Below are 57671 nucleotides of genomic sequence, written 5' to 3'. Positions count from 1 at the left end.
TTGAAAAATTAGAATCAGCCAAGTTTTTTGATGAACAAACTACAAAATCTTTTGCGGTAGGTTTAAAACTGTTTAGTGAAGTGATGTTACAACATCGGGATCATCCTCTGTTTCAAGAATTTATGCCTCAATTTGGCCAGTTTATGAAGAATCTAAAACAGCATGTAAAAAAACCTGAATCATCTTTAGAACGTTAAATTGAGTAAAAAATATTGAAAAAACTACCTGAAAAATACGCAGCCTGGATCGTCCCCTTATTATTGTCAGGTTTAATGAGTGGCACGATCTCCTTTATTAATCTTTTAATTGCGATGGGATTTATATCTGGATTTATACAAAAATGGTTTGCGACATGGATGGTTTCTTGGATGATTGCCTATCCGATAGTGCTCATTTTCTTACCTTTGGTTCGACGTTTTACGGCATTGTTTGTAGATATACCTCCAAAATGAATTGAAAAAAGATGGATTGCCAATAAATAAAAACTGTCGCAAGAATAAAACTCTGTGTATTACGAAAAGACTATATTGCATGACATTGGTATTGTTAAGATCAATCATATAACTCATTGCACCACGGCATAGGTAAAAGAGAGCAATATCATGAGCAATAATAATGATTACGATATTTCCGATTCAAAGGATTGTGAAAGCTATATCAATCAATTTATTCAGGATTTTCAGATTCGTAGTGCTGAAATTGGCAAAGGCACTGTCATTAAGCGTGCATTGCCAAGTCGTCAAAAACGCATGATTGGGGCATGGTGTTTTCTGGATCATGCAGGGCCAGTTACTTTTCCACAAGGAGATGGTTTGGACGTAGGGCCACATCCGCATACAGGACTGCAAACCTTTACCTGGATGATCGAAGGTACCATGATGCATACCGATAGTTTGGGAACCAAACAACTGATTCGGCCCTATCAGGTTAATTTGATGACTGCAGGACATGGTATTTCACATACTGAGGTTGCGCCAGATACTGAAACCAAAATGCACGCAGCACAGCTTTGGATTGCATTGCCAGATGAAAAATTGAATATGCCACCGCAGTTTGACCATTATCCAAAATTGCCACAAGCACAACAGGATCAGGTTGAATTTACCATTTTGGTTGGCGAATTTATGGGGCAAATCTCACCTGTTGCAGTGCATACGCCGTTGGTTGGTGTCGATATGACGGCTCAGGCAGAGACTAAAACCCGTATCCCACTTAATCCAAAATTTGAATATGGCTTCCTGGCGTTAGATGGACATGCCTGGATCAATGGACACGAATTGAATCAGGATAATCTGATTGTACTCGAACCTGGTGTGCAACATATTGATGTCGAAATTCCAAAAGGACATCGTGTATTGCTGATTGGCGGTGAGCCATTCGAAACACCTATTTTGTTGTGGTGGAATCTGGTTGGACGTACCACTGAGGGATTACGTGAAGCTCGCGAGCAATGGGTTAATCATGATTCACGTTTTGGTAAAATTCCAGATTATGATGGCCCACGTTTAGAAGCCCCCACTTTTCCAGATCAAATGAGAGCATCCAAATGAGTATTATCGCCCGAAGTACAGTCAAAACTGATCCTGCGCCTTGGAAAGGTGAAGTCGCTACGGGACAGCATCATTTGATTACCGATAAACCAGAATCTTTTGGTGGTCATGATACTGGTCCAGCCCCGTATGATTTTCTAACCACAAGCTTGGCATCATGCACCATGATTACTTTACGTATGTATGCACAGCATAAAGAAATAGATTTTGGTGAATTTCATGTTGAAGTTGATTTCTTTATGAACAAAGAACAGCAGGAATGGATTGAGCGCCGCGTTACATTTAAACATCCATTGTCTGCCGAGTTACAAGAAAAAGTACTCAATGTGTGTAGCAAAACACCTGTCACCAAGACCTTACTACGAAGCGTCGAAATTAAAACCACAATCGTTTAAATGGTGTTGTGATTAAATGACTTTACAGTTAAGCCCATGCTATTGCCATGGGCTTAATGCTATAACTGAGATTGAATATAAGACCTTCAGGATCTAAACAAAATCTTATGCTGACCTTACATCATCTAGAACAGTCTCGCTCGTTTCGTATACTTTGGGCGCTCGAAGAACTACAACAAAATTATGAAATTAAGTATTACAAACGCTCACCTAAATTTGCAGCTCCACCTGAATTGAAACAGGTGCATCCTTTAGGTAAAGCCCCAATTTTGCAGGATAATCAACGTGTCATTGCCGAGTCTGCGGTCATTTTGGAATATCTACAAAGCCAATATGATCTAGACCATCAGTTTAAACCGCAAAATGATGAAGATGCATTTCAATATTTATACTGGATGCACTATGCCGAAGGTTCACTCATGCCATTGTTGGTGTTTCAGTTGGTCATGAATAATGTGGGTAAAAATGTTCCATTTCTGATTCGACCTGTTGCCAATAAAATTACCGATGGCATCAAGGCCAGCTTTATTCGTCCACGTTTAAAAGACCATATTGCCTTTCTGGAAGATTACCTGTCCAAGCATGATTATTTTGCAGGGCAGTTTAGTTTTGCTGACATTCAGATGAGTTTTCCGCTAGAGGCAATCTTGACCCGAACGACAGGACAATATCCGCACATACAGGCATTTTTGAAGCGAATACAGGTACGTCCCGCCTATCAGCAGGCCAAACAAAAAGGCATTGAATAAATTTAGTAAGCTTGTCGGCGTAACACAGAAGGTGAATAGCCGTAATGATGTTTGAAACGGGTGCTAAAATGACTGGCAGAGCTAAAGCCACATTGCAGTGCGATTTGGGTGAGATCGCATGAATGATGTAAAATCAGATGGTGTGCCCGTTCAAGTCGTTGCTGTAAAACATATTGATGCGGTGAAACACCTGTCGATTGCTTGAACATGTGTGCAAAATGATATTCGCTAAGTTGGGTTTGTGCTGCCAAATCAGCAATGGTGATGGCTGTGTGTAAGTGCTCATTTATCCAGGCTTTAACACGCTTGAGTAAGAAAGGAGCAAGTCCGCCTCTGACACGTGGGAGTTGCCATTGCACATTGCTATAAGACTGGAGCAAATGATTCAGTAACAAGTCTGCTGCACTGCTTAATTGTAAGTGGTTACTTGAGTCACGCCAGTCGCATCCGAGTAAGAAATGTCGATAAACGCTACTGACTTTGGTGTCTGAAACAAAACTCTGTTCTTGCAATTGAATTTGGGCAGGTTCTTTATCCCAGATTTTACAGGCCAGTGTTCTTAGATGCTGATCTGTATAATACAGATGCACAAAACTGAGTTGATCCCGAATATCCCAAACGGATTCATGTGCTTCGGGCATCAGACAAAAACGATCAGGTGCACCACCATTACGCCAGCCATGCGGCGTTTTACGATAGCTCTCGTAGCCACCTTGAATGTACAAACTCAGCGTATGATGATTACTACAGACACTCACCAGATCCTGCTGATTTCGCCATGCGGCAATCTGCATGCCAGAACCCAATTGTACTGTATCAATTAGCTGAGTTTTATGCCGTTGCAGTTGTTGAAGTGTTTGATAGGTCATTGCTAAAAGTAAGAATGAATGTGGACTTAAGCACGTATTTACAGTGTAGCGAGTTTTTAAAAATAGTAATCAAAAATCACCACAAAAAAGCGCAAGATTATGTAAGTCATCGCAGAAATGTAAAATTTTAAGTTGAGCGCATCCTTCACACTCTACTTCTCAAAGAGAGGTGTGATATGAATGCCATATTATATGCATTAGTGGTTTTGATTTTTGGAACAACATGGATTGCTATTGCAGTCCAGCAGGGGGAAATGTCGTCTGTAGTCGCAGTTTTCTGGCGATTTTGTATTGCAGGTTTGGTTCTGTTTTTGGGATTAATTGTTTTAAAACGCCTAAAAAAACTCACTTTAGAAGATCATCTATTTTGTGTTCTACAAGGTTTTTGTGTATTTAGCCTGAACTTTATTTGCTTTTATACCGCCGTAGAATTTATTAATAGTGGTCTAGAGTCTGTTATTTTTTCACTGGCAGTGATTTTCAATGCCATCAATAGCTATTTGTTTTTTAAGCAGCGTATTTCGATTTATTTTATACCAGCCATGGCATGCGGTGTGGTAGGTGTCTTGGCGCTGTTTTGGCATGATTTGACAGCCACACACATTGACTGGAAAACTATTCTGGCAATTTTACTGTGTATGTTGGGAACCTATGGCTTTTCTTTAGGAAACATGATTAGCCTGCGTCATCAGCGTAAAGGTTGTGATGTACTTACGACCAATGCTTACGGGATGTTATATGGCGCTGGGATTATGCTGGTGATTACACTGACAAAAGGAGAAACATTTTTTGCGCACACATCTTGGGTTGCAATCAGCGCAGTAGGATATCTGGCGATAGTCGGTTCTGTCATCGGTTTTAGCATCTATTTTGTTCTGGTAGGACGCATTGGTGCAGGGCAGGCCGCTTACAGTACCTTGTTATTTCCTTTGGTGGCATTGACTATTTCAACTTTTTGGGAAAATTATCAATGGACATTGAGCGCAGGGCTGGGCGTTGTACTGATTTTATTTGGGAATTTTATTCTGTTTTATCAACCTCAATGGGTAGCAAATAGTTTTAAAAGATTAAAAATATTTCATTTACATCAGTAAAAATCGGTATTGTCATCTGTTTTGAATAATTTGTGGTCAATATGCTGCTTCTAAAACCATGTATATTATGACCAGATGATGAAAATGATGACTAAAAAAATGAGTATTTTGGCTTTGGGGATCTGTACAGTATTTGGGTTGGCAGCTTGCAATGACTCTAGTCAAGATCAGCAATCGTCGATCCAGCCATCAGATACGCGAGATCAACGTTTTTTAAATGCCAAGGCAGGTGATGTCATTGAGGTGGAAATTGCGGACTTGATTCCTACTCAGGGGGCAATTGGCTATGATCAGATTTATTATAAGCTGGGACGCTGGCAAGGCGACTGGAACCGCCCAACATGGCAGTCGGATGCAAGCAGCCAGCTCACATATTTGAATAAAACCATCGGTAAAAAATTTAGCGATTACTGTGAAACCATTGGTGCCAAAGGTCGTGATGATTTTACGACTTTACAACAGCTCAAAGCCGCGACGCTAAGTCAGATCAATAGCTTTGGCTGTAGTGAGCAACCAGGAACTGAGCTTGCAGATTTGAAAACCGTTGTCGTGGGTTATGATGGACGTTTATATTTGACCGATGGTCACCACACCATGACCCAGTTACGAGAGCTACCCGATGGCGGCGCCTCTTTGAAAGTATGGGTACGCGTGGTTGAAAATGACAGCAATCTAAAAACCGCCGATGCCTTCTGGAACAAAATGGTGACAGATGGTCGTGTCTGGTTGCGTAATGGTCAGAACCAACCCATCCTTTATACGCAGTTACCACAAAATCTAGGGCTTAAGAGTGTATCTAATCCGAATGGGATGGAAGAAAGCCAGCACCGTTCACTCATGTATTTTTTACGTGATATTGGTTATAGCAAGCCTGAGAAAGCAACCGATTTTCTTGAGTTTTTATGGCAGGACTGGTTTGAGAATCAGGCAAAACTGGGTCTGGTAAAGCCACTCAGTTTTTATCATCTTGATCCAAAACAATATGCTGTCAGTGATGTACTGGCAAGCACAACATTGAATAAAGATTTAACGCTTTCGGGAAGTGCAACCAGTTATACAGCAGCAGTTGCCAATTATGCAGTATTGATGGGAACGACCTCACCACAAACCCTTATTTATCAAAATTATACTGCCGCAGATTTAGGCGCATTGGCCTTGGTGAAAAATGCCGACAAAGGTTCGGTGACAGCAAATGCGTTAAGTACGTTTGATGAATTAAATCGTAATGAAGTGAAAAAAGATGGAACACCACGTACTGGTGGAAGTCTATGGTATGCGATCAACTATCGATCATGCGGTAAACCTGCCTCAGGCACTTGCTGGGGCTGGTGATACTAAAAAATGATCATAAAAAAAGGACTCAAATTTGAGTCCTTTTTTTTAAAATACTTTAGCGTTTGACCACAATGGAATCGATGCCACTATGTTGCAAGGTTTGTTGTGCAGCAAGAGCAGCATCTTGAGTGTCATAAGGGCCAGAAATCACACGATACCAGGTTTTACCATTTTCTACTGTTTTGATTACATCCGCAGATAAACCATTTAAAATAATCTCGGCTCTGCGAGCATCAGCACTATCTGGATCAGAATAACTACGTACCTGCAAGATAAAGCTAGAAGCTTGCGGCGCTGGTGTCGTTGAGATGCCACCCGTTGTAGCAGGTTCACTGGCTGCCATTTTAGGTGCTTCAACAATGACGACTGTGCCTTTGTCTTTACTTTCAGGAATAGCCTGTTCTGGAATTGGGGTGACCTGTTGTTGCGGAAGCAGATCATAGAAGCGATAGTCATGATTGGTATCTTCTTCCTGATAATGGGTAGAAGTCACCTCATTTTTACTCGAGACAGGTTTCCATGGTTTCCAGAGCATCAGCATCACTGCAATGCACATCAGGATTAAAATACCCACCAACATCCCTAACCAACGGGGAATCAGGGGCTTCTTGGGTTTGTTTGGTCGTTCAGATACACCGCGTTGCGTTTTTCCAAACACGTGGAAATCCTCTTGCTATTTTACTTCTACCACTTAACCAATAGCATAAAAGCCGAAACAACAAGGTTTGGCTTTTATGCAACAGATCTGAATTGTGTTGATTTAGTTAGAAGCGTTACATCGCTTCAGGTGCAGACACACCCAGTAAGTCTAAACCATTTCTTAAAACTTGCTGTACATTTACTGAAAGCAACAAGCGTGCTTGTGTAAGTTCAACATCTTCGGTCAGCACTTTATGCTCGTTGTACCAGCCATGGAACAGGGCTGCCAGTTCTTTTAAATAGTTTCCAATCTGATGTGGCTCGTAGGCATTGGCTGCACGAACCAAAATATCTGGATAAGCAGCCAATTTGGCCAAAATTTCAGTTTCTGCATCTAGGTCAAGACGGTTTGCAAACTGGCGTGCTTGTGTTTGATTAAAGCGCATCTGAGTGCTGTTGGCCTTTTCCAGCATTCGGCAAATACGTGCATGCGCGTACTGGATGTAGTACACCGCATTGTCCTTGCTTTGAGAAACAGCCAGATCAAGGTCAAAATCAATATGTTGCTCAGATTTACGCATCACATAATAAAAACGTGCTGCATCATTACCAACTTCTTGGCGTAGTTCACGCAGTGTCACGAACTGACCAGAGCGTGAAGACATCTGTACCATTTCACCACCGCGCCACAGGCTGACAAATTGTACCAACAGTACAGTCAGTTTGGATGAATCGTACCCCATTGCATCAATTGCTGCTTTGACACGAGCAATATAGCCATGATGGTCTGAACCCCAGATATCCACAATATGCGTGTAACCACGTTGTAATTTATCAAGGTGATAAGCAATGTCAGATGCAAAATAAGTGGTTTGACCATTACGGCGTTTGACTACACGATCTTTTTCATCGCCAAATTTGGTCGACTTGAACCAGATATTGCCTTCTTTTTCGTATAGATAACCGCGTTGGTCTAAGGTTTGTAAGGCTTCATCGATCTTTTGGGTTAAAGAAGCTTCGCTAAACCATTGATCAAAGGTCACACCAAAATCGGCAAGGTCATCTTTAATATCATCCAGAATCGCTTTCAAAGCTGCTTGGTGAAAAACACGATAACCTTGACCAATCAACTGTTGAGAATTGGCAATCAGTCCATCAATATGCTTTTCTTTATCGCCAGATAAAACGACTTTATTGCCTTCACTATCAAGTTCTTCCGCATATTGCACATCTTCAGGGACATTGCGGTAAACATCTGCGACTGAGCGCACATACGCATCGCCATCTTTATCGATAATGCTTTGTGCGATTTCCTTAACATAGTCACCTTGATAGGCATTTTTTGGGAAAACCAATGGCTGACCTAACAGCTCTAAATAGCGTAAATAAGTCGATGTTGCCAGAATATCCATCTGACGGCCTGCATCGTTGACATAATATTCGCGATCTACTTGTGCACCTGTTGCTTCAAGTAGATTGGCAACGGTCATGCCATAAGCTGCACCGCGACCATGTCCGACATGAAGGCTAGACGTTGGGTTGGCAGAAACAAACTCGACCTGAATTTTTTTCTCGGCATTGACCTGGGTCTGGCCATAATATTGACCTTGAGCCTGAATTTGGTCGAGTACAGCAAAACGTTGATCGGCATTTAAAAAGAAATTAATAAATCCTGGGCCTGCTATTTCAGCCTTAGTGATGTCGGCGACTTCTGGCAAAGAGGCCAGAATTTTTTCCGCCAAATCACGTGGTTTCATACCCGCAGCTTTTGATCCAACCATGGCAATGTTAGATGCAAAGTCACCATGACTTCGGTCTTTGGTCCGTGTAAGGGTACTGTTATTATTCCAATCCGAAGGAAGAATCCCTTCTTGTTGAAGAGATTGCACTACATGATCCAGAGCTGCTTGTATGGCGGTATTCATATCTATCTAAAACGAATGTTCGCGGAAAAACGCTAAATATAGCAAATTTTGACTGGTTTAGGTGAGGGGGATGTGGTGAATCTACGATTAAATCACACCACTTGGTTAAGGCTTTGATTTAATTTTTAAAATTGAATCAGTTCTGTAAGCCGCTACTGGGGCTCATGGCAAGAAACAGGTTGGCTTAAAAGCTCAGCATGGTGATTTCTAAAAGTATAGAGTGTACCCGCATGATATAGCTTGATGACTTTAGCCTGATTTAATGCTTTGCTAAATTGATTGAGCGGTTGGTTGGTGTAAGGGTTAAAAGGATTGCCATAATTTTTATCGTCGAGCAAAAACTGGAATGGACCTGCTTTGGCATCATATGCTGTCAAGATACGTTCGTTTTGTGGGCTATATAACGTAAAACCAGATTGTTGATTGGCTAACTGGCATTTTAAGCGAAGTGATAGAATAAAATTGTTTTGAGATCTATTTTGTAATGTGTAGATATCCTGTTTTTTATCTTTGCTGTATATCCACTGGTCTTTGGGCATATTTTGTTGAAACTGTTCTAACTGACTCGCATTGACTTTGCTCAAATCGACCATGCCTTTTTTGTCAATTTCGGGGATGTCTGTATCACCAAGCAAAGCACCCACTTTGTCTTTGGTTTTTGAGAGTGTTTGGCAGGCATTGAGCTGGCTCAGCATAACAAAAGATAAAAATATATATGTGAAGGTTTTAAAATACGTCAACATGATCTGATCTATTTTTAGAATATAACAACATGCTTTTAAGTGTAGTTAAATCAGACAGAACTGTCTTGTATTTTATGTAAGTAACAGTCGATTTTCTGATTGTGAAGTCAATCTTATTTGATGATTAAATGTAGTTCATAACACTATCAAATTTCGAAATGCCCATTTTGCTTCAAAACGGCTTAAGCTATAGCAGTAGATGAATAGATAAGCAACCTTTTAGGGATTGATCCCTGAAACATGAGATAGGCAATGACAGCTGAAACCAATACAAATAAGCACCCATTATATATTCCTTATGCGGGATATACCCTCCTAGAACTCCCACTTCTCAATAAGGGGTCGGCTTTTACTCAGGAAGAGCGTAGCCATTTTAATTTGCACGGTTTAATTCCGCATGTGATTGAAACCATTGAAGAGCAGAGCCAGCGCTCATATCAGCAATATGGCGCATTTAATGACGACATCAACAAGCATATTTATTTAAGAAATATTCAAGACACCAATGAAACGCTATTTTACCGTTTGATCAATGATCATCTGGAAGAAATGATGCCGATCATCTACACACCAACCGTTGGTGAGGCATGTCAGCGTTTCTCTGATATTTACCGCCGTCATCGCGGAATCTTTATCTCTTATCCAGATCGTGAACATATCGATGACATTCTGCAAAATGTGAGCAAGCGCAATGTTAAAGTGATTGTAATCACAGATGGTGAGCGTATTTTGGGTCTAGGCGATCAGGGTATCGGTGGAATGGGGATTCCAATTGGTAAACTGTCGCTTTATACCGCATGTGGTGGTATTAGCCCTGCCTATACATTGCCAATTACCATTGACGTGGGTACCAATAATCAGCAATTACTCAACGATCCGATTTACATGGGCTGGCGTCAGCCACGCATTAGTGGTGATGAGTATTACGAATTTATCGATCAGGTGTTAACAGGGATTCGTCGTCGTTGGCCACATGCTTTGATTCAGTTTGAAGATTTCGCTCAGAAAAATGCGATGCCGTTACTCACCAAGTATCGTGACAAATTCTGTTGCTTTAATGACGATATTCAAGGAACTGCTGCAGTTTCGGTGGGCAGTTTGATTGCGGCAAGTCGTGCGGCTGGTAAACAGTTAAAAGATCAAACCATTACCTTTTTGGGTGCAGGTTCTGCTGGATGTGGTATTGCCGAGCAGATTGTGGCACAAATGGTCGCAGAAGGTCTGACAGATGCACAGGCGAGAGCACGGGTGTATATGGTAGATCGTTTTGGATTAATCACAGAAAATCAGCCAAACTTGCTAGATTTCCAGCGCAAGCTTGCACAAAAAGCTGAAGTAGTATCAGACTGGGGCAACGTTGAAGAAGTCATTTCACTACTCGATGTGGTTAAGAATGCTAAGCCAACGGTATTGATTGGTGTGTCAGGTCAACCAGGTCTATTTACCGAAGAAGTGATTCGTACTTTAGCGGAAAATTGTGAGCGTCCGATTGTGATGCCACTGTCTAATCCAACGTCACGTGTTGAAGCATTGCCTTCAGATGTTATTCAATGGACAAATGGTCGAGCCTTGATTGCAACAGGTAGCCCATTTGCACCAGTCAATTATCAAGGTAAGCTCTACAATATTTCACAGTGCAACAACTCGTATATTTTTCCTGGGATTGGTTTGGGGGTGATTGCTTCAGGTGCCAAGCGCGTGACAGACAACATGCTGATGGCTTCAAGTAATGCCTTGGCGGATTGTTCACCATTGTTGCAAAATCCAAATGCCGACCTATTGCCAGCGATTGCTGATATTCAGGATGTTTCCAAACGTATCGCATTCAAAGTGGCGAAGGCTGCCATTGAAGATGGTGTGGCATTGAATATGAGTGATGAGGTGCTGTTACAGAATATTGAAAAAGAGTTCTGGAAACCCAAATATCGTGGTTATAAACGTGTTCCGTTTTAATCCATAATTTAAAAAAAAGAGCTTCGGCTCTTTTTTTTTTGGAAAAAAGATAACAAAGCCTATAGACGGGACTGTCTGTATTTTTTAAAATTTGTAGACAATGTATTTCAATAAAATTAAAAATGAATAAAGCTGATGTTAAATAATATTCATAGTGTTTTTGAACAATTAGGTTTTGGGGCACTGAAACGTGCTATTCACGTGCAATTTAGCAATCCATTACTCAATACCCAGATTTTTTTACAGCGTATAGATGGCAAACATACCTTAAATGAAGGTCTAGAGGTCGAACTAACCTGTTTGTCAATCAATGCGCATATCGCTTTGAAGCAATTCATTGGGTGTCAGGTTGCCATTGATCAAGTCACGGATACGGGTCAGTTAGCGCGAACATCGGGGATTATTACACGTGCAACGCAGGGACAAAGTGATGGCGCTCTAACCCTTTATACGCTTAACATACAAGATTCAACAGCATTATGGCATAAGCGCCGTAATAGCCGTGTGTTTATGAATAAAAGCGTCGCTGAGATTAGCGAGATTCTGTTTAAAGAATGGCAAAATAGAAGTAGTTTATTTGCAGCGAGTTTAACGCTTGATTTAAGCGGACTTGCTCAAAATTATGATATCCGTCCATTTACGATGCAAATCAATGAAACAGATTATGAGTTTTTAACCCGTCTATGGCGAAGTGAAGGGATTAACTGGCTTGTTGATGAAAAAAATACTGTCGTTACACACCCATTACAACCAATCGCACCACAAAAATTACGCTTGATTGATGACAATCAACAATTTTTAGCACTAAGTCGTGGCCTGATTCGTTTTCATCGGAGTCATGCGACAGAACACTTTGATAGTATGACTCATCTGGTCGCCCATCGACAATTGCAGTCTACAGCAGCATATGTACAACGCTGGCAGGCAGATGGACTTCTACAAGATGAAGGTAGTGGTTCTGTGTTAAGTGCACATCAGCATAGTGATCAGCAAAGTAACGAAAGTTTAAGTTTGGAACAAGCATGGTCTATCGGTTCTGCCTGGACGACTGACTTGACTGGTGCGGATCAGGCAACAGCTTCAAGTTCACAGCAAATTGAAAAACTCAATCAGAATTTAACTGCTTATCAGGAAAGGCAAGCCAAATATTTTATAGCTCAAACCACAGTACGAGATGCTCAGGTTGGATATTGGTTTGAACTACAGGGACATCCAGAAATCGATCAGCACGACCTTGCGGATCGACAATTTCTGATTTATGAAAAACGATTCTTCAACCAAAATAATTTACCTAAAGATATTCAGCAGCAATTTGAATATCTCCTCATGCATTCAGCATTGAAAACATCGAATCAGCAAGAACGACAAGGAAATGAGCTGACTTTGATACGTCGACAGGTCAAGGTTGTTCCAGAATATCAACCATTAATGCACCGTCCTGTTGTTTATCCACAGCGTGCACGCGTCGTTGGTCCAGAAAATGAAGAAATTTATGTCGATGAATGGGGACGTATTAAAGTTCGTTTTCTGTTTACTCGAACAGAAGATCATGCCCATGATGGTGGTGCAGGTTCTAATGATAATGACACCGATTCGGCTTGGGTTGACGTACTGACACCTTGGGCTGGAGAAGGCTATGGCGCCAGATTTCTACCACGTGTAGGAGAACTGGTGGTCATTGATTTCTTTGATGGTCATGTTGATCGACCTTTTGCAACAGGACGTATCCATGAAGCACAGCGTTCGCCCACCAAATTTGATATTCGTGGACAACTCCCAGCCACACGAAATTTGAGTGGGATTCGTTCACAAGAGATTGCGGGCTCTGGATTTAACCAGCTTCGCTTTGATGATACTACAGGTCAAATTAGTACCCAGTTGCAGAGCAGTCATGGTGCAAGTCAATTAAATTTGGGTAACCTGAGTCATCCAAAAAATGAAGAAACCAGTCAGGGACGCGGTGAAGGCTTTGAGCTGAGAACAGATCATTATGGTGCAGTCCGTGCTGGTAAGGGAATGCTCATTAGTACCTACGCACAAGAACAAGCAATTGCCGATCATTTGGAAGCTGCTCAGGCACAATCGTTGTTGGCTCAGAGTCATGAAAACATGAAAACGCTCAGTGATATCGCCCTCAAACAGCAAACTGATGCACTGAATGTGATAGATCGATTGCCTAAGTTTATTCAGTCGCTCGAATTAAAATCAACTGAACAGGCTTTAGATCGTACTGTCAATTTATTTAAAGACAATTTAAATAAAGATCCAATCAATGCTTTAAAGGACTGTGGCAGTTTTATCGAAGATATAGGACGCTTGGGAGGAAATACAAAGGGAGTTGTTGAAGAATTCGATACTTTCTTTACCCAAAATAAAGATGCGTTAGAAAACCTGAAAGCATTTATTGAAAATGTTGAAGAACATGGAACCGATGTTGTCAAAGGTCGGCTCGCAAGTGTAAAGGATGATATTCAACAGAATCCATTTGCAAGTCTTCAGGACATAGGAAAAGTTTTAGCAAATGTCGATATTAAAGATTTTGACCTGATGAGTAATTGCGGAACATTTAGTAAAGGTAGCAAGCTTGAAGTTACTCCTTCTAAGGCTTTGAGTTCTTTACAAGGTTTTATGGAAGGATATACCCAAGGTTTGGAAAGTAGTTCTGATGCAAAGCAACAAGAGCAGGGCAAAATTTTTAGACAGGCTCTTATGTTGCTGGCATCACCAAACGGTATTGCGTTAACCACACCTGAGAATATTATTTTGCAAGCCTCTCAGGATATTGCTGAGAGTGCCAGTGGCTCAATTAATTTGAGCGCACAGAAGAATATTATTGGGCATGCACAAGATAAAGTGAGTTTGTTTGCTGCACAAAAGGGACTGAGTGCTTATGCAGCAAAAGGCGCAGTTAAAATACAAGCGCAAGATGATTTAGTCGATATTATTGCCAAAAAAGTGATTAAGCTGATTTCTACCGAAGATAAGATCGAACTGACCAGTACTAAAGAAATTGATATCAAAGCTGGGGGTAGTCAGCTCATTGTAAATGGTAACGGTGTTTTTATTAAGACAGGCGGTAAGTTTGAAGTTAGATCAGGACAGCATGTGTTTACAAGTGGTGAAAAAGTTTCATATGAAGTACCTGAGTTGCCAAATACTTCAATTTTTAGTAACCGTTTAGATATTTATGATTTGTTCTGGGCGAGTGATTTTAGTCAACTCAGTTATAAAGCTTTTGTTCCAGAAACAAGCTCATTTACTTCTGGATCAATAGATGAACATGGACGCACAGGGAAAATCAGTACTTCAGATCCAACAAAAGTTCAGGTACTTGTTGGCTCTAATGATGAATGGGGGTTAGTCATTGACGGTTTCGATGAGGATGATTTCATGACCGATCAAAATGTGAATGATTCAGAGTCAGATAATAATATAGAAGTAAGGGATTTGAAGTGAATAAAAAATCACTAGTTACGATACAACTCTTAGATTTATTTGGTAGTCCAATCTCAAAAGCACAATATGAAGTAAAAAATCAGAGGACTGGGCAAGTTATTGCTGCTGGATTTACGAATTCGTCTGGATGTATCGTTGAGATTAGTCGAGATAAAGGTACGGCTTTAGATGTTTATATCAAAAGTATGTTTAATGGCTTGATGATCAAGATACAAAGTTTTGTAATGTTTAAAGATCGCATGCTCGTAAAAATTACCAGTCCAAAAGTAATGTTGGATTTAAAAACATTAACAAATCAAGGTGATAATGGACAATATAAAAGAAAAACGCATGTTGTAAAAAAGGGTGAAACTTTATTTGAAATAGCTCAAAAAAATCATACTACTGTTCGAGCATTAGAGCGTTTGAATAAAATAGATGACCCTAATAAGATTAGTATTGGGCAAGTGATTAAGTTGCCAGTGAATATTCCTGCGACAGGAAATAATTCACATCAAGAAAAAGCGAAACAGACCACTCAGCAGAGAACACAACCTTCGGCTAGCAGCACTAAAACAAAAGCACCACAGACTCCGCCTACAAGGCCATCGAGTATAACACCTCAGAAAAAGCAGGAAGAAGGAATTTTTGGAGCAAATTTTGGCAGTAAAATCCTCGACCAAGTGAATGAGCTTTATGAAGAAGGTAAAAAAACGCTGAATGAAGCTACAAACGCTGCTTCCAAAATATTGACGGTTGATGATCGCAGTCAGGATGGTGGGACACCTAAAGCAGATGCTCCAAATTTATGTAAAACTAATCCGCAATGTATTTCAAGTGGTAAGAGTGAGCTTATTCGAGAAGTAAATATTCGTTTAGCAGGCTTCGGTGGAGCTTTACCTACGGATGAGTTTACCGAACTGACTGCAAATTGTATTAAGCAATTCCAACGGGATTATATGGGGGTACCAGAGACGGGGAAAATTTGTGGTTCAGTATTGGTAGCGTTGGATAAATTTTATGAAGAATACCCTATTGCAGGTTTTATGGGGAAAGCTGCTTGTAATTGTGGCAAATGTTCGGGCTTTGGTAATGGTAATATGGGGGTTCCATCTGGTTCAAATAAAGCAAATGAATATCCAGGATTACACCGAAGTCTAATCTGGATATTAAAGGCTATAAATTTTTATTTAAAAAATGAATTTAAGGAAAAGAAAATCGAAGTAGCTTATATAGAGTCTGGTTATAGATGTATTGAAAATAATAAAAAACATGGAAGAGCAACAGTAAATCATATGGGTTTAGCTCTGGATATTCATTTTAATAAGAATGGACGTAGGACTCGTGAAGTCAATGATATGGAATTTATTCGTAAACAAATTATGGTTAAAAAAATGGGAGCATCTGAAAGTAGAGAGGTTGATAAAATTTATTTAGAACCAAAAGTTTTTAATAGTGGGACTTCAGGAGCAACTACATGGGTACATTTTGATGTTACTAAATTCTCAGCTATATATTTTAGTGGAAATATTTTTCAAAAAACAATAGTTGAATTAAATGGCGTTAAAATGTTTACTCTAGTAAACAGCTTGAAAGTTCCTAGGATTTTAAGTTGTGGAGGGGGGGGCTCAACACAAAAACCACATGATACTATAGTGGGGGGTGAACTAGTACTAAGTAATGATGATATTATAGATATTATGAAAGTAACTGAGACTGAGGTGATAAAGTTTAAAACAGAGAAATATTTTACTGATCAAGCTGCTGGTGTTGTAGATACTATTATGAATAGAGTCAAGTCTGGTGTATGGGGGGATAGTATCAGAAGTGTAGTTAATGCTGATAGACAGTTTTCTAAAATTACAGGTCCTAAAAGTTTAGACCCTTATGGTAGTGTTGAAAAAATGCCAATATCGCATGTAAGTACAAGGATTAGGAATTTTGTTAATAGCTATCTTATAGAAAGAGCAAATGGTAAACTTTCCATTATTGGAGAAAATCTAAACTATGCAAATAAATATTATTCAGATGCAAAAAATAGAAAGGCATGGGTAGATAAATTTCATGATGAAGCGGTCAAGAAAGGTATGATACTTGGCAATGGAACAGCTATACATGCTCATGGCACTACGACTGAATTAAGAAATAAAATGCCAAAACCTTTTAAAATAGTTCTCCCTAAAAACTTCAAAGGAATTTAATATGTTTAGTAGATATGTGGTTGGTACAGGATTAGTATTATTAGTATTTGGTTCAACAATATCAGCATGTGCGGATAGTTCATCAGTAGATTGTAATAAAAATAATGTTTATGAAAGTATACAATGTATAGAAAAGGAAAATAAAAAATTAATTATTAAACTTGATAATGAAAAAAATAGAGAAAAAAATGATTATAATAAATGGGTGAAGAAAATAAAAAATAATTGTGAAGGAAAAATAAGTCATATAGCTGGGGAAGGTGCAGGTCTAGTTAGAAATCAATGTTATAGAGATGAGTATTTATCTAGATTATCATTTTTAACAACTGGAAAAACTTCGAAAGAAGAAAATATTCATGGTTTAGTGGTAACACATTTACCTTACAATTCAGTTGATCATTTTAAATGTCTTTTAAAGAAAGATATAAATAGTTGTTCTAAAGTTAATTTGGTGAGCTCATCTAATTTGATAAAATTCTATCCATCTATTTCTCCAAATTATGGGGATGGTATTGTTCTTCCAGAAACAGAAAGTGGTAAACAAATCATTATTTCTCCATTTGAAGATAATGAGGATGAGGGTCCACAACTTGCGATTTTAATCATTAATGCTTTTGGTGTAGAAGAAAAGAAATTTATCCCAGCAACTAAAAATGTATTAATCGATAAGAATTATAATTTAACTTATATGGAAGGTAATAAAGAAAAGCGAATACAGTTGAAATAATAGTTGTATTCATATTTTGATAAGTGATTGAAATCAATCCGAACTTAAAAAAGTTCGGATTTTTTACAAATATAAAAACTAAGGAGAAATGTTTACATAGGCACTGATTTAGTTGATATTGCATAATGGGGCGGGATTAACTATGTCTAAAAAATATTATCAATTGGTATTATTTTGATCAAGTTAAGGCTGAGCAAAATGTGAAAATTTAAGTTGATAACTTATAAATGTGATATCTCTAAAAATGCTTTTGGTGCAGATAAAGATGACATTTTATTGGAAAATCAAGACAAGCGAATTTTCGCTTATTCTAGTGCTAAAGAATGTAATGACATGCTGGAAATACGAAATTCTAATGGATCATAAAATTTATATTAAAATTAATAAGTTAGGTGGTTTTCTTGGAGGGATTAGTATAATGATTTATTTCAAATTTTAGTTATAAGATGTTATTTCTTACATACAGGAGAAATTGAAACCATCAACTTCTCCTTAATTTTTCTAACCCTCCAAAATACCCTCCAACACCTCTTCACTCGGTGCAAAATAATATGCACCATCCAGTGGTGTCACAAAATGCAGCAGTCGGTCATGAATACCATCGCCACTGGTTCCAAACATACGCTCTAGCATTTGATCAATTCTGCCCAGATCTTTGGTATAGGCAATAAAAAATAAACCTTGATCGCCTTTTCCATCACCATAAGGCAAGCTGTGACGTAAAATTTCTAACTCTTCACCTTTCTCATCTTCCACCACTGTTCGTGCAACATGTGCATTATCTGGTTTTACATCGTCATGAAGTTCAATGGATTCCAGTTTGGTGCGTCCCATCACCTGTTCTTGAGCATCAACTTTGAGTTTTTTCCACTTTTCCAGATCATGTGCATAACGCTGTGCGAAAACAAAGCTTCCATCTCTAAAAACTGCATGATCTTCGCCTAGTAGTGCGGTTTCTGCCCGATCGTCTGGAAACTGCGGATTTTCAGTGCCATCTATAAAGCCAGTGATATCGCGACCATCAAAATAACGAAAGCACACTCGCTCATCGAGAACGTTAACTTGATCCTGAATCCCTTCAAAAAAAGCCTGACTTAAAGCAAAACAGATATCTGCTCGAGCACTGGCAATGTGGATGAGTACATCAGCGGGCACCGCGGGCATAGTAAAAGCCCCTTGAATCGATTCGAGTGTTTTAAAACCTTCAGGGCTTTGCTCATGAAGCTGTTTCCACAATGCTGCACCAAATGCCACACCCGTTTTGATCTGTGCATTGGGATGCTGTGTGATTAAGCGATCTCGCGTTGAAAACAAGGCCTGCAATTGCTTTTTTAAGCCATCTGGAGACAAGGTGCCCAAGCGCAAAACAATAAAACGTGCATGATCTGAGGGTAGGGGAAGAATAACCGATTGTGCAGTCACCAGTGGCTCCTAAATTATTATTTACATTCAGTATTTCGCTATTGTGCCGTATCTTTTGAGTGCATTAAATACCCAGCAAGGATATTTTTATCGATGACAACAATCGGATCAATTAGAATCGAATCAATGTAACAGGGTATAATCAATTTTTTCCTTTATTTTTGGGTTATGTCGTTTCAGATTTGGATAGGATTTATGTTGGCGTGCTGGGTGATTAGTCTATCTCCTGGCGCAGGCGCTATTGCCTCAATGTCGAGTGGTTTAAATTATGGCTTTTGCCGTGGTTATTGGAATGCACTCGGTTTGCAATTGGCACTTTTGGTTCAGATTGGTATTGTTGCCGCAGGCGTAGGAATGCTATTTACCACTACACCATGGGCATTTTTGCTGGTGAAATGGTTTGGTATTGGTTATTTGTTGTATTTGGCTTATTTACAGTGGACGGCTCCTGCTCAGCCCATTCAGATTCAATCTGAGCAACATGAAATCTCACGTCAACGCCTTATAATTAAAGGCTTTATTGTGAATATTAGTAATCCGAAAGCGATGGTGTTCTTGTTGGCGGTGTTGCCACAATTTATTGACTTAACCCGCCCACAAGCACCGCAATACGCGATTATGGCGGTTACCATGATATTGATTGATCTGATAGTTATGGCAGGTTATACAGGGCTGGCTGCCAAGGTAATGCGACTGCTGCGCTCACCGCGACAACAAAAATATCTGAATCGGAGTTTTGCTGTTATGTTTAGTGGCGCTGCCTTCCTATTAAGTCTTGTACATCAGGCTCAATAATTCTAAATAGAATGAGTCTGACGTTTGGCTTTGATTTTCTGAAATAAAAAAATTCCGCCAAACAGTATCGACATGCAAAGCACAATACTCAGACCTGTGGCGATGTTTAAACCAGCACTGGACCAAAGCCCTACACTCACCCCCAGTTGAGCAAAGACAAAAGCCCAGATCACCATTTGTTTAGGTGAATGTGCTACCAGTCGTGCGGTAAGGGCTGGAATCACCAGCAAAGCGCCCATGAGTAAGGAGCCAACCGCACGAAGAGCCAATACTGTAAACAGTGCGAGTAGTAACATAAAAATGAGACGCTGCCATTTGGCATTCACACCTTCACTAATGGCGATATCTGGGTCAATCGCAATTTGAATCTGGGGTTGCCAATAGCGGTATAATATTGTCAGTGCAAATCCGATGACGACAATAAAGATTGGAAGCTCATCCCAATTGATAGTCAGTAAGTCCCCAAATAAATAGCTGAGCAATTCAGGTCTTAAACTCGGTAAGTATTGAATAAATAGTAAGCCAGAACAGAGTAGGGTAGCCGAACATAAGGCCAGAAGTGCATCATTGGGTAAGCGTGGATCATGTAAGACCCATAAAATTCCGACCAGTAATAAAGCCAACAGGGTCACACCAAACCATAACGGCAAACTCAATGCACCTGCAACCGCGACACCGAGTAATGTACCGTGCGCCATGGTATCTGCAAAAAAAGACATCCTGCGCCACAGCATGAGACAGCCCAGAGGAGCCGTTAGAAAAACCAGCAGACTGCCCATCGTCCATGCGGGGAGAAGGAGTTGTAACCATTCGGTCATACTTAGGCTTCCGGTTCTGGGTGAATATGAGGATGATCGATATGATTACATTGTTCAACATGGTCACCGTGTGCACAATGATCATGATGATGCTGATAAGGAACGCGCTGACCACCAAAAATAGCAAGATATTCTGGATGCTGTTGGACACTTTCGGGTAGACCACTACAACAAATATGCTTGTTTAGACACACTACACGTTGTGTCCCTTGCATCACCCATTGCAGATCGTGAGATACCATCAAAATGGCACAACCATAACGTTCAGGCAGGCTGCGTACATATTCATAAAGTTCAGCTTCAGACTGGATATCCAGACCTTGCATGGGTTCATCCAACACTAAAATATCTGGCTGGCGTAGTAACGCACGTGCCAACAATACACGTTGTCGCTCTCCACCTGAAAGTTGCTGAACCTTGGCGGTCTGTAGTTTGGAGATACCAGTATCTTGAATAATTTCTTCACGTAGCGTGGCACTGCATTTTTCCAGATCAAGCAAGTCACAAACCCGTAAAGGTAAACTGTGTGATGGATTAAACTTTTGAGGAACATACGCCATTTTAAGTTTTTTCTTGGCGATGACTTTGCCTTTGTTTGGGAAGATAATACCCAGCAAAATTTTAATCAGTGTCGATTTTCCTGCACCGTTAGGACCAATTAAGGTCACAATTTCATTTTGATGTAATGAAAAGTCGATATTTTTTAAAATATCACGCTCGTCGCGATGAACATAAATATTTTCAAGGCGGATGAGTTCGGGCGCTATCGGACTTATTTGCACTGCTGACATTTTCCAGAAATTTCAATAATCGTATGTTGCGCAATAAACTGGTCAGACTTGGCAAGCTGGTTCAACTGATTCATCAAACCTTCAGATGAGGCTTCCTTGACGACATGGCATTCTGTACAAATTAAAAATGCGGCTTGGTGTCCTTCACGTGGATGACAGCAAGGAATATAGGCATTAATAGAAGTTAATCTATGTATTAGACCTTTTTCTAATAAGAAGTCTAATGTGCGATATACAGTTGGTGGTGCAGCTGGGCGGTCAGTATCACTTTTAATCTTGGCGAGCAAATCATAAGCACCCACTGGACCTGACGCATTGAGGATTAAACCGAGAACCTCTTTACGTAAAGGTGTTAAACGTGCGCCTGTTGCAGCACATAAGCTCTCTGCTTCAGCGAGACGAGCAGCCACATTGTGATGGTCATGCACACCATGTAATGCATTGTGATGTTCGTGTGAACAGGAGCTCATAAGACAACCTCAGATTTTTACCAAATATTAACATGAACTCATAGATGTTTCGATTAGGCGTAGGTGTTTTTACGAATTTGTTATAATATAACACAAGTCAAAATTAAGATTTGTGGTTTGTCATGTTGCGATTTGCGCTAATGTGTTTTGTTACTTTGGTAAGTGCGGTAAGTTGGGCTCAAGGACCACTTGTGGTTTCAACGCATCCTTTATATTTGATCGCCAAAGAAGTCACACAGGGGGTAGAAGAACCCCAACTATTGTTAGGTAATCAAAGTGGACACGATATTCAACTGACTCCAGCACATCGTAAAGCCATTCAGGATGCATCATTGGTGGTCTGGTTGGGTAAAACTCATGAAGCGCCTTTAGCTAAGCTGCTTGATAACAACCCGAAAGCGATTTCTATCATCAATTCTCAAATTGTAACGGGACTTCCACAACGAACTACACGTGGTGTACCTATTCCAAATACAGTCGACACACATGTGTGGCTCGATCCAAATAATGCTATTCGTATTGGATTCTTTATAGCAGCTTTGCGTTCACAACAAATGCCAGAAAATCAAACCAAATACTGGAATAACGCGCGTAAATTTGCGCGTGAAATGCTACAAGCTGCCCAACCCTATAATACAACAGCCAGTCCAAAACCTTACTGGTCATATCATGATGCCTATCAATATCTAGAGCGTGCCCTTAATTTGAAATTTGCAGGTGCCATGACAGATGATCCGCATGTTGCACCCACTGTGGCTCAGATCAAGTATTTAAATGATAATCGTCCAAGTGAACGTATGTGTCTGATGGCAGAAGCACATGCCAGTAAAAATCAATATCAAAAGCTAAACCCAATTGTGTTTGAAGCAGTAGACGAAAGTCTGACAGGTGAAAGTGACTTTATCGTCGCTTGGCAAAAATTAGCCAGTCAAACCGTGAAATGTGTGCAAAGCGCAAGCAAATAACTTGGTTATTGTGAATCGGTTAACACTCTAGGTCGGGCAAGTAATCTTAGAAAAAAACATGACTTAGGTCGGGAAATGATTGCATGTTTAGGGGGGGGGCTCTATAATGCCTGCGATTAAAAACGATCAACAGCGAAACTTGTCAAGCATTCATGCTGTGAGTGGATAAACAATGAGCCGACCTAGTCGCTTGATTGACCGACGATTAGCGAAAGCAATAGTCTTCTTACAAGCATTAATGATCCCTGTTTCTGCCTTGGTTGCATGGGGAATAAAAGATTCTACTGCCGCACTCAGTGCTGCACTAGGAGCTTTAGTTTGCTGGATTGCATACTGTTATTTCTCTTGGCAATCATTCCGAACATCGGGGGCGAGAGCATCTAGACAAGTTCTCTCAAACATGTATCGAGGCATGTTGGGGAAGTTTGCAGTCGTGATCGTTGGATTTATTTTAATTTTAAGCAACGTCAAACCGTTATCACCGGTGGCATTGTTTTGTGGTTTTATTCTCGTTCAAACCATGTCGTGGGTCGCTCCGTTTTGGGTGTCACGTCTACAAAAACGAGTTTAGACACATCAAAAGTTGAAAAATTTTTTGAGTGTGACGAGATATCAGGCAGCACGCGATATTCGTCCTGCTCTTTTTAGTAATTGACATTGACCAGGTGTGATTTATGGCTGCTGAAGAACATGCCCTTACTTCGACAGAGTATATCAAGCATCACTTGACCAATTTGACCTATGGCAAAATGCCGGACGGAACTTGGAAATTGGCTGAGAATGCAAAAGAAGCTCAAGAAATGGGGTTTTCTGCTATTCACTTGGACTCGATGGGTTGGTCAATCGGACTTGGTATCATTTTTTGTTTGGTTTTTTGGTGTGCTGCAAAAGCTGCAAAAGCGGATGTTCCATCAAAATTCCAATCGGCAATCGAAATGATTATCGAGTTTGTTGATTCCAGCGTTCGCGATACCTTTCATGGTAAATCACGTCTTATTGCACCTCTTGCTTTGACCATTTTTGTGTGGATTTTCCTCATGAACTTGATGGACCTTATCCCTGTGGATTGGGTGCCGATGCTGGCTCAAATTGTTGGTGCGCACGTGTTTGGCATGGATCCTCACCATGTGTATTTCAAAATCGTTCCGTCTACAGATCCGAACATTACCTTAGGTATGTCATTGTCTGTATTCGTACTGATTCTGTTTTACAGCATTCGTGAGAAAGGCATTGGTGGATTCGTTGGTGAATTGGCGCTCAACCCATTTAACCCAAGTAACCCAGTTGCAAAAGCGTTATTGATTCCTGTGAACTTGATTCTGGAATTGGTAACTTTCCTTGCACGACCAATTTCATTGGCGCTACGACTTTTCGGTAACATGTATGCGGGCGAGTTAATCTTTATCTTGATCGCACTTTTACCGTTTTGGATTCAATGGGCGTTGTCTGTGCCTTGGGCAATCTTCCACATTCTCGTCATCACGTTGCAGGCATTTATCTTTATGATGCTGACCATCGTGTACTTGAGCATGGCAAGCGAAAAGCATTAATGGTTTTTGCCTGACTATCAAAGGGATGGTTGGGCACATTTTTTAGTTTAATTTGGTAATAACCTAACCTCTGAGGAATTTTTCATGGAACTCACTTTAGGTCTAGTTGCAATTGCATCTGCTATCTTGATCGCTTTCGGTGCTTTAGGTACTGCGATTGGTTTTGGTCTTTTAGGTGGTCGCTTTCTAGAAGCTGTTGCACGTCAACCTGAACTTGCTCCGCAACTTCAAACTCGTATGTTTTTAATCGCAGGTCTTCTTGATGCTGTGCCTATGATCGGTGTCGGTATTGGCTTGTTCTTCATCTTCGCTAATCCGTTTGTAGGTTAATCATCTTAATTCCGAAATCCACCATTTTGAGGAATTGCTATGAATATTAACCTCACATTGATTGGTCAGGCGATTGCATTTGCGATTTTTGTCGCATTCTGCATGAAATTCGTTTGGCCACCACTAATCAATGCGATTAGTGAGCGTCAGCGCAAAATCGCTGATGGCTTAAATGCTGCCGAAAAAGCAAAAGCTGATTTAGCTGATGCTCAGGCGCAAGTTAAGCAAGAGCTTGATGCTGCGAAAGCACAAGCGGCTCAATTGATCGAACAAGCGAACCGTCGTGCGGCACAATTGATTGAAGAGGCGCGCACCCAGGCAACTGCTGAAGGTGAACGTATTCGTCAACAATCTAAAGAGACTGTTGATCAAGAAATTAATGCTGCTCGTGAAGAATTACGTCAACAAGTGGCTGCTTTGGCCGTTGATGGTGCAGAGAAAATTCTGAACCAGCAAGTTGATCAACAAGCTCATGCTGCCATGCTTGAACAGCTGGCTGCTAAACTTTAAGCGAGGGAAGTATGGCTGAACTCTTGACGTTGGCACGCCCGTACGCTAAAGCAGCTTTTGCTTACGCTTCTGAGCAGGGTGCGACAGATAACTGGTCCACAGCATTACAAGTGCTCAGTGCAGCGGTGCAAGATGAAGCATTTTCCGCTTATTTGAATCGTCCTGAACTTACTCCTTCGGAGCAGGTTGAGCTTTTCGCTAAAATTTTAGGTGAAGATCAGTCACAAGCAGTGTCAAACTTTTTGACGCTTCTTGCTGATAATGATCGTTTGATTCTTTTGCCAGAAATCGCAGAAGAATACGAAGAGCTTAAATCACAGAATAACAATGTGGTTGATGTCGTGATTGAATCGGCATTTCCATTGTCTGCTGAACAAGAACAACTGTTAAAGACTGCTCTCGAAAAGCGTTATAACAGCTCTGTGACGATTTCAGTAGAAGTCAAGCCTGCATTGATTGCAGGTGTTGTTATTCGTGCAGGCGATCAAGTGATAGATGATTCTGCGCTGAACAAGCTTGAAAAAATGCGGACTCGTCTTCTTGCATAATGCATTAAAGAAGACTGAACTTTAAAAAGATTGAGGAATAGCGCAATGCAACAACTGAATCCATCCGAGATCAGTGCGCTCATTAAACAGCGTATCGGCGATCTGGACACCAGCGCGACCGCGAAGAATGAAGGTACCATTGTTATGGTATCTGACGGTATCGTGCGCATTCACGGTCTTGCTGATGCAATGTACGGTGAAATGATCGAATTCGACGGCGGCTTATTTGGTATGGCACTGAACCTAGAACAGGATTCAGTGGGTGCCGTTGTTTTAGGTAACTACCTAAGCCTTCAAGAAGGTCAAAAAGCGCGTTGTACAGGTCGTGTACTTGAAGTACCAGTGGGTCCTGAACTACTTGGCCGTGTGGTCGATGCTTTGGGTAACCCGATTGATGGTAAAGGCCCTATTGATGCAAAACTTACTGATGCTGTTGAAAAAGTAGCACCAGGTGTAATTTGGCGTCAGTCAGTCGACGAACCTGTTCAAACTGGTTATAAATCAGTGGATACCATGATCCCTGTAGGTCGTGGTCAGCGTGAGTTGATCATTGGTGACCGCCAAACTGGTAAAACAGCAATGGCGATCGATGCGATCATCGCTCAGAAACACTCTGGCATTAAATGCGTATATGTTGCAATTGGTCAAAAACAATCGACCATCGCAAACGTGGTACGTAAGCTTGAAGAAACTGGCGCTATGGCGTATACCACTGTTGTCGCGGCTGCGGCGGCTGATCCTGCTGCAATGCAGTATCTTGCTCCGTATTCTGGCTGTACTATGGGTGAATACTTCCGTGACCGCGGTGAAGATGCGTTGATCATTTATGATGATTTGTCTAAACAAGCTGTTGCTTACCGTCAAATCTCATTGCTTCTACGTCGTCCACCAGGTCGTGAAGCATATCCAGGTGACGTATTCTATCTTCACTCACGTCTTCTTGAGCGTGCTTCGCGCGTTTCAGCAGATTATGTTGAGAAATTCACGAATGGCGCAGTAACAGGTCAAACTGGTTCTTTGACTGCATTGCCAATCATTGAAACTCAAGCGGGTGACGTATCTGCATTCGTACCAACCAACGTAATTTCGATTACTGATGGTCAGATCTTCCTTGAAACATCATTGTTCAACGCGGGTATTCGTCCTGCTGTGAACGCGGGTATTTCGGTATCGCGTGTTGGTGGTTCAGCTCAAACCAAGATCATCAAGAAGTTGTCTGGTGGTATCCGTACCGCTCTTGCGCAATACCGTGAATTGGCTGCGTTTGCTCAGTTTGCTTCTGACCTTGACGAAGCAACACGTAAACAGCTTGAACATGGTCAACGTGTAACTGAGTTAATGAAGCAAAAGCAATATGCTCCTTACTCAATTGCTGACCAAGCTGTTTCTGTTTATGCATCTAATGAAGGCTATATGGCTGACGTAGAAGTGAAGAAAATCGTAGACTTTGATGCTGCGCTAATTTCTTACTTCCGTTCTGAATATGCGCCTTTAATGAAACAGATCGATGAAACTGGTGATTACAACAAAGACATCGAAGCAGCAATCAAATCAGGTATTGAGAGCTTCAAAGCGACTCAAACTTACTAAGTTTATCTTTAGTTAAGTTTGGTTCACGGATCAACCTTCGAAGGCTCGAAAGAGCTTTCGACTACTAGGTTAAGCGTATGGCAAATTTAAAAGAAATTCGCGCCAAAGTAGCCAGTATCAAGAGCACGCAAAAGATTACTCGCGCGATGCAAATGGTGGCTGCTTCTAAAATGCGTCGTGCGCAAGAGCGCATGGCTCAAGGCCGTCCGTATGCCGATAATATGCGCCGTGTAATTGCTCACTTGGTCCAAGCAAACCCTGAATACAAACACCGTTATATGGTTGATCGCCCAGTAAAGCGTGTTGGCTATATCGTGGTGTCTTCAGATCGTGGTTTGGCAGGTGGTTTGAACATTAACTTGTTCAAGAAAGTTGTGCAGCATGTCAAAGCACAACGTGAGCAGTCAATTGAAGTTGAATTTGCTTTGATTGGTCAAAAAGCGGTTTCGTTTTTTAAGAATTACGGCGGTAAAGTGCTTGGTGCAACGACCCAGCTTGGCGATGCGCCAAGTCTTGAACAGTTGACAGGCTCTGTGCAAGTTATGCTAGATGCCTTTGATAAAGGCGAGTTGGATCGTATCTACCTCGTATCAAATGGCTTCGTCAATGCAATGACGCAGCAGCCTAAAGTAGAACAACTTGTTCCTTTAGCACCAGCAGCAGAAGGCGATGATCTCAACCGTACTTATGGTTGGGACTATATCTACGAACCAGAAGCAGAACAATTGTTAAATGGTTTGTTGGTTCGCTATATCGAGTCGATGGTTTATCAAGGTGTGATTGAAAACGTTGCATGTGAGCAGTCAGCTCGTATGGTCGCAATGAAAGCAGCGACAGACAACGCAGGACAATTGATTAAAGACCTACAACTCATTTACAACAAGCTGCGTCAAGCCGCGATTACTCAGGAAATTTCCGAGATCGTTGGCGGTGCCGCTGCCGTTTAACATTATTAAGTTTGAATTGAGGAGACAGCAATGAGTAGCGGTCGTATCATTCAGATCATCGGCGCGGTTATCGACGTCGAGTTTGAGCGCAATAGCGTTCCTAAGATCTATGACGCTCTCCAAGTTGACGGTACTGAAACTACATTAGAAGTTCAGCAACAGCTTGGCGATGGTGTTGTTCGTACCATCGCAATGGGTTCTACAGAAGGTCTTAAACGTGGTCTTAATGTAACCAGTACAAATGCACCGATTTCTGTTCCAGTTGGCCCAGCGACGCTTGGCCGTATCATGGACGTTTTAGGTCGCCCGATTGATGAAGCAGGTCCTGTAGCGACTGAAGAGCGTTTGCCAATTCACCGTCAAGCCCCTTCTTATGCTGAACAAGCAGCTTCGACTGACCTTTTAGAAACTGGTATTAAAGTCATCGACTTACTTTGCCCGTTCGCGAAAGGTGGTAAAGTTGGTCTGTTCGGTGGTGCTGGTGTTGGTAAAACCGTTAACATGATGGAGTTGATCAACAACATCGCGAAAGCTCACTCAGGTTTATCTGTGTTTGCTGGTGTTGGTGAGCGTACTCGTGAAGGTAACGACTTCTATCACGAAATGAAAGATTCTAACGTTCTTGACAAAGTAGCCATGGTCTACGGTCAGATGAACGAGCCACCAGGTAACCGTTTACGCGTAGCGTTGACTGGTTTGACCATGGCTGAATACTTCCGTGATCAAAAAGACGAAAACGGTAAAGGTCGTGACGTATTATTATTCGTCGACAACATCTACCGTTACACACTTGCAGGTACTGAAGTATCAGCATTGTTAGGCCGTATGCCATCTGCAGTAGGTTACCAACCGACACTTGCAGAAGAAATGGGTGTTCTTCAAGAGCGTATTACGTCGACTAAATCTGGTTCGATCACATCGATCCAGGCAGTATACGTACCTGCCGATGACTTAACAGATCCATCGCCTGCAACCACGTTTGCTCACTTAGATGCAACAGTGGTATTGAGCCGTGACATCGCATCTTCTGGTATTTATCCAGCGATCGATCCACTTGACTCAACTTCACGTCAGCTAGATCCATTGGTTGTTGGTCAAGAGCATTATGAAATTGCACGTTCTGTACAGAACGTATTGCAACGTTATAAAGAGCTTAAAGACATCATCGCGATTTTGGGTATGGATGAATTGGCAGAAGAAGATAAGTTGGTTGTTTACCGTGCGCGTAAAATCCAACGCTTCTTCTCTCAACCGTTCCACGTTGCTGAAGTATTTACGGGTGCGCCTGGTAAATTAGTACCGCTTAAAGAAACGATTCGTGGCTTTAAAGGTCTTTTAGCTGGTGAATACGATCACATCCCAGAACAAGCGTTCTACATGGTGGGTGGTATTGACGAAGTAATTGCTAAAGCTGAGAAACTTTAATTAGCAACTCTAATTTAGGAGGTTCTCATGGCGACGATGCAATGTGATGTCGTAAGTGTGAAAGAGTCAATTTACTCTGGACAAGTTACGATGTTGATCGCGAAAGGTGCAGGTGGTGAGTTGGGTATTTTACCTGGACACGCGCCACTGGTAACCTTGCTCCAACCAGGACCGATCCGCGTTCAGTTGGAAAATGGTACAGAAGAAATCGTGTATGTATCAGGCGGTGTGTTAGAAGTTCAGCCTCATGTTGTGACTGTGCTTGCAGATACTGCAATCCGTGCAGACAATTTGGATGAAGCTGCAATTTTAGAAGCACGTAAAAATGCTGAACAATTGCTTGCAAACCAAAAGAGTGATTTGGACTCAGCTGCTGCTTTGGCATCTCTATCAGAGATCTCAGGTCAGCTCGAAACGATCCGCAAAATCAAAAATCGCGCGCTTTAAGCCAAGATTTAAGATTGAAAAAGCCACCGTCAGGTGGCTTTTTTTTGTATAAAATAAAATATGTAGAAAGTATTTATTTTTTGTAATTTTAATGTAAATTAACTTTGCTTAATTTATCCAATAACACATTAGAGAGATTTATAATGACAATCAAACAAAGTCTACCCTTGGTTATTTCTTGCTTATTTGTGGGATGCGCATCGGTTCCTCAAGCCGACTCTATAAATGCTCAAAAAGCCAAACAATTAGCGCCTCCAAGCGATGGTAATGCTGCAATTTATGTTTATCGTTCAAATAGTGTGGTCGGTGCGGCATTGAAGAAAGATGTCTGGTTAGATGGTAAATGTCTCGGCGAAACGGCACGCGGTACGTTTTTTTATAAAGAAGTATTAGCAGGCAATCATACCTTATCTACGGAATCTGAGTTTTCTCCAAATCATTTGGTCGTGAACGCAGAAAGTGGAAAACAGTATTTTGTTCAGCAATACATTAAACCAGGTGTTTTTGTGGGTGGTGCTAACTTAAAGTTGGTAGATGATGCTCAAGGTAAAAAAGCGATTGGTGAATATACATTAGCTCAAGATGGAAATTGTAGTAAACCTACTGTTTCACTTTCTCAGTAAATTAGATTTTGATTTTGGGTCATGATGATTCCAAAAAATTAAAATGATTAACAAGCCATTCTTTTGAATGGCTTTTTTATGCTATAAACAATTAAAAAGGACAGTATGTTTTGAGCAAAAATGAATCTGATTGAAATTGAACCCCACTTTTGGGAGTTGTATCAAAACGGAACAGAATATTATTTGAGTTTGGCTGTAGATTTAAGCTCTGTGGTTTCCTGTTGGGATATTGTTTTGACTCAGCCTGAAATTATAGATTATCAAACCATAGGGCGTGACAGCATTGTAATTCTTGCCAATCAATATGTTGCACAGCTTTATCGAGGAGATGCAACCCGACTTGAGCAGCAGGCTGCCAGTGATTCACAAAAATTGGCCATGTTGACAGCCTTTAAGACTTGGCAAGCACAGCAAGATTCATCAATTTAGGGAACATGTTGAATGATCAATTTTGCAGAAGTATCAGGTATTACAATTGAAAATTTAGGGGAACACGGTTTAAAGGCACTACGAATTTCGAATACATTTTGTGATGCCTTGATCGCTTTACAAGGTGCACAAATTCTAGAGTTTAATGTCAAGTATCAGTCTTATACACAAGCATTACTCTGGCTTTCCGAACTCAATTCATATCAGCCCGCAAAAGCCATACGCGGTGGCATACCGTTGTGTTTTCCTTGGTTTGGTGGACATGCAGAAGAAAAATCATACCCTTCACATGGTTTTGCTAGAAATCTGGAGTGGGCACTGGTCGATGTGGTTGATATACAAGAATCAGGTCATCAACTTATATTTGAATTGACAGACAATGCTCTCACCAGAGCATATTGGGATGTCGCTTTTCGTTTACAGATGCAAATCGAATGTGGTACACAGCTTAGGCTGAGTTTGTCTTTAGTCAATCTCGATGAAAAACAGATTCACTATGGATTTGCCTGGCACAGTTATTTTCCTGTCAAAATTGATGAGGCAGCAGTGTATGGTTTGCAAGGCAAAGCGTTTATCGATCAACTGGATCAACATCGGCACAAGATACAACATGAAGAAGCCATTCATTTCTCTGAAGAAATCGACCGGATTTATCCATTGACCCAAGGTTCCTTCCAGTTAAGAGCAAACCATAGGACGACGCTATTGATCAACAGTCATGCTCAGAGTGCTGTGATCTGGAATCCTTGGATTGAGAAAACCGCACGTTTAGCTGACTTAAAACCTGAAAGCTGGCGAGAATTTGTATGTGTTGAATCTGGGCAGATTGCTTCACAGCAGCAGTATCTCGAAGCGGGTCAGTCGGTTGAATATACTTTGGAAATCTCAGCAGTTTAATGGGCTCAAATTAAGTGCCTATGACGACGTGCTTGATTTTTCTGACGAAGGGTTGAGCAGCATAGCAGCCAGTTTCAATATATCGGCATGTAAATTGCTAAGTTGCTTTTGCAGAGCAACGATGTCTTCTTTTTTCAGATTCAGTTGATGCTGCAATACATCACTGTCCAAGATTTGTTGATTGGTTGCAATGAGTTTTTGACGCAGATTTTCAATCTCTGGACTCTTAAGCTTAAGCTCATGTAATCCATTATTAAAAGTAGTGAGCTGCGTTTTAAATGTTTCAACGGTTTGTTGAAGTGTGTCTGTATCTCGTTGTGCTAAAGCATTTTCAAGTTGTGTTTGGGTCTGTTGTAGCTTTTGTATATCTTCACCTACTTTTAACTGTAGATCAGCTATGTCCCGGATCACATAAAACCAGTTGCTTTGTGGTGTTTTAGATTCAGCACTTGATGCCGATGCCAACACATCATCAGATTGCTCACGGCCTTCTGTCTGATTTTTCTCAGATGAATCAAGGTCTGGTGCTTGTTCACAACCCGCCAAAAATATTGCGCTGCTATATAGCAATAAAATAAGTCCAGTACGAGATATAAAAGGCAACATAGTGATTCTTTTCAGGCATAAATAGGATGAAAATGGAATATTTATTTAGAATATAAATATATGACTATCATGAAGACGATAAATTAAAGCATGATGAGATTGAAGCAATATGAAGTTCATGTTGTAAAAATATTGCTGTAGACCAGACATAAAACATGTGCATGATAGATCATGCACATGTTTAAAATATCTTATTTGGCAAGTTCCGCATTAATTGCATCGACCAAACGTGGGTCATCAGCAGTAATGTCTGGAGCAAAACGCGCAACGACTTCCCCATTTTTATTGATTAGAAATTTTTCGAAGTTCCATAAAACTTCTGGTTTTGGGTTAGGTGTCAAACCATAATCGACCAGATCTTTCCACCAAGGGCCTTCGCCAATACGTTCTGGCTGTGCTTCAATGAGTGTTTGATAAAGCGGGTGTTTATCTTCACCTGCCACCGAAATTTTGCCAAATAGCGGAAAATGCACATCATAAGTCAAAGAGCAAAATTGCTGGATTTCATCATTTGAGCCTGGCTCTTGTTCTAAAAAGTTATTGGCTGGGAATCCTAAAATTTCCAAACCTTGTTGTTGTTTATCCTGATAAAGTTTTTCCAGACCTTCATACTGGGGTGTCAAACCACATTTTGAAGCAACATTGACAATAAGAAGCACCTTGCCTCGATAGGTGTCTAATGACGTGTCTTGACCAGAGATGGTCTGTACAGGAATATGATAAATAGATTGGCTCATGAGCGATCCTTCGTGTTAAGTGGAGTGTAATTAAAAAAATTATTTTTCATCAAGTGAAGGCTTTTGTCTCGATTGGACACAGGCCTAAATCCTGGCTATGTATAACATATTCTCAAATTATCAGGACTACAGTATTTAGCTGTCTTTGAGTTGTAACGGCGTTTGTCCTGTATATCGTTTAAAAAATTCAATAAAGCTAGAGCTATGCTGATAGCCCAGTTCCAGTGCAATTCTTTTAATTGAAAGTCCCTGCCTGATCTGTGCAATCGCGTGCACGATTTTGGCACGATTGCGCCATTCCGAAAGTGTCATATTCAACTCTTGTTGGCCGAGTCGTAGTGCATGACGTTCACTGATATCAGATTTTGCCAATATCTGCTGTAGGCTCAGATGAAAAAGCGTGGCATTGGATAAATCAAGCAGAACAGGTTTTAACACAGCATGTAAAGTGTAGGGAAGGTAGTGGTCATAACATCTGGCCTGCTGCATCTGATCAAAAAGCACTTGTAGCAGATGATGATAAGTGACCTGGTCAGTTCGGCTGGATTGATCAAGTAGTTCCTTAACCAGTGCATGAAAAAAAGGACGAATTTCTAAAGTTTTGGGATTAGCGCTAAAAAGCTGACATAACTTGGGATGTAGACGGATACAAACAAAATGAGTGACCTGATCTATGCTGACACAGTAATGGCTGGTCTTGGGAGGAAGCCATAATCCATAATTGGGTGGTGCCAGATAAGTCGAATCATCAACCTGAATCTGTAAAATGCCGTTTAGACTAAAATTAAAATCTCCCCATAATGAAGAATGTGGCTGAACGCGATCATGAGGATGGAAAAAGAACTCATGAAGCTCAATTAACCGAGTCAGATCATCAGTTGGCATATTCATCTTTATGGGAGAGATCATGGTCATATTGGATACGAGGATAAATTATGATTCACAAGTAAGCTTAGGATTATTTAAACCTTTTGCCAGCGTAAAAACACTAATCAACGCCAGTATAATAAAATTCAGCACACCGTAAATTAAAATGTTTTCATTGAAATGATCGACGATATAGCCCCCGAGCAATGAGCCTGTCGCAATCATGACTTGAAACAGTCCTACAAATAATGGCATTCCTTTTTCAACAGCCTGAGGTGCATGTACAAACATCCAGATATTGGCCGATGTTGGGAAGGCTCCGAAGGCAAACCCCCATAAAGCGGTGAGTACAATAGCACCTGCCTCGTGAACAGCAAAGACTGGAAAGCTAAAGAAGACCACTGCAAAACACAAGCCGACAAATGCCAGTGTATAACGAATATTGAAATTACCACTATAACCTGCGAATGCGTTTCCAAAGATACCTGCAATACCATACAGCAATAACAGACTGCTAATGGTCGTACCATTAAATCCGGCCACATTTTTGAAAAAAGGTGCCAGATAACTATACGCACAAAAATGTGCCAGCCCGATCAATAAAATAATCAGCATGCCACTTCGTGCTTTGGGTACACGTAACAGCGCAGGTAAATCGTGTAATCGAATTGAGGATTCTGGAATCAGTTTTGGCAAATAGCGAAGCTGTAGCAGAAACACCACAAACCCAATGATAGCCGTAATACCAAAGGCACTGCGCCATCCATAGAACTCACTTAACCATGTACCTATTGGTACACCAAGTACCGTTGCGAAAGTGACACCAGCCATCACAACTGCTGTGGCTTTGGCGATAGGTAAATGTACAGGTGCAAGCTTGCCACTTAAAGCAATCGCCGTTGCCCAGAAGCCACCAATTGAAATACCCAAGATCATGCGACTAATCAGTAGAAGAGTAAAATCACTGGCAAAAGCAGTAATCGCATTGGCAATGACCATCACGGCGGTTAAAAACAATAAGACATAGCGGCGATCAAGTTGTTTAAAGGCGACAGGAAGCAGAGGAGCGGCAAGTGCGGCCATTACACCTGGCAAGGTAATAATCAGGCCTGCTGTTCCTACAGAGATTTTCAGATCATTGGCGACATCATTCAGTACACCAATAGGTAAGAATTCACTGGTGACCAGTGCAAATGCAGCAATTGAAACGGCAAGAATGGCAAACCAGCTGCCTTGACTGGGGCGAACGGGCTGAGCCTCAGAAAGATTCATTGTTTCCATGATTCTAATCCTGATAAAGAGAGATGACGAATAGATGAGAGCGTGTTTTAATTTAATAATGATCACTATGAAAATAAAAATAGTTGAACATTTAAACTGCGTCAAGTAATTTAATAGTGATTGTTATAAAAATATATGTGGTCTTTATGACAGATGTAGCAAATTGTGCTGAACAAAACAGTCCAGAGCAGGCAGTGAAGAAGAAACGTGGCCGTCCAAAATGTTTTGATGAACAAGCTGCACTTGAACAGGCAATGTTATTGTTTTGGGAACATGGTTATGAGGCAACGTCTATTAATGACCTGACCCAGCTACTCGGTATCACAGCGCCCAGCTTATACAGTACGTTTGGTGATAAAGCGACGTTATTTTATAAAAGCATTGATTATTATCTGGCGCATGAAGCTTGCCCTATAGATCGGATGTTTGAGCAGGCGAAAACCGCCAGAATCGCGTTCGAACTTTATATGTATGACAATCTGAATCGCCTGCTTCAGCCCAATAAACCCTCAGGATGTATGCTGGTCGTTGCTACCATGAACTGTTCAGAATCAACGCAGGATGTGCAGCAGAATTTATTGGCCAAACGCCTCAAGACCAAAGAAAAATTGATGCAGCGTCTACAAAAGGGAATATCGGAAGGTGACCTGCCAGAACATATACCACTTGAAGCCATGACCGATTTTTATTGTACGGTGATACAGGGGTTGACCATGCAAGCACGTGATGGTGCCTCACTTGCGCAATTGACCAAGGTGGTTGAGCATGCAATGCGTGCTTGGTCTTTATTTGTAGATACACATGGCGAGACTACGATATAAATGTCCGAAATACGATATTTTAATTTCAACCGTCATTGAGCACAATTTAATGATCTAGGCTGTAGCGGAAGTAATATATGAATCAGACGACAAAAGTACATGGGTGGGCGTTTTTGCTTCCCGTGATTGCAGTATTGATCTGGTCATTGAATATTGCGGTGACACGTTATGCGGTTGACCTGATTTCGCCTGCAAGTATCAGTTTCTACCGATGGTTGATTGCTTTTATTGTATTGACACCATTTATGCTCAAATCTGTATGGCGCAAGCGTCATCTTGTACGTCAGCATATGGGACAATTGGCGATATTGAGTGCCTTTGGTATGGTGCTTTATCAAGGCTTGGCTTACACCGCAGCCCATTATACCACCGCAACCAATATGGGCATTGTGAATGCCTTTATTCCTGTATTTACGATCTTTGTTTCCATGCTAATTTTGAAAGAGATCCCCAATCTATTTGCGATTTTGGGCAGCGCAATTTCATTTTTTGGTCTGCTATATATTTTGAGTAAAGGCGACCTTTCTCAACTGGCACAGATGGGGGGGCATTGGGGCGATTTGCTCATGATGGTCGCGGTATTCTTCTACGCATTTTATGGTGTGTTTCTGAAAAAATGGCAGCTTCAAATTCCACTATTGATTAGCTTATATGTTCAGATTGGATTTGCACTGATCTACCATATTCCATTTTTATTATATTTTGGGCTTGATCCCATCAATGCTCAAAATGCACCAAGTTTGTTCTATGCGGGTATATTTCCTTCATTGGTTGCACCGTTATTGTGGATGCTTGCAGTCCAGCAAATTGGACCCAACCGAACCAGTATTTTTATGAATCTGGTTCCCGTGTTTACTGCCATCATTGCAAGTTTATGGCTAGCCGAACAATGGACCATTGAGCATAGCATTGGTGGAATCATGATTTTACTGGGTATCATTATGGCGCAAAAGAAAGCAGCAAGAGTGATCTCACAGCAAGCTCCATAGTCTATTTATGATTGACTAGATCGTTGTTATAGGCGATCTAGCTTTGCTTCATTGCTCCGCTTACTGCATTTTTATAGCAAGATGAGGGTATTGTTATGGTGCATAAGGTCATATTCTAATCGCCGTAAAGTTTCTAACTCATCATCAATTGAACTTGGCTGTGTTACTTAATAAAAACATAAGGCAATGAAATATATAAGTATTAATTAAACCGCTACTTATAAAAATAAAAAGCTTAAACGTATAGTGTGAGTTTATATTCTGATTTTTAGATAACCATTATTTGAAAAGTATAGATTGTTTTATCCGAATTTTATTTGGCTTGAAGGTTGCATTTTGAACTATAGACGTGAGGAGTGGCATATATCAGTCGTGTCCAGCCGCATATTTCAATCATAACGAATTTGGGTAGGTTCTATGTTTGCTTCAAAAAATAACCATTACAAGATCAACGATCTACAAGCTGAAAAAAGCTTCTTAGCAAAGCTTTTTTCTAAGATTAAACATCAGGCCATGAGTACGGCGACACATGGGCTTTTAGCTGCGACGGCGTTGTCTGTAGCAAGTGTTGGGATTACCAGTTATGCCGTAGCAGCCGAGCCTTTAAAGGCCGCTTTTGTCTATATTGGACCACCTGGTGATCATGGTTGGACTTATGCGCATGATCAAGCACGAATTCGAACTGAAAAAGATCTTAAAGGTCTGGTTAAAACCTCTTTTGTCGCCAATGTACCTGAAACTGGCGATGCGGAACGCGTATTTCGCAATTTGGCACAACAAGGCAATCAGGTAATTTTTGGTACGTCTTTTGGTTATATGAATGCCATGGAAAAAGTCGCAAAGACTTATCCAAATACGGTATTTATGCATGCGACGGGCTATAAATCTTCAAAAAATATGGGGAATTATAATATTCGCACCTATCAAGGGGCATATTTACTGGGTGTATTGGCAGGTAAACAAAGTAAAACAGGCAAAATTGGGGTAGTTGGCTCTTATCCAATTCCTGAGGTGGTACGTAACATCAATGCATTTACACTAGGCGCACGCAGTGTTAATCCTAAAATTACCACCCAGGTCGTTTGGGTCAGTTCTTGGTTTGACCCAGGTAAGGAGCGTGATGCTGCACTGGCTTTGATCTCTCAGGGCTGTGATGTGTTAATGCAAAATACCGATTCACCTGCTGTAGTGCAGGCAGCCAAACAAAAAGGCGTTTATGCATTTGGCTGGAATTCCGATATGAGTAAATTTGGTGGTAATGCGCAGTTGGCAGCCGCAGTACTGCACTGGGATACCATCTATGACAAAGTGATCCGTGATGTCGCAGCCAAGAAATGGACGAATGCACCGATCTATTACGGCGTTAAAGAGGGTGCGGTAAATGTTGAAAATATTGGTTCTGCTGTATCTGCAGATGCCAAGAAATTGGTACTTGAGCGTCGTGATGCGATGAAATCGGGCAAGCTCAATCCATTTGCAGGACCACTTTATAATCAAGCTGGTCAGCAGTTTGTGAAGGCAGGGGCGGTATATACCGAAGCACAACTCGACAAAATGAACTTCTATGTACAAGGCGTACAAGGTGCTTTACCGAAGTAAATGAAGCGAGCATATGATTTGGAGTGAATTGCCATGATACAGCAGTGGATTCCCATTTTACCTTCGGTTCTGCTTGAACCAAAAGAGGTGATTCAGGCCTTCGTGCAGGATATCGAAGTGGTGATCTGGCGTTCTGAACAGGGCCGTGTACAAATCTGGGAAAATCGCTGTCCGCATCGTAGTGTTCGTTTGAGTCTGGGTGAGGTACATGGAGAATCTTTGATCTGTGCCTATCATGGTTGGCAGTTTTCTGCCGACCATGGACAGTGTCAGCGTATTCCCGCCCAACCTACGCAACGGGTACCCAGCACGCTATGTAGCACGACCTATGCGGTGGCTGAACATGATGGCATGATTTGGTTTGGTGGTCATTCACATGAAAATCAATCTCTTGATATGCCACAGTCTAGTTCATATCACCACTATGCTGGCTCTGTGCATTTACAGGGTGATTTGACAGACATACAACAGGTGTTATCTGCGTGGGGAACACAAATTGCGCCTTGGCAATGGCAGCTTACCCAAGCTGATCTTGATGCAATGCTTTGGTTAACACCTATACAGCAGGATCAGGCCATGCTGCATATGATGAAGCATTCCTCACATTCCTTAGCAGACGCATTTCATCGCCTACAAAAGATTCGTGATCAGATCGAGAACAAACAAGAGATAAGTTATGTCTGAGCAAAAGTACGCGTTTTCAACTTGTTTGATGGGTGAGTGGATGGTGGTGGCATCAGCGCAAACATTACTGGAGACGCTGCATCTAGAAACAGTCGTAGATCGACATGCGATCCGTCTTAGATATACCGAAAATTCAGTTAAAGTCGATTGGATCAAATCTGATCTACCATTCAATATTCATGCTCAGATTGCCTATGGATTTGTCTGGATATGTGTGGGCGAACCGAAAAAGCCTTTATTTCAACTGGAGGAATATGCAATTCCTCAGGCGCGTTTAGTCCCTTGTGGTGCCTATGGGGTCAGAACCTCACCTTTACGTGCCATTGAAAATTTTCTGGATATGGCACATTTCCCTTATATTCATACAGGCATTTTGGGGGCTGAGCCTGAAACCATGGTGAAACCTTATCAGGTTGAGTATCGTAAGGCGATTGATGAAATCTGGGCAACGGAGTGTTTTTTTACGCAGCCTCTAGCCGCACCGAGTTCATCACAACCGCAAGAAACCGAATATATTTATCGGGTGGCAACACCGCTGAATGCGATTTTGTATAAGGTCAATACACAGGCAGAAGGCATTATTCCCGCAGATGTGATTTGTCTGTTTATTCAGCCGATCAATGAGACCCAGATTCGTGCGCATTTACTGATGATTCTGGATGACCAGATCAGTAGTATGACGGATATGGTGCTGTTCCAGCAGAAAATTTTTACTCAGGATAAACCCATTCTGGAAAATCACTTACCCTTGAAGTTACCTTTGCATCAACGTATTGAAATTCCGACTAAAGCGGATGCACTGGCAACAGCATATCGTAAATGGTTACTCGAAAAACAATGGAGTTATGGGGTTTTTTCTCCTGAAAAGGAACACGTGGTATGAACTCAAATATAGTATCAGTTCACTTTAAGCTTGCAGATGATCCTTTATCGACTGAGTGTTATTCGGTTCGTTTAATTTTGGAAGCGCTACAGGTTCCTTATCAATCATATTATGAACCATTGGATGCACTTGATCTAAATATACTACCGCCTTTATTGTCTGATCGTGGGCTTGAGCATGAGTCGGTTGATCAATTTTTCTCATTTTTGGCTATCTCTGCGCAATTACAACAGCAGTGGTATCCCAATATTTATCTCAATGATTTGAAACATTGGAATCAATTCAATCAATCTCTCAAAAATAATTTGGGGGTATTGCGTAAAGCAGCGCTGGATTTTGGATATTTTCTAGATAATGAAGCATTCTTGATACAAGAGGCGGAGTCAAAACTAAATCAACTCAACGATCATTTGTGTTTACAAACCGTACTTGGACAAAAATGGCTGCTCAACACAGAACAGCCGACACTTGCAGACCTATTGATTTTTCCACAAGTTGCGTTGGCCTCCGATGCGGGGGTTAAGCTGGATAATGACTTACACATTCGCCGATGGATCAATCGCATACGGCATTTACCTTATTTTATACCTATGCCTGGTTTACTGGCAGTCCATTAAATCTGTTAGGATGATATGCAAACATGTACCAGTCGCTGGATTCATTCAAGCGAAAGCAGCGACTTAAACTGGTGAAAACCGTATCGCACATTTAAAATTTGTCCATATGGTATAAAATTTGAATGAGCTAACTTTGCAATCATAATGATCAGGATCTTCAGGTGATTAATCCAGCCAATAAATGGGAAGCACTCGATGCACATCTTCTTCAAGTACTGTATGTATTACTAACCGAAAAAAGTGTTTCAAATGCGGCAAAACGTCTTAACCAGTCACAACCTGCGATCAGTACTGCCTTAAAAAAGCTACGCGATATCACAGGGGATCAGTTATTGGTGCGTAGCCGTAATGGAATGACGCCTACAGAACGCGGTGAGTCCCTGCTAGAACCTGTTCGTCAGGCCTTGGCACAAATCGAACTAATTGCCACTCAGCAGGTTCATTTTAATCCTGCTGAGTCACGTCAAGTCTTTAATATTGCCGCACCAGATTATCTCAATGCGATTGCATTGGGTGAAGTATTACGCCGTGTTCGTCAAGAAGCACCGCATTGCACCGTGATTATGCATTCGATGGCACACGATGTAGATTATACCCATGCGCTTGAAAGTGGGACATACGACGCAGTGATTGGAAACTGGCCCCAACCACCAGAGTATCTCAGACTGGCACCACTATTTGAAGACGAAGTGGTTTGTCTGATGCGAAAGTCGCATCCGCTCGCAGCACGTCCATTAACGCTAGAAGATTACCTTCAGGCGGATCATATTGTGCCCACGCCTTATATTGTGGGACAGCGTGGAGTGATCGACTTATATTTGGCCAAAGAACGAATAAAACGTAATATAGTGGCTTATGTGCCTTATTTCGGCATGATTCCTTACATGTTGCTACAATTTGACGCGATTTTTTCTGCGCCGCGGTCATTTTCTCGTCATTATAGTGCGTTATTGCCACTCAAGGTGGTGGATGCGCCCATCAAGTTTCCTAAAATCTCTTATTTTCTGCTTTGGCACGAACGTTTACATCGTTCACAGGAACATCGCTGGTTTCGTGATCTGGTTATTTCTGTACTTCGTAATGATGGCTATGTAAGTTTGAATCAATAGATGATCTGCCTTATTCACACTCGTCTGCTTCCGATACGATAATTGGGATCAGACGGGCTTTTATTTTTATTCTATTTTTTTGTTTTATAACATTTTAATTTGCTAAAAAATGATCATAGAATCTTTTTATCAGTATATCTAAGTCCATATAACAATCATTATAAATTATTAATATAAGTGCTCTTGGTGAGTAAATTGCATTCTCTTGGCATGTTTGTTAATGATCATTTTAATCATGGGGACGTTCTGAGATGAGCAATATTCACCTTAAAAAAGCACTTTTGTTATGTGGTATGGGAAGTTTATGTTCTTCAATATTTGCGGCGATACCTTTATCTAAAAATGAAGTCTGTCAGTCGCCAAGTGTTGGTGAGTTTGCAGATATGTTCAGTTGTGGAACAGTCGAGGGCAGTATCCGCCTTAATTCATTTTCTTTGAATAATGCTTATTTTTCTGATTTAAGTCAGGATACCACGACAGTTGGTGGTTATGCGACTTACAAAACAGCGCGTTATAACGGTTTTCAGGGCGCATTGGGAATTGAAGGTCAGCGACGTCTAGCGGAAGGCGCACATAATGTTTCTGAGCTTTCGCAACATACTTTTGGTATAGGTGAAGCCTACTTAAACTGGACGCAGGATAAATTTTCGATCACCGTGGGGAATCAGAAACTGAATCTGCCATTTACGGGGGATTATTCATATTATCGCGTACAGCCATGGTTATATCAGGGTGTTGATATCAAATATGGTGACAGCGACAACTTTGTACGTGCCACCAAAGTAAATAAATATAAAAGTTATGGTGACGATGACTTCAGTAAAAGTAACCGTCTCAATGACGATCCATTTTCTGGATACAAACAAAATTTTGACGGTCTGATCAGTTTAGGTGTGGGTAAAAAAATCACACTAGATGATAAATATGTGAAAGGTCAATTCTGGGCTGAACAATATCAGGATTTGCTCAATCTTTATTATGGTGAGGCCAATCTTGGTTTTACACAGGCAAAGTGGAAGCCTGAGGTGAGCGTACAGGCCATTTATGGTCAGGATACAGGTGATGCTTATTTAGGTAATATTGATAGCACTTCTTTGGGTGCACAAGTCAAATTCAAACCGACTGACAAACTGACATGGCGACTGGCTTACGATCATGTATTTTATAAAGATAACAGTACCTGGCTGAAGGGAAGTTTACCAACCCCTTATGCGCATAACACCTCTTCAGATCCGTATTTTGCGCAGCCTTTCTTTACCAGTACACAGGATTTGGGGCCAGGAAACTTCTATTCGACTGAGCTGACTTCGCCATTGGGCAAAAATCTTTTTGCAGGTGCGCGTTTGACCTATACCGATATTGATCGCCGCTTCAATACCGACCGCGACATGTATGAAGTCATGTTTTATGGATTCTACAATTTCCAGGGTGCTCTAAAAGGTTTAAGTCTTGCCGAATTTGTTGGAGCACAGAAACGTGAAGGGGATGCCAATGCCTTTTTACAAAACCGTTTAGCTTTGAGCTACAACTTCTAAATTTGTCATTCAGACCACGGATTCAAATATCAGATGTAAGTCCATTCTGTTGAAGGCATGAAGTAAACAACCATTTTGCTTCGTGTCTGGGATGGTCATCAACGATCAAGCTGCCAAGCAAAAAAGAGGTATTTCATGTCTGTCGATATGCATCCTAGTGAACAGGATCTTTATTTTTTGCGTAAAACATTTGCGCTTGCCGAACAGACCAAAGCGCAAGGACTGCATCCTTTTGCAGCAATTGTGGTGGATGCAGATGGCAATATTGTTACAGAGGCAGGTAATAACTCACTTCCTCCTACAGGTGACCCCACTCGTCATGCCGAAACTGTTGCAGCAGGTCAGGCGGCACGTTTAAAAAGCCTGAAAGAGCTCAGAACATGCACGCTGTATACCAATGCAGAACCTTGTGCGATGTGTGCAGGTGCAATTTACTGGACGGGTATTGGGCGTGTGGTGTACGGCATGAGTGAAAAAAAACTTCTAAGTATTACTGGCGATCATCCTGAAAATCCAACGCTCTCATTGCCATGTCGTACTGTGTTTGCAAGTGGTCAGCGCGGTATTGAAGTCATAGGGCCTTGTCTGAGTGAAGAAGCGGCTGTCGCACATCAAGGTTTCTGGCAATAGCGTATCTATTTTATCGAGTTTCCTATTAAAAAGAGGGAGAGATGATGACGACAAATACTGAATATGCACCATATCGCTTAGAGTTGGTCAATATCACTAAGCGCTATGGGGGGCTGGTTGCCAACGATCACATCTCGTTAAAGGTTGCAGCAGGTGAGATTCATGCGGTATTGGGAGAAAACGGTGCTGGCAAAAGTACCTTAATGAAAATCATCTATGGCGCAGTCAAAGCAGATGAGGGAGAGATTGTCTGGAACGGACGTTCGGTAACGGTCGATAGCCCAGCCGCCGCACGCCGATTAGGTATTGGCATGGTCTATCAGCATTTTTCCCTATTTGAAACACTCACTGTGGTTGAAAACATTGCTCTTGGATTAGAAGAAAAATTTGATTTAGCACATCTTGCGCAGCGGGTTGTGGAAGTTTCTGAAAAATACGGGTTGCCTATTGATCCACAGCGAATGGTACATAGTTTGTCTGTTGGGGAGCGTCAACGTGTCGAAATTGTGCGTTGTCTACTGCAAAACCCTTCGTTATTAATTCTGGATGAACCTACATCGGTATTGACTCCGCAGGCAGTACAGGTGTTATTTCAAACCTTGCGGCGTTTGGCCAGTGAAGGCGTTTCAATTTTATACATCAGTCATAAACTAAATGAGATTCAGAGTTTATGCGACACCGCTACGATTTTACGCGGCGGGCAGGTGACTGGAACAGCAATTCCAAAACAGGAAACCACGGCCAGTCTTGCCAAAATGATGATTGGACGAGATTTACCTGCTTACCAGCAGCATGCTTATGAGGGGGTGCAACAGCCTATTTTTCAGGTTAAACAGCTCAGCATTCCAGCCCAAGATATGTTCGGAACTTCTCTTAAAGAGATCAACCTGAGTGTGAATACTGGAGAGATTCTGGGTATTGCTGGAATCTCTGGTAATGGACAAGCCGAACTACTAACAGCACTTTCAGGTGAAACAACCAGTCTAAAAGAAAGCTTTTGGTTAGATGGACAAGCTATCGGGCATTTACATGCGGGTCAACGTCGTAAATTGGGCTTTGGCTTTGTCCCTGAGGAACGACTCGGACGTGGTGCAGTACCAGCCATGAGCTTGACTGAAAATACCTTATTGACTGCTTTTAGAATGGGGATGACTCGCTGGGGGCTGGTCAATTATGCGAAGGCCAGTGCATTTGCTCAGGCCTGTATTTCCAAATTTGGTGTAAAGGCCTCTGGAAGTGATGCTGCAGCACGTTCGCTGTCGGGCGGTAACTTGCAGAAATTTATTGTCGGGCGTGAAATTATGCAGCAGCCCAAAGTCATGGTGGTTGCACAGCCAACATGGGGCGTCGATGTGGGAGCTTCAGCATTCATTCGTCAAACCCTCATCGACCTTTCCAGACAAGGCGTCGCGATTGTGGTGATTTCTGAGGAGTTGGAGGAATTATTTGAGATTAGTGACCGTATTGCAGTGCTCGCTGCAGGCCAATTAAGCCCACCTCAACCAGTCAATGAGACCAATGCAGAACAGATTGGGCTGTTGATGTCGGGTTTACAGCGCGACAGCCAGCCACAGGAGGATGTGATCCGTGTTTCGATTTAAACAAAACCACCCGCATCACCAGACATGGGGAGTATTGCCATGCATTTGCTAGAGCCGCGTGATCATCCTTCTATACTCATGAAATGGCTATCTCCCGTCATTGCTTTGCTGGCGATGCTAGTGGTCGGTGGTTTGGTATTTCTGGCGCTAGATAAAAATCCACTTGAAGCATTTTATGTGTTCTTTATTCAGCCACTTTCAAGCTGGTATGGATGGAGTGAATTGATCATTAAAGCCAGTCCACTTATTTTGATTGCTCAGGGATTGGCGATTGGATTCAAAGCACGTATTTTTAATATTGGTGCAGAAGGCCAACTGATTATGGGGGCAATCTGTGGAGGTGGACTGGCCATTGCTTTTCAAGGAACCTCATCGGTTTGGATTTTGCCTTCCATGCTCATTGCAGGTGCTATAGGCGGTGCACTGTGGGGCGCGATTCCTGCATTATTAAAAACCCATTTTAATGCACAGGAAACACTCACTACCCTGATGCTCAATTATGTTGCCACCTTTGTACTGCTGTATTTAATTAATGGTCCGTGGAAAGATCCAGCAGGTATGAATTTCCCTCAATCTGTGATGTTCGATGATGCAACCTTGCTTCCAATTGTTTTTGAAGGCACTCGCGTCAATCTCTCTATCTTTATTACTTTATTCATTATTTTGGCTTTTTGGTTATTTAACAAAAAGAGCTTCTTGGCTTACCGTCTGGAGGTGGGTGGTCAGGCCCCGCTTGCAGCGAGATATGCAGGTTTTTCTGCCAAGCAAGCAGTCTGGTTTAGTTTAATGATTTCAGGATTTATGGCCGGGCTGGCGGGTATTTGTGAAATTGCAGGGCCCGTTGGGCAGCTTAATCCGAATATTTCTCCTGGTTATGGTTACGCTGCAATTATTGTGGCCTATCTGGGGCGTTTAAATCCGATTGGAATTGCGCTGGCAGGATTTCTGATGGCACTGTTATATCTTGGAGGAGAGGCAGCACAAATGACCTTACAGTTACCTGCTGCAATTACAGGACTATTTCAGGGAATGCTGCTGTTCTTTTTGTTGGCATCCGATGCCTTTATAGAAAATCGATATCGCTTTGGGCGTCAAGTAAACAAAAAAAAGAGTATCGCTCAAGTTCAAGACCCAAATGCAGTATAGGAGTACAACGGCATGATTGATTTAGTTCCCTTATTGGCAGGTACTCTGGCAGCAGCCACACCGCTGATTTTTGCAGGCATGGGCGAGCTGGTTGTCGAACGCACGGGTGTGATTAATCTGGGTGTGGAAGGTATGATGTTAATTGGTGCAATTGCCGGTTTTGCATTCTGTGCTACAACAGGTTTGGGCCCAGCAGCAGGGCTCTTGGCAGGCGCAGTTGCAGGTATGTTATCTGCACTGATTTTTGCTGTTTTAGCATTGTCACTGGCAGCCAATCAGGCTGCATGTGGTTTGGCACTTACGATTTTTGGTGTCGGATTATCAGCATTTGTAGGGCAGCATTATGTAAGTACCAGTCTGGCTGGATTGTCAGCCATGAACTTGTTGGGACTACAGGATATTCCTGTCATTGGGCCGATACTATTTCATCAAAACTATGTGGTTTATCTCTCCATTATTACCTTTTTGTTGATTTGGTGGATTCTGGCCAAAACCAAATTAGGTTTATTGCTTAAAGCAGTCGGAGAGTCTCCAGAATCTGCACATGCGATGGGATATCCCGTACTTTTGATTCGTTATGGCGCCGTACTGTTTGGTGGGGCAATGGCAGGCGTAGGAGGTGCTTTTCTTTCGACGGTCTACACCCCATTATGGGTCGAAAATATGGTGGCTGGGCGTGGCTGGATTGCAATTGCACTGGTGGTATTTGCGGCATGGAAACCTGCACGGCTCATGATTGGAGCTTACTTATTTGGTGGTGTCACCATTCTACAATTTCAGGCACAGGCCCTTGGAATAGATATTCCTGTTGAGTTTCTGGCTGCTTTACCATACGTCGCAACGATTATCGTATTGGTCTTCATTTCAAGAGACCGCAAGTTATTACAAATGAATTTGCCTGCTTCGTTAGGAAAATCTTTTATTCCATAAAGATAATATTTTAAGAAAGGCATAAGGCTACGTCGAGTAGCCTTTTTCATAGAAATAAAATCGTCCTCTGTACTTCCGTTTAAACTAAAAAATGAATCAATATATAAATCATTCTAAAATATCGTGGAACTTATCCATCTACACTATCAGTGATGGGTTCGGTTGAAAAAATAGCAAAGTTTAGTTTTATTTAAAAATTTAATAAAAAGATAAATATAAATTAAATCTTAATTAGACCTTGATCGATTGACATGATTATTTCTCTTTTTTTGTTAGATAAATAATATATTTGTATAAATGAAAAGATTCTCGCATAATACGCGCACTGAAAAATACAGTAGATCATTTGATTATGTGTATGCTCAGCCAGATTCACAAACCCTCTGGATGTGATTGATTCACATCCCTTTTTATGCTCAGTCATTCTCATATGACTGAGCTTTTTTTTATTCTGACTTTGGGCCAAATCTTAAGTCTGCAGTGGATAATTAATATAAATTAACGATAATTATTTGCATTTAATTGATGACTGATATCAATCACGTATGACTCTGCCTGTTGTTGCATCGATAATACGACTCGGTTGCTGACTTAAGCCTAGATCACCATTTAGATAATTTAAGCCTTGACCAAAATAAGCACTGGCCTCTTGTAAAGAGCGTGCAGGCTCTAATCCAGCTGGATTGGCACTGGTCGAAACGATGAATCCATTAAACGCATGGCAAAGCGCAACACATAAAGGATGATTAGTGACCCGCACCGCAACCTGATGATGTTGGCCTGTAATCCATGTTGGAACCTGATCTGAACTTACAGGCAATAGCCAGGTAATAGCTCGTTCATCTACAGAACGCGTCGTCCAGCTTTCAATGACCTGAGCACGAATTGTTTCATCCAGATCAGCTAGAAGATATTCAATCTGTCCCACATCACCAGCAAGTAAAATAACGCCTTTTTCGATAGGACGTTGTTTCAGCGCTAAAATCTGGCGAAATGCCAGTTCATTAAATGGATCGCATCCTAATCCCCAAACAGCCTCTGTCGGATATGCCAAAACCTGTCCCTGCTTTAAACAATGTGCGGCTTCAGCGACTGAGGTAGTCAGCATAATCAAACTCCAAACTTAAAAATAAACTCATTGTGAACCTTAATAGGGGCTTCTACAACGCAGATAGCGACCTGATTGTTGAATACACACACCCAGTAGTTCAAGTTCCATCAATTGAGCTGTTAGTTCGGCTGTTGAACCCTGATAGTGTTGTGCCAACTGATCCAGATCTTGACCTTGCCAGTCTAGAAGCTGATAGAGGGGAAGCAAGTCATCAGGTAAATCAGCATCATCGGTTTTGCCTGAATCATCGGCATTGGCTTCTCCCGATGCAGTAGACTGACTATGCCAATGGGTCGGAAGTGCCAGGTCTTCAATGATCTGTTCGGGGTGATCGACTAAAATCGCACCTTCGCGAATCAGTTGATGGCAGCCTTGATGAAACTCACTATAAATATGGCCTGGAATCGCAAAAACAACTTTACCTTGTTCTGCCGCTTTATTGGCGGTAATTAATGAGCCACTTTTCAATGTCGCTTCAACCACCAGAACACCTAGACTTAAGCCACTCACGATACGGTTGCGTCGCGGAAAATGGGCTTGTAAAGGTGGTGTTCCTGGCAAGAATTCACTAACGATCGCACCACCCTGATCTCGTATGTGCTGTTTCAAGGCTTTATTGCCTGATGGATAGCATAGATCTAACCCTGTTCCGACCACAGCTATTGCGCGGTGGTGTACCAGACTCCCCTGATGTGCAGCTTCATCAATTCCATGGGCTAAACCGCTGGTAATATAAAAACCTTTTTCACTTAAAAAATAAGAAAAGTCATATGCTACCTGTCGACCATGAGGGCTGGGTTTACGACTACCCACGACTGCAATTTGTGGTTGGATCAGGCTTTGTATTGAGCCTTGACCAAATAGAATGGGAGGGCGATCCTGATAGGGAATTAACTGCGATGGATAAGCGGGATCATCGGGTGTCACAATAAAATCGGTATGGGTTTGAAGCTGAGCAAGCATCTTTTCGAATTGCTGCTGTCCTTGTAATGTATGGACTTCCTCTAGGCGCTTTAGATGATTGGCATGTAATCCGAGCTTTTGCCAGTCACTTAAACGCTGGGGTTGTAGTGCTGTTTCACAATCACCAAAATAATGAATGAGTTTTTTGAAGCCTGAAAGTGAATGCTGTAATACATACCACACCTTGATGGTGTGGTAGTGATGTGATGAAAGTATTGTAATCATAAAAATATAAAAAAGTGTTAATCCTCTTCACGAGGTGGTTTTATTTCTGCCCCTACCTTGACTGGTAGGCTGCTTTCAAGAATATAAGCATAACTTAATTCATCAAAAGTTTTAAAAATCATTAAGCTCCCAATATTCTGGTTTGGAAGTTTAATATTTTCTTGTGTCTTAGGGTCTTTAACGACTTCACCTTGTTGATAGATATCAAATACCTGACCCACTTGAGTGCCTTGTGTTGTGCCGCGATTTAAAGTGACGACACTGTGCTTTCCAGCGGTAGAAATTGAACCCATCACCCGAATAATTTTACCCCCCTCCATGACCTGATGAGCCTCAGTGGGATAAAACAGAGTTGGTAACATCGCTTGCTCTTCAGGAAGGACTAAATCACCACGACGGACTTCGGAATTAAAACTCTGAGTGAGCTCCATGGTGGTAATGTCATTTTCTGACTGTGTTGCAATACCAGAGGCAACCTGTAATAACTCAATACCAATAATACGTTTTTTACCATGCTCATCCAGAGTGGTGTAAGGTTCACCCTCACGATAGACGGCATAGCGTTGAGCATTTTGTAAACCTTGACCACGAACATACACCTGCTGACCTTTAGCGGCTAAAACACGCTGATCTGTCGTACCTAAAATGTATGGTGCTGCTTTAATATTCTCTGCAGATACAATGGTTGCCCGTTCTAACCACTGCTGGATATGATCTAGAGGAATAACAGGAATGATATTGTTGAGCTGTTCAATTCTAACTTGTGGCTGAAGCGTGGTTCTGCCTGTATAACGTCGGATAATTCCTTCGCATCCGTCGCCTTGATCTCGCCCAACCAATGGACGTCCATCTAGGGTACACAGTAATAAACGATCACCTGGATAAATCCAGTGTGGATTTTTTACATGTTTATTACTGGCCCAGATTTCAGGCCAGCGCCATGGTTTTTTTAAAAATTTACCCGAAATATCCCAAAGCGTATCTCCTTTTTTAACAATGTAGACATTTGGAGCACCCGCTTTTAATGCCGGTGGATTGATATTGCGTGTAGCTGCCTCGACCGTGGTGCTCCCTAAGCAGGTAACTCCAATCCCAGTACAGATTGCTAGCGCAAGACCATGTTGTTTTAACCCCAATTGATAAAATGAGCGTAAGCCGTTCAAAACCTTTTTCATTATCATAATTCCTGAAAATTATGTCTGTAGTTGCGTTATAATAACGACAATACACACATTTTTTTATACTGAGTTGCCTTCATTGGGTTATCTGATCAATGGCACAAATGAGGAGACACTATGGCCTTGTTACCAATTTTAAGTTTTCCTGATGCTCGCCTACGTACCATCGCAAAACCTGTTGAAAAAGTGACAGATGAAATTCGTCAACTTGCAGCAGACATGCTTGAAACCATGTATGAAGCACCAGGCATTGGTCTGGCTGCAACTCAGGTTGATCGTCATATTCAGCTCATTGTCATGGACTTGTCTGAAGAGAAAGATCAGCCTATGGTCTTTATTAACCCCAAAATTACCCCACTCACCGAAGAAACACAGCCTTATGAAGAGGGCTGCTTATCGGTTCCTCAAATATACGACAAAGTTAACCGTACGTCACGTGTCAAGATTGAGGCAATTAATCTGAATGATGAAGCATTTGAGATTGAAGCTGACGGTCTCCTGGCTGTATGTATTCAACATGAAATGGATCACTTAAATGGCAAATTATTTGTCGATTATTTATCGCCATTAAAGCGCCAAAGAGCCCGCGAAAAAGTTGAAAAAGTAGTACGCCAACGTGAAAAAGTAGCGGTAAAACGTTAGTTTCGATTAACCTATCGCATGAACAGCCCAATTTTGATTGGGCTTTGTTATACTATAACGCTGAAACTTCTGAGAACATCGCACTTGTTTAAAATTGGGCTGCTGCTGGGATTTACCGCAGTGTTGTTACAGATTGCGGTTTTTCTACAACCGCTGTTACCGAAGCAATATCAAATTGCTCCGGTCTGTGAAACTATTGCCCAAACCTTTGACTTGTCGGCGCTTCAGCATCATAAGGCCATGTCGCATGCAGATTCGCATATGCAACATATGCCAAACATGCTCGAAAAGGCCAAATCGGCGTCCTCTCATGATCATCATGATCTCAATCACCAGTGTCAATATTGTACGGTGTATGGGCATTTAATTTTACCGCCCGAACTGGATGTACAAGAAATACTGGTTCGAATTCAAGTGCGTTTGCTGGCTTTCCAGCAGGCATTTCGACACGTTTATTACGCGCTTCAGCGTCTGTTTTTGTTGCCCCAAGGTCGGGCACCGCCTGTATTTACATAAGTGACGCTTCGTTTCGGGGCTTAAGTGCCTTTATGTTCTGCTGGTCTGATATGCATGAGACGTATCAGGCATAGCGCGTATTTATGTTTTTGAGATACAGACATGACTCGACCTCAATTTTTATTACAGCCGATGACGGCTGCGATCTTGATCGCGACAGCTTCTACTTTTGCCAATGCGCAAGATGATATTCAAACTAAAAAAATGGCACCAATTGTGGTTACAGCTCAGGATACTAAAACTGCAAACGGTTTGATTGTTGAAGCTGATCCTAAACAGCCCATTCAGCCAGTACCCGCGACTGACGGTGCCGACTATTTACAAAGTATTATGGGTTTTAATGCCATAAAGAATGGTGCAACCAATGGCGATGTCACTTTCCGTGGCATGTTTGGTTCACGCATTAAAATTCTGACAGATGGCACAGAAAATCTGGGAGCTTGTCCCGCGCGTATGGATGCACCGACTTCCTATATTAATCCAGAAAGTTATGATCGAATTACCGTGATCAAAGGGCCGCAAACAGTTCGATATGCAAATACGGGTTCAGCGGCAACCGTAATTTTTGATCGAGAACCTGAGAATCTGACTACTGATAAACCTTACCGTGGTCAGGCCAGTGTGTTGATCGGCTCCTACGGGCGTTTAGATCATAATGTTGAAGCAGCCATGGGTGACGAGACTAAATATGCGCGCATCAATGCTAATCGTTCTGTATCGAATGATTATCAGGATGGCAATGGTGATAGCGTTCATTCCAGTTGGGAACGTTGGAATGCTGATCTGGCTTTGGGCTGGAAACCGACGCAAGATTCATGGATTGAATTGAAAGGCGGAAAAGGAAATGGTGAAGCGGCTTATGCTGGACGTACAATGGACGGAACACAATTTCAGCGAGAAAGTTTAGGATTACACGCAGAACAAAAAAATCTAACGGATGTCATCAAAAAAGTTGAAGCTCAAGTGGACTATAGCTACAACGATCACATCATGGATAATTATAAAATGCGCACGCCACCTATGATGCCAATGGCGATGGAAGTCACACGTCGAACTTTAAATGCTCGTGCAGCCATTACAACAGAATGGGACAGGTTGAATGTAATTTCTGGTGTGGATTCACAGCGCAATAAACATGCGGGCAATATGTACATGCGCGATGCAAATCCAATTCCACCTTTAGACGGCGACTTGCGTTTTGAGAGTTATGGCGCATTTAGTGAATGGACATATCGCTTAAACCCCAATCATAAACTGGTTGCGGGAGGTCGTTTTGATCATGTCAAAGTTGACAGTGCTGAAAATGATCAGCAGCGAACTGATACCAACCCAAGTGGTTTTATTCGTATAGAGAGTCATCACCCTCACGGTTTAAACACCTATGCAGGGATTGGTTATGTTGAGCGTAGCCCAGATTATTGGGAAATTTCTCGTGTATCAAACAATTTACTCAATTATCTCAATACCGAAAAGACCACACAGCTAGATTTAGGCTTTGAGTTTGAGCAGGGTGCCTTAACATCGTGGGTATCGGCCTACGCTGGATTGATTAACGATTTTATTTTGGTTCCGTATCAGTCGAATCCAAATGGCAGTGTCACCATTTTGCCAGCACGCAATATTGATGCCACCATTGCAGGTGCTGAAGCTGGCGTTGGTTATAAATTTAATGAGCACTTTCAGGCAGATCTTTCAGCAATGTATGCATGGGGAGAAAACACAACGGACCACAAACCGTTGCCACAAATTGCACCGCTGGAGGGACGTTTAAATCTACGTTATGTACAAGAAAAATATAGTTTAGGCTTATTGTGGCGTGCTGTTGCCGAGCAAAATCGTATCAGCCTGAACGAAGGTAATATAGTGGGATATGATATGAGCAAGAGTAAAGGTTTTTCTACTTTTGCCATTAATGCAGCCTATCAATATAGTGAGGTACTCGGTTTCTCAACAGGGATTGATAACCTACTTGATAAAACTTATAGCGAACATTTGAATAAATCTGGTGCAGCCTTATTTGGTTATGCTGCCAACGAACAATTCAACAATGTCGGGCGTAACTATTGGGCCCGTGTCAGCATGAAATTTTAAATGATTTTAAACGTGATCAATACACCTTAAAGGTAGAAGACAGTGATTTGTCAAATTACGTCTTCTATCAGGAGAAAAATATGAGAGAAAAATTATCACCTGAGAAATCGATCTGGGGATGGAAGCTTCTAATCATTGCTTTTATTCTAAGTTTTCTGTTTATGGCTATTTTTTATTTGGCAATCAACAATGAACCTGATTATATGCCAGGTAATCAACAACAACATACGCAGCAACATGCATTTAAAACAGCACCTGCTATGGCGCCTTCTACGACGCAAAATGTAGGGTCTGAGTCTAATTCACAAGATCATATGCAGATGAACATGGATATGGAACAACATCAGCACACTGATTCCGCTGCACATTAATATCTAACAGATTTGGAGGGAGTCAAACTCCCTCTGATCTTATTGATGCATACTGGCCAGTTGCTTGGATTCATGTTGATATAAAGCCAAACCTATCTTCTGAATATTACGGCCTTTTTTGCATAATGCAGTTTCCAGCTTTGGGATAAACTTTGCAGTACTGTATAAAGCCAAATTACGGAGCATCAGATAATAAGCAAACCATGCTGCTGAACGATGGGGTAGCCCGAGTTTTTGCATTCGCTTGCGCCCAATAAAAAATTGTGTCACTTGCAAATGTTGCTGATAGGCAATTTTCTGCTGTAAAGGACGTAAATATCGATAACGCCGTTCAAATGGTTCTTGAGACAAACTTTGTCCGAGGGCAAAACTGGAATCATCCGATTGAGGATGAGCAAATTGCATCCAGTAAAGTAAACGCCAGCCATCACTTTCCTGTGTGACTAGCCACTTTTCGTCGATACCCATGAGCCAACCAATATATTTCCAAAAGTGCAAAAAAGATTCAATTTCTTGCTGATTTGGAAAAACAGCCAGAGCTCGAATACCCAACAACACTACACCGCTAAAGGCGACATTGGTCATGGCCAGATCAAACTGATTGATGGGTATGCCCCATGTTTGAGCATCCCATTTTTCAGACTTCTTGAGTTGATGACGTACCAGCGCATGAATAAATCTAACATAAATGGTTGAGGTAAAGCCTGCATTAAAACGCTGCAAGCCATTGGGCTCGGTTATATCAATCCACCATTTAGTGGTCTCTGCCAGTCTGGTGCCTGCTTGTTTTTTTAAAGCGCCAGTCAACATTAGAGGCTGATTAAATCCAGGAAATAAATAACCCGCCATGAGTGATAAATCACGAAGAATAAAGCCATTATTAATACCAAGCTTATAGGTAAAGCCCAGTGCTTGTTCAATCTTGTCTTGTTCTAGCCAAGCGGGAATCTGGGTAACAAGACTAAAAAACTTTTCAAGTTCAGGAATGGGTTCTGCAAGATGCTCGATGCCTTTGAATAAAGCCGTTTCAAAATACTGCCGATGTAGACGCGGATTTTTCATCATCCAGATAATGACTTGATCCATTTCATCATCACTTGATTGTAGAGCTTCCTTAAGAAGGTTATATTCTTCAAAATTGGGTTGAGCAGGGCGTTTGCAGAGATGAGATAAAGCGCGACTGAACCAATTCTGTTGCGACATACAACTAAAAGACGCCAGTCTACTAGGAGTGGAATTTTGCATTGCATATAAAGCCTGTTTGTTCTTTAATCAGACTCTAATATGAATAATTATTCGTATTCAATTCGCATACTGAAGAGCGAATCTCATGAGAAAAAAACCACAACAGCAACGCGCAATTTATCTGGTTGATACCATATTACAGGCAACACAACTTTGTATTGCAGAGAATGGTTTAATCCAGCTTACGACTCCTAAAATTGCAGAACGTTCAGGCATTAGTGTGGGTTCAATTTATCAATATTTTGAAAATAAAGAACAAATTGTACAGGAGCTTCTGCTTCGAAAAAGTGAACACTTGGGACAAATGCTCAAGCAATTAGTCACCACACAAGAACAATTGAGCCTTGAAGAAATTATTCCGCGTAGTATCCAGTTTGGTTTTGATATGATGAAAGCGGACCAAGGTTTCTTCATAGAGGTACTTAAACATTGGCATGATTACAATCATTCAAAAGCAGCTCAAGTTTTGGAACAGCACTTTTTTGAAGTGGGATTATATGTATTTAATCGCTTTCATCGTGAGTGGGACTTTGAAACACTCAAGCACAAATCCTTTGTGATTATAAACAGCACTTTATTCAGCATGATGCGTTATGTGAGTAACAATGATTTCTTAATCGAAGAGCAACAACTTAAGTATGAATTGTCTAAAATGATTATTGCTTATTTAAAAGATTAAATAATAAAAATAATTTTTATATAAAAAACATGGATATAAATTAATTTTAGTTTAAAACATAATCACTCAGAAAAAACTTATATCAAGAATGCTTGCTTAGGCTTAAAAATGCTGTAGAATGCACATCCATCGGCGGTGATGCAGATAAAAACTTGTTGAGAAACAAGGATTTGGCTAGATTGGTTAGATTCTTGGATTGGTTGATAAGTTTTAAAAATATCGAAATTACCTGTTGACTTTGAAGAGATTTAGAGTAACATAGCCGACCTAGCTTGATGATGACGAATCGTCGAGAAGATCATTAAGAGAATAGAAGAACAACTTGTGTGGATTTTTACTGGTTGATTGATTGATATATTATCATTGATTGATTGGTTTAAATTACTCGAAGTTTATTTGAGCGAAATTTAAGTCAGAAAATTGATGAGCCAGAATTGGTGTCT

The 57671-nt window shown here is 41.4% G+C and carries 57 protein-coding genes and 2 pseudogenes (1 of these 59 running past the window's edge); 43 read left to right on the top strand and 16 right to left on the bottom strand.

The genetic code is table 11. From position 1 onward, the window contains the following. The 5 genes from F952_RS15950 to F952_RS15930 all read left to right on the top strand — a co-directional run. Positions 1-197, top strand: the 3' portion of a protein-coding gene (locus F952_RS15950) for a DUF3861 domain-containing protein (protein ID WP_004930610.1). The gene continues 121 nt to the left of window position 1, outside the view; only the last 197 of its 318 coding nucleotides appear in the window; its start codon lies off the left edge, out of view; the stop codon is at positions 195-197. A gap of 15 nt (positions 198-212) precedes the next feature. Continuing rightward, positions 213-452 carry a DUF2798 domain-containing protein gene (locus tag F952_RS15945; protein ID WP_011181980.1) on the top strand — a complete coding sequence of 80 codons (240 nt, stop codon included), beginning with the start codon at positions 213-215 and terminating at the stop codon, positions 450-452. Between the two features lie 150 nt (positions 453-602). Then, positions 603-1550, top strand: a complete 948-nt coding sequence (locus F952_RS15940; RefSeq protein WP_004930608.1) for a pirin family protein — start codon at positions 603-605, stop codon at positions 1548-1550. Then, complete coding sequence (locus F952_RS15935) at positions 1547-1945, top strand: OsmC family protein (protein ID WP_004930607.1); 399 nt, start codon at positions 1547-1549, stop codon at positions 1943-1945. The genes F952_RS15940 and F952_RS15935 overlap by 4 nt, the downstream gene beginning before the upstream one ends. A 107-nt stretch (positions 1946-2052) precedes the next feature. Further along, positions 2053-2694 (top strand): glutathione S-transferase, encoded by a 642-nt coding sequence (locus tag F952_RS15930; RefSeq protein ID WP_004930600.1) that lies wholly within the window; start codon positions 2053-2055, stop codon positions 2692-2694. Positions 2695-2696: 2 nt separating this feature from the next. Here the strand turns inward: F952_RS15930 and F952_RS15925 are convergent, their stop codons facing one another. Next, positions 2697-3563 carry a helix-turn-helix domain-containing protein gene (locus tag F952_RS15925; RefSeq protein ID WP_004930598.1) on the bottom strand — a complete coding sequence of 289 codons (867 nt, stop codon included), beginning with the start codon at positions 3561-3563 and terminating at the stop codon, positions 2697-2699. A 176-nt stretch (positions 3564-3739) separates the two neighbouring features. Between F952_RS15925 and F952_RS15920 the strand changes: the two genes are divergently transcribed. Further along, positions 3740-4657 carry a DMT family transporter gene (locus F952_RS15920; protein ID WP_004930595.1) on the top strand — a complete coding sequence of 306 codons (918 nt, stop codon included), beginning with the start codon at positions 3740-3742 and terminating at the stop codon, positions 4655-4657. A 78-nt stretch (positions 4658-4735) separates the two neighbouring features. Further along, positions 4736-5989: a ParB/Srx family N-terminal domain-containing protein gene (locus tag F952_RS15915; protein ID WP_034709780.1), complete on the top strand. Its 1254-nt coding sequence runs from the start codon at positions 4736-4738 to the stop codon at positions 5987-5989. Positions 5990-6047: 58 nt separating this feature from the next. Here F952_RS15915 and F952_RS15910 read toward each other — a convergent pair whose 3' ends face one another. From F952_RS15910 to F952_RS15900, 3 genes are all read right to left on the bottom strand, one after another. After that, positions 6048-6650 carry an SPOR domain-containing protein gene (locus F952_RS15910; RefSeq protein WP_004930585.1) on the bottom strand — a complete coding sequence of 201 codons (603 nt, stop codon included), beginning with the start codon at positions 6648-6650 and terminating at the stop codon, positions 6048-6050. 115 nt (positions 6651-6765) lie between these two features. After that, positions 6766-8556, bottom strand: a complete 1791-nt coding sequence (argS, locus tag F952_RS15905) for an arginine--tRNA ligase (RefSeq protein WP_004930584.1) — start codon at positions 8554-8556, stop codon at positions 6766-6768. A gap of 152 nt (positions 8557-8708) precedes the next feature. Next, entirely contained in the window at positions 8709-9299 is a 591-nt protein-coding gene (locus F952_RS15900; protein WP_011181983.1) for a hypothetical protein, read from the bottom strand. A gap of 252 nt (positions 9300-9551) precedes the next feature. Between F952_RS15900 and F952_RS15895 the strand changes: the two genes are divergently transcribed. From F952_RS15895 to F952_RS17240, 5 genes and pseudogenes are all read left to right on the top strand, one after another. Beyond that, on the top strand, positions 9552-11252 hold the full coding sequence (locus F952_RS15895) for an NAD-dependent malic enzyme (RefSeq protein ID WP_004930582.1): 1701 nt from the start codon (positions 9552-9554) through the stop codon (positions 11250-11252). Positions 11253-11387: 135 nt separating this feature from the next. After that, positions 11388-14708 carry a type VI secretion system Vgr family protein gene (locus F952_RS15890; protein WP_004930581.1) on the top strand — a complete coding sequence of 1107 codons (3321 nt, stop codon included), beginning with the start codon at positions 11388-11390 and terminating at the stop codon, positions 14706-14708. Next, a complete protein-coding gene (locus F952_RS15885; protein WP_004930578.1) occupies positions 14705-16888 on the top strand; it encodes a M23 family metallopeptidase in 2184 nt (727 codons plus the stop codon). Before F952_RS15890 ends, F952_RS15885 begins: the two co-directional genes overlap by 4 nt. A gap of 1 nt (position 16889) precedes the next feature. Continuing rightward, positions 16890-17615 carry a hypothetical protein gene (locus tag F952_RS15880; RefSeq protein WP_004930577.1) on the top strand — a complete coding sequence of 242 codons (726 nt, stop codon included), beginning with the start codon at positions 16890-16892 and terminating at the stop codon, positions 17613-17615. Positions 17616-17767: 152 nt separating this feature from the next. Further along, a pseudogene (locus tag F952_RS17240) lies at positions 17768-17981 on the top strand (hypothetical protein); the annotation flags it as partial. A gap of 135 nt (positions 17982-18116) precedes the next feature. On the opposite strand, the gene F952_RS15870 reads toward F952_RS17240, so the two are convergent. Further along, positions 18117-19037: a Dyp-type peroxidase gene (locus F952_RS15870; protein WP_004930573.1), complete on the bottom strand. Its 921-nt coding sequence runs from the start codon at positions 19035-19037 to the stop codon at positions 18117-18119. A 168-nt stretch (positions 19038-19205) separates the two neighbouring features. On the opposite strand from F952_RS15870, the gene F952_RS15865 reads away from it, so the two are divergent. Then, positions 19206-19832 (top strand): LysE family transporter, encoded by a 627-nt coding sequence (locus F952_RS15865; RefSeq protein WP_011181986.1) that lies wholly within the window; start codon positions 19206-19208, stop codon positions 19830-19832. A 2-nt stretch (positions 19833-19834) separates the two neighbouring features. Here F952_RS15865 and znuB read toward each other — a convergent pair whose 3' ends face one another. From znuB to F952_RS15850, 3 genes are read right to left on the bottom strand one after another with little or no spacing between them, the layout of a single operon-like run. Next, positions 19835-20650 carry a zinc ABC transporter permease subunit ZnuB gene (gene znuB / locus F952_RS15860; RefSeq protein WP_004930565.1) on the bottom strand — a complete coding sequence of 272 codons (816 nt, stop codon included), beginning with the start codon at positions 20648-20650 and terminating at the stop codon, positions 19835-19837. Positions 20651-20652: 2 nt separating this feature from the next. Beyond that, positions 20653-21441 carry a zinc ABC transporter ATP-binding protein ZnuC gene (znuC, locus tag F952_RS15855; protein ID WP_004930564.1) on the bottom strand — a complete coding sequence of 263 codons (789 nt, stop codon included), beginning with the start codon at positions 21439-21441 and terminating at the stop codon, positions 20653-20655. After that, positions 21423-21911, bottom strand: a complete 489-nt coding sequence (locus F952_RS15850; protein WP_004930563.1) for a transcriptional repressor — start codon at positions 21909-21911, stop codon at positions 21423-21425. Before F952_RS15850 ends, znuC begins: the two co-directional genes overlap by 19 nt. A 122-nt stretch (positions 21912-22033) precedes the next feature. On the opposite strand from F952_RS15850, the gene F952_RS15845 reads away from it, so the two are divergent. The 13 genes from F952_RS15845 to F952_RS15785 all read left to right on the top strand — a co-directional run bounded on the left by F952_RS15845 (position 22034) and on the right by F952_RS15785 (position 32172). After that, positions 22034-22876 carry a metal ABC transporter solute-binding protein, Zn/Mn family gene (locus F952_RS15845; protein WP_004930561.1) on the top strand — a complete coding sequence of 281 codons (843 nt, stop codon included), beginning with the start codon at positions 22034-22036 and terminating at the stop codon, positions 22874-22876. A gap of 172 nt (positions 22877-23048) precedes the next feature. After that, positions 23049-23447 (top strand): ATP synthase subunit I, encoded by a 399-nt coding sequence (locus F952_RS15840; protein WP_004930556.1) that lies wholly within the window; start codon positions 23049-23051, stop codon positions 23445-23447. A 103-nt stretch (positions 23448-23550) separates the two neighbouring features. Beyond that, positions 23551-24426, top strand: a complete 876-nt coding sequence (atpB, locus tag F952_RS15835; protein ID WP_004930554.1) for a F0F1 ATP synthase subunit A — start codon at positions 23551-23553, stop codon at positions 24424-24426. Between the two features lie 84 nt (positions 24427-24510). Continuing rightward, the gene (atpE, locus tag F952_RS15830) at positions 24511-24756 is read left to right on the top strand and encodes a F0F1 ATP synthase subunit C (protein WP_000424060.1); all 246 of its coding nucleotides are present in this window, start codon (positions 24511-24513) and stop codon (positions 24754-24756) included. Positions 24757-24795: 39 nt separating this feature from the next. Further along, positions 24796-25266 (top strand): F0F1 ATP synthase subunit B, encoded by a 471-nt coding sequence (locus F952_RS15825; protein ID WP_004930551.1) that lies wholly within the window; start codon positions 24796-24798, stop codon positions 25264-25266. 11 nt (positions 25267-25277) lie between these two features. Then, entirely contained in the window at positions 25278-25814 is a 537-nt protein-coding gene (locus F952_RS15820; RefSeq protein ID WP_004930544.1) for a F0F1 ATP synthase subunit delta, read from the top strand. 45 nt (positions 25815-25859) lie between these two features. Further along, positions 25860-27404, top strand: a complete 1545-nt coding sequence (atpA, locus tag F952_RS15815; RefSeq protein WP_004930540.1) for a F0F1 ATP synthase subunit alpha — start codon at positions 25860-25862, stop codon at positions 27402-27404. Between the two features lie 77 nt (positions 27405-27481). Beyond that, positions 27482-28351 carry a F0F1 ATP synthase subunit gamma gene (atpG, locus tag F952_RS15810; RefSeq protein ID WP_004930538.1) on the top strand — a complete coding sequence of 290 codons (870 nt, stop codon included), beginning with the start codon at positions 27482-27484 and terminating at the stop codon, positions 28349-28351. A gap of 30 nt (positions 28352-28381) precedes the next feature. Continuing rightward, entirely contained in the window at positions 28382-29776 is a 1395-nt protein-coding gene (atpD, locus tag F952_RS15805; RefSeq protein ID WP_004930535.1) for a F0F1 ATP synthase subunit beta, read from the top strand. Between the two features lie 27 nt (positions 29777-29803). Next, on the top strand, positions 29804-30223 hold the full coding sequence (locus tag F952_RS15800) for a F0F1 ATP synthase subunit epsilon (RefSeq protein WP_004930533.1): 420 nt from the start codon (positions 29804-29806) through the stop codon (positions 30221-30223). Between the two features lie 143 nt (positions 30224-30366). Beyond that, positions 30367-30846: a DUF2846 domain-containing protein gene (locus F952_RS15795; RefSeq protein WP_004930531.1), complete on the top strand. Its 480-nt coding sequence runs from the start codon at positions 30367-30369 to the stop codon at positions 30844-30846. A gap of 120 nt (positions 30847-30966) precedes the next feature. Further along, positions 30967-31275, top strand: a complete 309-nt coding sequence (locus tag F952_RS15790; RefSeq protein ID WP_004930529.1) for a hypothetical protein — start codon at positions 30967-30969, stop codon at positions 31273-31275. Between the two features lie 12 nt (positions 31276-31287). Beyond that, positions 31288-32172 carry a D-hexose-6-phosphate mutarotase gene (locus F952_RS15785; RefSeq protein WP_004930522.1) on the top strand — a complete coding sequence of 295 codons (885 nt, stop codon included), beginning with the start codon at positions 31288-31290 and terminating at the stop codon, positions 32170-32172. Between the two features lie 18 nt (positions 32173-32190). On the opposite strand, the gene F952_RS15780 is transcribed toward F952_RS15785, so the two are convergent. From F952_RS15780 to F952_RS15765, 4 genes are all read right to left on the bottom strand, one after another. Continuing rightward, on the bottom strand, positions 32191-32778 hold the full coding sequence (locus tag F952_RS15780) for a hypothetical protein (RefSeq protein WP_004930518.1): 588 nt from the start codon (positions 32776-32778) through the stop codon (positions 32191-32193). 191 nt (positions 32779-32969) lie between these two features. Next, complete coding sequence (locus F952_RS15775; protein WP_004930515.1) at positions 32970-33515, bottom strand: glutathione peroxidase; 546 nt, start codon at positions 33513-33515, stop codon at positions 32970-32972. 135 nt (positions 33516-33650) lie between these two features. Continuing rightward, positions 33651-34430: a helix-turn-helix transcriptional regulator gene (locus tag F952_RS15770; RefSeq protein WP_004930511.1), complete on the bottom strand. Its 780-nt coding sequence runs from the start codon at positions 34428-34430 to the stop codon at positions 33651-33653. Between the two features lie 18 nt (positions 34431-34448). Further along, positions 34449-35663 carry an MFS transporter gene (locus F952_RS15765; RefSeq protein ID WP_004930508.1) on the bottom strand — a complete coding sequence of 405 codons (1215 nt, stop codon included), beginning with the start codon at positions 35661-35663 and terminating at the stop codon, positions 34449-34451. A gap of 146 nt (positions 35664-35809) precedes the next feature. Here F952_RS15765 and F952_RS15760 point away from each other — a divergent pair, with 146 nt between their 5' ends. From F952_RS15760 to F952_RS15705, 12 genes are all read left to right on the top strand, one after another. Continuing rightward, entirely contained in the window at positions 35810-36484 is a 675-nt protein-coding gene (locus tag F952_RS15760; protein WP_004930505.1) for a TetR/AcrR family transcriptional regulator, read from the top strand. Between the two features lie 77 nt (positions 36485-36561). After that, a complete protein-coding gene (locus tag F952_RS15755) occupies positions 36562-37473 on the top strand; it encodes a DMT family transporter (protein ID WP_004930502.1) in 912 nt (303 codons plus the stop codon). 513 nt (positions 37474-37986) lie between these two features. Beyond that, complete coding sequence (locus tag F952_RS15750) at positions 37987-39072, top strand: BMP family ABC transporter substrate-binding protein (protein WP_370458616.1); 1086 nt, start codon at positions 37987-37989, stop codon at positions 39070-39072. Between the two features lie 33 nt (positions 39073-39105). Beyond that, positions 39106-39756: a Rieske 2Fe-2S domain-containing protein gene (locus F952_RS15745; protein WP_004930495.1), complete on the top strand. Its 651-nt coding sequence runs from the start codon at positions 39106-39108 to the stop codon at positions 39754-39756. Continuing rightward, positions 39749-40639 carry a hypothetical protein gene (locus tag F952_RS15740; RefSeq protein ID WP_004930491.1) on the top strand — a complete coding sequence of 297 codons (891 nt, stop codon included), beginning with the start codon at positions 39749-39751 and terminating at the stop codon, positions 40637-40639. The genes F952_RS15745 and F952_RS15740 overlap by 8 nt, the downstream gene beginning before the upstream one ends. Continuing rightward, positions 40636-41256 carry a glutathione S-transferase family protein gene (locus F952_RS15735; protein ID WP_004930489.1) on the top strand — a complete coding sequence of 207 codons (621 nt, stop codon included), beginning with the start codon at positions 40636-40638 and terminating at the stop codon, positions 41254-41256. The genes F952_RS15740 and F952_RS15735 overlap by 4 nt, the downstream gene beginning before the upstream one ends. A gap of 161 nt (positions 41257-41417) precedes the next feature. Further along, complete coding sequence (locus F952_RS15730) at positions 41418-42365, top strand: LysR substrate-binding domain-containing protein (protein ID WP_004930485.1); 948 nt, start codon at positions 41418-41420, stop codon at positions 42363-42365. 251 nt (positions 42366-42616) lie between these two features. Next, positions 42617-43900 (top strand): hypothetical protein, encoded by a 1284-nt coding sequence (locus F952_RS15725; protein WP_004930483.1) that lies wholly within the window; start codon positions 42617-42619, stop codon positions 43898-43900. A gap of 135 nt (positions 43901-44035) precedes the next feature. Continuing rightward, positions 44036-44530 (top strand): nucleoside deaminase, encoded by a 495-nt coding sequence (locus tag F952_RS15720; RefSeq protein WP_004930480.1) that lies wholly within the window; start codon positions 44036-44038, stop codon positions 44528-44530. A gap of 41 nt (positions 44531-44571) precedes the next feature. Next, positions 44572-46131, top strand: a complete 1560-nt coding sequence (locus F952_RS15715) for an ABC transporter ATP-binding protein (RefSeq protein WP_011181993.1) — start codon at positions 44572-44574, stop codon at positions 46129-46131. Between the two features lie 39 nt (positions 46132-46170). Then, positions 46171-47277 (top strand): ABC transporter permease, encoded by a 1107-nt coding sequence (locus F952_RS15710; RefSeq protein WP_004930471.1) that lies wholly within the window; start codon positions 46171-46173, stop codon positions 47275-47277. A gap of 12 nt (positions 47278-47289) precedes the next feature. After that, positions 47290-48207 (top strand): ABC transporter permease, encoded by a 918-nt coding sequence (locus F952_RS15705; RefSeq protein ID WP_004930467.1) that lies wholly within the window; start codon positions 47290-47292, stop codon positions 48205-48207. A 535-nt stretch (positions 48208-48742) separates the two neighbouring features. On the opposite strand, the gene F952_RS15700 is transcribed toward F952_RS15705, so the two are convergent. Genes F952_RS15700 through F952_RS15690 form a run of 3 tightly spaced genes read right to left on the bottom strand, consistent with a single transcriptional unit; the run spans position 48743 to position 51681 of the window. Next, on the bottom strand, positions 48743-49315 hold the full coding sequence (locus tag F952_RS15700; protein ID WP_004930465.1) for an L-threonylcarbamoyladenylate synthase type 1 TsaC: 573 nt from the start codon (positions 49313-49315) through the stop codon (positions 48743-48745). Between the two features lie 39 nt (positions 49316-49354). After that, positions 49355-50506 carry a DNA-processing protein DprA gene (gene dprA, locus F952_RS15695; RefSeq protein WP_004930462.1) on the bottom strand — a complete coding sequence of 384 codons (1152 nt, stop codon included), beginning with the start codon at positions 50504-50506 and terminating at the stop codon, positions 49355-49357. Between the two features lie 17 nt (positions 50507-50523). After that, a complete protein-coding gene (locus F952_RS15690; RefSeq protein ID WP_004930460.1) occupies positions 50524-51681 on the bottom strand; it encodes a LysM peptidoglycan-binding domain-containing protein in 1158 nt (385 codons plus the stop codon). Between the two features lie 120 nt (positions 51682-51801). On the opposite strand from F952_RS15690, the gene def reads away from it, so the two are divergent. The 4 genes and pseudogenes from def to F952_RS17235 all read left to right on the top strand — a co-directional run. Then, positions 51802-52326 carry a peptide deformylase gene (def, locus tag F952_RS15685; RefSeq protein WP_004930458.1) on the top strand — a complete coding sequence of 175 codons (525 nt, stop codon included), beginning with the start codon at positions 51802-51804 and terminating at the stop codon, positions 52324-52326. A gap of 84 nt (positions 52327-52410) precedes the next feature. Beyond that, positions 52411-52842, top strand: a complete 432-nt coding sequence (locus F952_RS15680) for a DUF2946 family protein (protein ID WP_004930457.1) — start codon at positions 52411-52413, stop codon at positions 52840-52842. 102 nt (positions 52843-52944) lie between these two features. Then, a complete protein-coding gene (locus F952_RS15675) occupies positions 52945-54933 on the top strand; it encodes a TonB-dependent copper receptor (RefSeq protein ID WP_004930454.1) in 1989 nt (662 codons plus the stop codon). An 80-nt stretch (positions 54934-55013) separates the two neighbouring features. Then, positions 55014-55145, top strand: a pseudogene (locus F952_RS17235) (hypothetical protein); the annotation flags it as partial. Between the two features lie 198 nt (positions 55146-55343). Here F952_RS17235 and F952_RS15665 read toward each other — a convergent pair. Continuing rightward, the gene (locus F952_RS15665) at positions 55344-56549 is read right to left on the bottom strand and encodes an oxygenase MpaB family protein (protein ID WP_004930449.1); all 1206 of its coding nucleotides are present in this window, start codon (positions 56547-56549) and stop codon (positions 55344-55346) included. 85 nt (positions 56550-56634) lie between these two features. Here F952_RS15665 and F952_RS15660 point away from each other — a divergent pair, with 85 nt between their 5' ends. After that, on the top strand, positions 56635-57228 hold the full coding sequence (locus tag F952_RS15660) for a TetR/AcrR family transcriptional regulator (RefSeq protein WP_004930445.1): 594 nt from the start codon (positions 56635-56637) through the stop codon (positions 57226-57228). Positions 57229-57671 lie beyond the last annotated feature (443 nt).

Origin of the sequence: Acinetobacter baylyi DSM 14961 = CIP 107474, assembly GCF_000368685.1 — a bacterium.
Taxonomy (GTDB): domain Bacteria; phylum Pseudomonadota; class Gammaproteobacteria; order Pseudomonadales; family Moraxellaceae; genus Acinetobacter; species Acinetobacter baylyi.
The sequence above is the reverse complement of the archived record's forward strand: the minus strand, read 5'-3'. Positions and strand labels throughout refer to the sequence as shown.

Coding starts and splice junctions, on each gene's coding strand:
- atpG (WP_004930538.1), top strand. CDS start 27,482: ATGGCAAATTTAAAAGAAATTCGCGCCAAAGTAGCCAGTATCAAGAGC.
- F952_RS15850 (WP_004930563.1), bottom strand. CDS start 21,911: ATGAGCTCCTGTTCACACGAACATCACAATGCATTACATGGTGTGCAT.
- F952_RS15770 (WP_004930511.1), bottom strand. CDS start 34,430: ATGACCATGATCTCTCCCATAAAGATGAATATGCCAACTGATGATCTG.
- F952_RS15765 (WP_004930508.1), bottom strand. CDS start 35,663: ATGGAAACAATGAATCTTTCTGAGGCTCAGCCCGTTCGCCCCAGTCAA.
- def (WP_004930458.1), top strand. CDS start 51,802: ATGGCCTTGTTACCAATTTTAAGTTTTCCTGATGCTCGCCTACGTACC.
- F952_RS15725 (WP_004930483.1), top strand. CDS start 42,617: ATGAGCAATATTCACCTTAAAAAAGCACTTTTGTTATGTGGTATGGGA.
- F952_RS15795 (WP_004930531.1), top strand. CDS start 30,367: ATGACAATCAAACAAAGTCTACCCTTGGTTATTTCTTGCTTATTTGTG.
- F952_RS15775 (WP_004930515.1), bottom strand. CDS start 33,515: ATGAGCCAATCTATTTATCATATTCCTGTACAGACCATCTCTGGTCAA.
- znuC (WP_004930564.1), bottom strand. CDS start 21,441: ATGTCAGCAGTGCAAATAAGTCCGATAGCGCCCGAACTCATCCGCCTT.
- F952_RS15935 (WP_004930607.1), top strand. CDS start 1,547: ATGAGTATTATCGCCCGAAGTACAGTCAAAACTGATCCTGCGCCTTGG.
- F952_RS15740 (WP_004930491.1), top strand. CDS start 39,749: ATGTCTGAGCAAAAGTACGCGTTTTCAACTTGTTTGATGGGTGAGTGG.
- F952_RS15665 (WP_004930449.1), bottom strand. CDS start 56,549: ATGCAAAATTCCACTCCTAGTAGACTGGCGTCTTTTAGTTGTATGTCG.
- F952_RS15715 (WP_011181993.1), top strand. CDS start 44,572: ATGATGACGACAAATACTGAATATGCACCATATCGCTTAGAGTTGGTC.
- F952_RS15720 (WP_004930480.1), top strand. CDS start 44,036: ATGTCTGTCGATATGCATCCTAGTGAACAGGATCTTTATTTTTTGCGT.
- F952_RS15755 (WP_004930502.1), top strand. CDS start 36,562: ATGAATCAGACGACAAAAGTACATGGGTGGGCGTTTTTGCTTCCCGTG.
- F952_RS15865 (WP_011181986.1), top strand. CDS start 19,206: ATGTCGTTTCAGATTTGGATAGGATTTATGTTGGCGTGCTGGGTGATT.
- atpE (WP_000424060.1), top strand. CDS start 24,511: ATGGAACTCACTTTAGGTCTAGTTGCAATTGCATCTGCTATCTTGATC.
- F952_RS15700 (WP_004930465.1), bottom strand. CDS start 49,315: ATGCTGACTACCTCAGTCGCTGAAGCCGCACATTGTTTAAAGCAGGGA.
- F952_RS15705 (WP_004930467.1), top strand. CDS start 47,290: ATGATTGATTTAGTTCCCTTATTGGCAGGTACTCTGGCAGCAGCCACA.
- F952_RS15925 (WP_004930598.1), bottom strand. CDS start 3,563: ATGACCTATCAAACACTTCAACAACTGCAACGGCATAAAACTCAGCTA.
- F952_RS15785 (WP_004930522.1), top strand. CDS start 31,288: ATGATCAATTTTGCAGAAGTATCAGGTATTACAATTGAAAATTTAGGG.
- F952_RS15660 (WP_004930445.1), top strand. CDS start 56,635: ATGAGAAAAAAACCACAACAGCAACGCGCAATTTATCTGGTTGATACC.
- F952_RS15845 (WP_004930561.1), top strand. CDS start 22,034: ATGTTGCGATTTGCGCTAATGTGTTTTGTTACTTTGGTAAGTGCGGTA.
- F952_RS15895 (WP_004930582.1), top strand. CDS start 9,552: ATGACAGCTGAAACCAATACAAATAAGCACCCATTATATATTCCTTAT.
- F952_RS15690 (WP_004930460.1), bottom strand. CDS start 51,681: ATGAAAAAGGTTTTGAACGGCTTACGCTCATTTTATCAATTGGGGTTA.
- argS (WP_004930584.1), bottom strand. CDS start 8,556: ATGAATACCGCCATACAAGCAGCTCTGGATCATGTAGTGCAATCTCTT.
- atpB (WP_004930554.1), top strand. CDS start 23,551: ATGGCTGCTGAAGAACATGCCCTTACTTCGACAGAGTATATCAAGCAT.
- atpD (WP_004930535.1), top strand. CDS start 28,382: ATGAGTAGCGGTCGTATCATTCAGATCATCGGCGCGGTTATCGACGTC.
- F952_RS15840 (WP_004930556.1), top strand. CDS start 23,049: ATGAGCCGACCTAGTCGCTTGATTGACCGACGATTAGCGAAAGCAATA.
- F952_RS15745 (WP_004930495.1), top strand. CDS start 39,106: ATGATACAGCAGTGGATTCCCATTTTACCTTCGGTTCTGCTTGAACCA.
- F952_RS15930 (WP_004930600.1), top strand. CDS start 2,053: ATGCTGACCTTACATCATCTAGAACAGTCTCGCTCGTTTCGTATACTT.
- F952_RS15710 (WP_004930471.1), top strand. CDS start 46,171: ATGCATTTGCTAGAGCCGCGTGATCATCCTTCTATACTCATGAAATGG.
- F952_RS15760 (WP_004930505.1), top strand. CDS start 35,810: ATGACAGATGTAGCAAATTGTGCTGAACAAAACAGTCCAGAGCAGGCA.
- F952_RS15880 (WP_004930577.1), top strand. CDS start 16,890: ATGTTTAGTAGATATGTGGTTGGTACAGGATTAGTATTATTAGTATTT.
- atpA (WP_004930540.1), top strand. CDS start 25,860: ATGCAACAACTGAATCCATCCGAGATCAGTGCGCTCATTAAACAGCGT.
- F952_RS15940 (WP_004930608.1), top strand. CDS start 603: ATGAGCAATAATAATGATTACGATATTTCCGATTCAAAGGATTGTGAA.
- F952_RS15825 (WP_004930551.1), top strand. CDS start 24,796: ATGAATATTAACCTCACATTGATTGGTCAGGCGATTGCATTTGCGATT.
- F952_RS15780 (WP_004930518.1), bottom strand. CDS start 32,778: ATGTTGCCTTTTATATCTCGTACTGGACTTATTTTATTGCTATATAGC.
- F952_RS15900 (WP_011181983.1), bottom strand. CDS start 9,299: ATGTTGACGTATTTTAAAACCTTCACATATATATTTTTATCTTTTGTT.
- F952_RS15735 (WP_004930489.1), top strand. CDS start 40,636: ATGAACTCAAATATAGTATCAGTTCACTTTAAGCTTGCAGATGATCCT.
- F952_RS15675 (WP_004930454.1), top strand. CDS start 52,945: ATGACTCGACCTCAATTTTTATTACAGCCGATGACGGCTGCGATCTTG.
- F952_RS15800 (WP_004930533.1), top strand. CDS start 29,804: ATGGCGACGATGCAATGTGATGTCGTAAGTGTGAAAGAGTCAATTTAC.
- F952_RS15790 (WP_004930529.1), top strand. CDS start 30,967: ATGAATCTGATTGAAATTGAACCCCACTTTTGGGAGTTGTATCAAAAC.
- znuB (WP_004930565.1), bottom strand. CDS start 20,650: ATGACCGAATGGTTACAACTCCTTCTCCCCGCATGGACGATGGGCAGT.
- dprA (WP_004930462.1), bottom strand. CDS start 50,506: ATGATTACAATACTTTCATCACATCACTACCACACCATCAAGGTGTGG.
- F952_RS15920 (WP_004930595.1), top strand. CDS start 3,740: ATGAATGCCATATTATATGCATTAGTGGTTTTGATTTTTGGAACAACA.
- F952_RS15750 (WP_370458616.1), top strand. CDS start 37,987: ATGAGTACGGCGACACATGGGCTTTTAGCTGCGACGGCGTTGTCTGTA.
- F952_RS15890 (WP_004930581.1), top strand. CDS start 11,388: ATGTTAAATAATATTCATAGTGTTTTTGAACAATTAGGTTTTGGGGCA.
- F952_RS15820 (WP_004930544.1), top strand. CDS start 25,278: ATGGCTGAACTCTTGACGTTGGCACGCCCGTACGCTAAAGCAGCTTTT.
- F952_RS15915 (WP_034709780.1), top strand. CDS start 4,736: ATGAAAATGATGACTAAAAAAATGAGTATTTTGGCTTTGGGGATCTGT.